Origin of the sequence: Lentzea kentuckyensis (genome assembly GCF_002150765.1) — a bacterium.
GTDB lineage: Bacteria > Actinomycetota > Actinomycetes > Mycobacteriales > Pseudonocardiaceae > Lentzea > Lentzea kentuckyensis.
This window is the reverse complement of sequence record NZ_MUYM01000017.1, coordinates 56,044-112,203: the sequence shown is the minus strand read 5'-3', so window position 1 is coordinate 112,203 and position 56,160 is coordinate 56,044. Positions and strand designations below refer to the sequence as shown.

General features: G+C 68.7%; 54 protein-coding genes (2 of these 54 cut by a window edge). 27 read left to right on the top strand and 27 right to left on the bottom strand.

Annotated features, from left to right (window positions below; all coding sequences use genetic code 11):
* Nucleotides 1–519, top strand: the end of a protein-coding gene (pdxR, locus tag B0F77_RS11510; RefSeq protein WP_086662829.1) for a MocR-like pyridoxine biosynthesis transcription factor PdxR. Its footprint begins 834 nt before the window's first position; the window shows 519 of its 1,353 coding nt (coding positions 835–1,353); its start codon lies beyond the left edge, outside the window; it ends in the stop codon at nt 517–519.
* Here pdxR and B0F77_RS47810 read toward each other — a convergent pair.
* Entirely contained in the window at nt 516–656 is a 141-nt protein-coding gene (locus B0F77_RS47810; protein WP_158102667.1) for a hypothetical protein, read from the bottom strand. The two genes, pdxR and B0F77_RS47810, sit on opposite strands and share 4 nt — an antisense overlap.
* 90 nt (nt 657–746) lie before the next feature.
* Here B0F77_RS47810 and B0F77_RS11505 point away from each other — a divergent pair, with 90 nt between their 5' ends.
* The 5 genes from B0F77_RS11505 to B0F77_RS11485 all read left to right on the top strand — a co-directional run bounded on the left by B0F77_RS11505 (nt 747) and on the right by B0F77_RS11485 (nt 6,432).
* The gene (locus B0F77_RS11505; protein ID WP_086662828.1) at nt 747–2,276 is read left to right on the top strand and encodes an ATP-dependent DNA ligase; all 1,530 of its coding nucleotides are present in this window, start codon (nt 747–749) and stop codon (nt 2,274–2,276) included.
* A 184-nt stretch (nt 2,277–2,460) separates the two neighbouring features.
* A complete protein-coding gene (locus B0F77_RS11500; RefSeq protein WP_086662827.1) occupies nt 2,461–3,243 on the top strand; it encodes a GNAT family N-acetyltransferase in 783 nt (260 codons plus the stop codon).
* A gap of 25 nt (nt 3,244–3,268) precedes the next feature.
* A complete protein-coding gene (locus B0F77_RS11495; RefSeq protein ID WP_086662826.1) occupies nt 3,269–4,708 on the top strand; it encodes a GuaB1 family IMP dehydrogenase-related protein in 1,440 nt (479 codons plus the stop codon).
* A gap of 3 nt (nt 4,709–4,711) precedes the next feature.
* Nucleotides 4,712–5,665 carry an ABC transporter ATP-binding protein gene (locus B0F77_RS11490; RefSeq protein WP_086662825.1) on the top strand — a complete coding sequence of 318 codons (954 nt, stop codon included), beginning with the start codon at nt 4,712–4,714 and terminating at the stop codon, nt 5,663–5,665.
* The gene (locus tag B0F77_RS11485) at nt 5,662–6,432 is read left to right on the top strand and encodes an ABC transporter permease (protein ID WP_086662824.1); all 771 of its coding nucleotides are present in this window, start codon (nt 5,662–5,664) and stop codon (nt 6,430–6,432) included. The genes B0F77_RS11490 and B0F77_RS11485 overlap by 4 nt, the downstream gene beginning before the upstream one ends.
* A gap of 59 nt (nt 6,433–6,491) precedes the next feature.
* Here the strand turns inward: B0F77_RS11485 and phoH2 are convergent, their stop codons facing one another.
* Both phoH2 and B0F77_RS11475 read right to left on the bottom strand, forming a co-directional pair.
* Nucleotides 6,492–7,784, bottom strand: coding sequence for an RNA 5'-3' helicase PhoH2 (gene phoH2 / locus B0F77_RS11480; protein ID WP_342746791.1), 1,293 nt, complete (start codon nt 7,782–7,784; stop codon nt 6,492–6,494).
* Between the two features lie 400 nt (nt 7,785–8,184).
* Nucleotides 8,185–9,435: a DUF885 domain-containing protein gene (locus tag B0F77_RS11475; protein WP_086662822.1), complete on the bottom strand. Its 1,251-nt coding sequence runs from the start codon at nt 9,433–9,435 to the stop codon at nt 8,185–8,187.
* Between the two features lie 213 nt (nt 9,436–9,648).
* Here B0F77_RS11475 and B0F77_RS11470 point away from each other — a divergent pair, with 213 nt between their 5' ends.
* Nucleotides 9,649–9,930 (top strand): hypothetical protein, encoded by a 282-nt coding sequence (locus B0F77_RS11470; protein ID WP_086662821.1) that lies wholly within the window; start codon nt 9,649–9,651, stop codon nt 9,928–9,930.
* Between the two features lie 88 nt (nt 9,931–10,018).
* The gene (locus tag B0F77_RS11465; RefSeq protein ID WP_086662820.1) at nt 10,019–10,285 is read left to right on the top strand and encodes a hypothetical protein; all 267 of its coding nucleotides are present in this window, start codon (nt 10,019–10,021) and stop codon (nt 10,283–10,285) included.
* A 60-nt stretch (nt 10,286–10,345) separates the two neighbouring features.
* Here B0F77_RS11465 and B0F77_RS11460 read toward each other — a convergent pair whose 3' ends face one another.
* Nucleotides 10,346–11,128 (bottom strand): isoprenyl transferase, encoded by a 783-nt coding sequence (locus tag B0F77_RS11460; RefSeq protein ID WP_086662819.1) that lies wholly within the window; start codon nt 11,126–11,128, stop codon nt 10,346–10,348.
* A gap of 77 nt (nt 11,129–11,205) precedes the next feature.
* Between B0F77_RS11460 and trhA the strand changes: the two genes are divergently transcribed.
* Nucleotides 11,206–11,877: a PAQR family membrane homeostasis protein TrhA gene (trhA, locus tag B0F77_RS11455; protein ID WP_086662818.1), complete on the top strand. Its 672-nt coding sequence runs from the start codon at nt 11,206–11,208 to the stop codon at nt 11,875–11,877.
* A 2-nt stretch (nt 11,878–11,879) separates the two neighbouring features.
* Here the strand turns inward: trhA and B0F77_RS47035 are convergent, their stop codons facing one another.
* Together B0F77_RS47035 and B0F77_RS11440 are read right to left on the bottom strand one after the other, a co-directional pair.
* A complete protein-coding gene (locus B0F77_RS47035; RefSeq protein ID WP_143466677.1) occupies nt 11,880–14,453 on the bottom strand; it encodes a hypothetical protein in 2,574 nt (857 codons plus the stop codon).
* A 114-nt stretch (nt 14,454–14,567) separates the two neighbouring features.
* Nucleotides 14,568–15,962 (bottom strand): class II fumarate hydratase, encoded by a 1,395-nt coding sequence (locus B0F77_RS11440; protein WP_086662815.1) that lies wholly within the window; start codon nt 15,960–15,962, stop codon nt 14,568–14,570.
* Nucleotides 15,963–16,025: 63 nt separating this feature from the next.
* Here B0F77_RS11440 and B0F77_RS11435 point away from each other — a divergent pair, with 63 nt between their 5' ends.
* The gene (locus B0F77_RS11435) at nt 16,026–16,994 is read left to right on the top strand and encodes an NAD(P)/FAD-dependent oxidoreductase (protein ID WP_086662814.1); all 969 of its coding nucleotides are present in this window, start codon (nt 16,026–16,028) and stop codon (nt 16,992–16,994) included.
* 17 nt (nt 16,995–17,011) lie between these two features.
* Here the strand turns inward: B0F77_RS11435 and B0F77_RS11430 are convergent, their stop codons facing one another.
* Complete coding sequence (locus B0F77_RS11430) at nt 17,012–17,473, bottom strand: Lrp/AsnC family transcriptional regulator (RefSeq protein WP_086662813.1); 462 nt, start codon at nt 17,471–17,473, stop codon at nt 17,012–17,014.
* Between the two features lie 109 nt (nt 17,474–17,582).
* Between B0F77_RS11430 and B0F77_RS11425 the strand changes: the two genes are divergently transcribed.
* From B0F77_RS11425 to B0F77_RS11415, 3 genes are all read left to right on the top strand, one after another.
* On the top strand, nt 17,583–18,524 hold the full coding sequence (locus B0F77_RS11425) for a Glu/Leu/Phe/Val dehydrogenase dimerization domain-containing protein (RefSeq protein WP_086662812.1): 942 nt from the start codon (nt 17,583–17,585) through the stop codon (nt 18,522–18,524).
* Nucleotides 18,525–18,589: 65 nt separating this feature from the next.
* Complete coding sequence (locus tag B0F77_RS11420) at nt 18,590–19,339, top strand: hypothetical protein (protein ID WP_143466676.1); 750 nt, start codon at nt 18,590–18,592, stop codon at nt 19,337–19,339.
* Nucleotides 19,340–19,349: 10 nt separating this feature from the next.
* On the top strand, nt 19,350–19,784 hold the full coding sequence (locus B0F77_RS11415; RefSeq protein WP_086662810.1) for a hypothetical protein: 435 nt from the start codon (nt 19,350–19,352) through the stop codon (nt 19,782–19,784).
* Between the two features lie 40 nt (nt 19,785–19,824).
* Here B0F77_RS11415 and B0F77_RS11410 read toward each other — a convergent pair whose 3' ends face one another.
* The 8 genes from B0F77_RS11410 to B0F77_RS11375 all read right to left on the bottom strand — a co-directional run bounded on the left by B0F77_RS11410 (nt 19,825) and on the right by B0F77_RS11375 (nt 25,230).
* Entirely contained in the window at nt 19,825–20,235 is a 411-nt protein-coding gene (locus tag B0F77_RS11410) for a L,D-transpeptidase (RefSeq protein WP_086662809.1), read from the bottom strand.
* Between the two features lie 48 nt (nt 20,236–20,283).
* Nucleotides 20,284–20,835, bottom strand: coding sequence for a L,D-transpeptidase (locus tag B0F77_RS11405; protein WP_245847959.1), 552 nt, complete (start codon nt 20,833–20,835; stop codon nt 20,284–20,286).
* 123 nt (nt 20,836–20,958) lie between these two features.
* Nucleotides 20,959–21,729 (bottom strand): S1 family peptidase, encoded by a 771-nt coding sequence (locus tag B0F77_RS11400; RefSeq protein ID WP_086662808.1) that lies wholly within the window; start codon nt 21,727–21,729, stop codon nt 20,959–20,961.
* 120 nt (nt 21,730–21,849) lie between these two features.
* Entirely contained in the window at nt 21,850–22,890 is a 1,041-nt protein-coding gene (glpX, locus tag B0F77_RS11395; protein WP_086662807.1) for a class II fructose-bisphosphatase, read from the bottom strand.
* A gap of 67 nt (nt 22,891–22,957) precedes the next feature.
* The gene (locus B0F77_RS11390) at nt 22,958–23,173 is read right to left on the bottom strand and encodes an exodeoxyribonuclease VII small subunit (RefSeq protein ID WP_086662806.1); all 216 of its coding nucleotides are present in this window, start codon (nt 23,171–23,173) and stop codon (nt 22,958–22,960) included.
* Entirely contained in the window at nt 23,170–23,511 is a 342-nt protein-coding gene (locus B0F77_RS11385) for a sugar ABC transporter substrate-binding protein (protein WP_169730922.1), read from the bottom strand. Before B0F77_RS11385 ends, B0F77_RS11390 begins: the two co-directional genes overlap by 4 nt.
* A complete protein-coding gene (gene xseA, locus B0F77_RS11380) occupies nt 23,504–24,742 on the bottom strand; it encodes an exodeoxyribonuclease VII large subunit (RefSeq protein WP_086662805.1) in 1,239 nt (412 codons plus the stop codon). The genes B0F77_RS11385 and xseA overlap by 8 nt, the downstream gene beginning before the upstream one ends.
* Nucleotides 24,739–25,230, bottom strand: a complete 492-nt coding sequence (locus B0F77_RS11375; protein ID WP_086662804.1) for a lipid droplet-associated protein — start codon at nt 25,228–25,230, stop codon at nt 24,739–24,741. Before B0F77_RS11375 ends, xseA begins: the two co-directional genes overlap by 4 nt.
* A gap of 30 nt (nt 25,231–25,260) precedes the next feature.
* On the opposite strand from B0F77_RS11375, the gene B0F77_RS11370 reads away from it, so the two are divergent.
* The gene (locus B0F77_RS11370; protein ID WP_086662803.1) at nt 25,261–26,238 is read left to right on the top strand and encodes a 4-hydroxy-3-methylbut-2-enyl diphosphate reductase; all 978 of its coding nucleotides are present in this window, start codon (nt 25,261–25,263) and stop codon (nt 26,236–26,238) included.
* Here the strand turns inward: B0F77_RS11370 and B0F77_RS11365 are convergent.
* From B0F77_RS11365 to B0F77_RS11355, 3 genes are all read right to left on the bottom strand, one after another.
* Complete coding sequence (locus B0F77_RS11365) at nt 26,235–29,612, bottom strand: nSTAND1 domain-containing NTPase (RefSeq protein ID WP_143466675.1); 3,378 nt, start codon at nt 29,610–29,612, stop codon at nt 26,235–26,237. The genes B0F77_RS11370 and B0F77_RS11365 overlap by 4 nt on opposite strands.
* Before the next feature lie 93 nt (nt 29,613–29,705).
* Nucleotides 29,706–30,443 carry a DUF6542 domain-containing protein gene (locus tag B0F77_RS11360; protein ID WP_086662801.1) on the bottom strand — a complete coding sequence of 246 codons (738 nt, stop codon included), beginning with the start codon at nt 30,441–30,443 and terminating at the stop codon, nt 29,706–29,708.
* An 89-nt stretch (nt 30,444–30,532) separates the two neighbouring features.
* Nucleotides 30,533–31,444, bottom strand: coding sequence for a DNA recombination protein RmuC (locus B0F77_RS11355; RefSeq protein ID WP_086662800.1), 912 nt, complete (start codon nt 31,442–31,444; stop codon nt 30,533–30,535).
* A gap of 99 nt (nt 31,445–31,543) precedes the next feature.
* Here B0F77_RS11355 and B0F77_RS11350 point away from each other — a divergent pair, with 99 nt between their 5' ends.
* The 3 genes from B0F77_RS11350 to B0F77_RS11340 all read left to right on the top strand — a co-directional run bounded on the left by B0F77_RS11350 (nt 31,544) and on the right by B0F77_RS11340 (nt 36,191).
* Nucleotides 31,544–32,683 carry an exonuclease SbcCD subunit D gene (locus tag B0F77_RS11350; RefSeq protein WP_086662799.1) on the top strand — a complete coding sequence of 380 codons (1,140 nt, stop codon included), beginning with the start codon at nt 31,544–31,546 and terminating at the stop codon, nt 32,681–32,683.
* Nucleotides 32,680–35,556 (top strand): AAA family ATPase, encoded by a 2,877-nt coding sequence (locus B0F77_RS11345; RefSeq protein ID WP_086662798.1) that lies wholly within the window; start codon nt 32,680–32,682, stop codon nt 35,554–35,556. The genes B0F77_RS11350 and B0F77_RS11345 overlap by 4 nt, the downstream gene beginning before the upstream one ends.
* A gap of 143 nt (nt 35,557–35,699) precedes the next feature.
* A complete protein-coding gene (locus tag B0F77_RS11340) occupies nt 35,700–36,191 on the top strand; it encodes a hypothetical protein (RefSeq protein WP_086662797.1) in 492 nt (163 codons plus the stop codon).
* On the opposite strand, the gene B0F77_RS11335 is transcribed toward B0F77_RS11340, so the two are convergent.
* The gene (locus B0F77_RS11335; RefSeq protein WP_086662796.1) at nt 36,188–36,685 is read right to left on the bottom strand and encodes a methylated-DNA--[protein]-cysteine S-methyltransferase; all 498 of its coding nucleotides are present in this window, start codon (nt 36,683–36,685) and stop codon (nt 36,188–36,190) included. The two genes, B0F77_RS11340 and B0F77_RS11335, sit on opposite strands and share 4 nt — an antisense overlap.
* The gene (locus B0F77_RS11330; protein WP_086662795.1) at nt 36,682–37,968 is read right to left on the bottom strand and encodes a bifunctional transcriptional activator/DNA repair enzyme AdaA; all 1,287 of its coding nucleotides are present in this window, start codon (nt 37,966–37,968) and stop codon (nt 36,682–36,684) included. Before B0F77_RS11330 ends, B0F77_RS11335 begins: the two co-directional genes overlap by 4 nt.
* 80 nt (nt 37,969–38,048) lie before the next feature.
* Between B0F77_RS11330 and ychF the strand changes: the two genes are divergently transcribed.
* Entirely contained in the window at nt 38,049–39,128 is a 1,080-nt protein-coding gene (gene ychF / locus B0F77_RS11325; RefSeq protein WP_086662794.1) for a redox-regulated ATPase YchF, read from the top strand.
* Nucleotides 39,129–39,273: 145 nt separating this feature from the next.
* Here the strand turns inward: ychF and B0F77_RS11315 are convergent, their stop codons facing one another.
* Nucleotides 39,274–40,065 carry an SAM-dependent methyltransferase gene (locus tag B0F77_RS11315; protein ID WP_086662793.1) on the bottom strand — a complete coding sequence of 264 codons (792 nt, stop codon included), beginning with the start codon at nt 40,063–40,065 and terminating at the stop codon, nt 39,274–39,276.
* Nucleotides 40,066–40,138: 73 nt separating this feature from the next.
* On the opposite strand from B0F77_RS11315, the gene B0F77_RS11310 reads away from it, so the two are divergent.
* The 3 genes from B0F77_RS11310 to B0F77_RS11300 all read left to right on the top strand — a co-directional run bounded on the left by B0F77_RS11310 (nt 40,139) and on the right by B0F77_RS11300 (nt 44,948).
* Complete coding sequence (locus tag B0F77_RS11310) at nt 40,139–43,246, top strand: AfsR/SARP family transcriptional regulator (RefSeq protein ID WP_086662792.1); 3,108 nt, start codon at nt 40,139–40,141, stop codon at nt 43,244–43,246.
* Between the two features lie 57 nt (nt 43,247–43,303).
* Entirely contained in the window at nt 43,304–43,459 is a 156-nt protein-coding gene (locus B0F77_RS48665; RefSeq protein ID WP_086662791.1) for a DUF6131 family protein, read from the top strand.
* A gap of 274 nt (nt 43,460–43,733) precedes the next feature.
* Nucleotides 43,734–44,948, top strand: a complete 1,215-nt coding sequence (locus B0F77_RS11300; protein WP_086662790.1) for a mannosyltransferase — start codon at nt 43,734–43,736, stop codon at nt 44,946–44,948.
* Here B0F77_RS11300 and B0F77_RS11295 read toward each other — a convergent pair.
* Together B0F77_RS11295 and B0F77_RS11290 are read right to left on the bottom strand one after the other, a co-directional pair.
* A complete protein-coding gene (locus B0F77_RS11295) occupies nt 44,865–45,863 on the bottom strand; it encodes a glycoside hydrolase family 88 protein (protein WP_158102666.1) in 999 nt (332 codons plus the stop codon). The two genes, B0F77_RS11300 and B0F77_RS11295, sit on opposite strands and share 84 nt — an antisense overlap.
* 59 nt (nt 45,864–45,922) lie before the next feature.
* Nucleotides 45,923–46,216, bottom strand: a complete 294-nt coding sequence (locus tag B0F77_RS11290; RefSeq protein WP_086662889.1) for a 4a-hydroxytetrahydrobiopterin dehydratase — start codon at nt 46,214–46,216, stop codon at nt 45,923–45,925.
* A 137-nt stretch (nt 46,217–46,353) separates the two neighbouring features.
* Between B0F77_RS11290 and B0F77_RS11285 the strand changes: the two genes are divergently transcribed.
* From B0F77_RS11285 to B0F77_RS11275, 3 genes are read left to right on the top strand one after another with little or no spacing between them, the layout of a single operon-like run.
* A complete protein-coding gene (locus B0F77_RS11285) occupies nt 46,354–47,352 on the top strand; it encodes a thiamine ABC transporter substrate-binding protein (RefSeq protein ID WP_425435650.1) in 999 nt (332 codons plus the stop codon).
* A 56-nt stretch (nt 47,353–47,408) separates the two neighbouring features.
* Entirely contained in the window at nt 47,409–48,998 is a 1,590-nt protein-coding gene (locus B0F77_RS11280; protein WP_425435651.1) for an ABC transporter permease, read from the top strand.
* Nucleotides 48,998–49,951 carry an ABC transporter ATP-binding protein gene (locus tag B0F77_RS11275; protein WP_086662787.1) on the top strand — a complete coding sequence of 318 codons (954 nt, stop codon included), beginning with the start codon at nt 48,998–49,000 and terminating at the stop codon, nt 49,949–49,951. Before B0F77_RS11280 ends, B0F77_RS11275 begins: the two co-directional genes overlap by 1 nt.
* 55 nt (nt 49,952–50,006) lie before the next feature.
* On the opposite strand, the gene B0F77_RS11270 is transcribed toward B0F77_RS11275, so the two are convergent.
* Genes B0F77_RS11270 through B0F77_RS11260 form a run of 3 tightly spaced genes read right to left on the bottom strand, consistent with a single transcriptional unit; the run spans nt 50,007 to nt 52,887 of the window.
* A complete protein-coding gene (locus B0F77_RS11270) occupies nt 50,007–50,816 on the bottom strand; it encodes an ABC transporter permease subunit (protein WP_086662786.1) in 810 nt (269 codons plus the stop codon).
* Nucleotides 50,813–51,817: an ABC transporter ATP-binding protein gene (locus tag B0F77_RS11265; RefSeq protein WP_086662785.1), complete on the bottom strand. Its 1,005-nt coding sequence runs from the start codon at nt 51,815–51,817 to the stop codon at nt 50,813–50,815. Before B0F77_RS11265 ends, B0F77_RS11270 begins: the two co-directional genes overlap by 4 nt.
* A complete protein-coding gene (locus tag B0F77_RS11260; protein ID WP_086662784.1) occupies nt 51,814–52,887 on the bottom strand; it encodes a LolA family protein in 1,074 nt (357 codons plus the stop codon). Before B0F77_RS11260 ends, B0F77_RS11265 begins: the two co-directional genes overlap by 4 nt.
* 154 nt (nt 52,888–53,041) lie before the next feature.
* On the opposite strand from B0F77_RS11260, the gene B0F77_RS11255 reads away from it, so the two are divergent.
* From B0F77_RS11255 to B0F77_RS49690, 3 genes are read left to right on the top strand one after another with little or no spacing between them, the layout of a single operon-like run.
* A complete protein-coding gene (locus B0F77_RS11255; protein ID WP_169730921.1) occupies nt 53,042–53,755 on the top strand; it encodes a response regulator transcription factor in 714 nt (237 codons plus the stop codon).
* Nucleotides 53,752–55,011, top strand: coding sequence for a sensor histidine kinase (locus B0F77_RS11250; RefSeq protein WP_086662783.1), 1,260 nt, complete (start codon nt 53,752–53,754; stop codon nt 55,009–55,011). Before B0F77_RS11255 ends, B0F77_RS11250 begins: the two co-directional genes overlap by 4 nt.
* Before the next feature lie 9 nt (nt 55,012–55,020).
* Entirely contained in the window at nt 55,021–55,794 is a 774-nt protein-coding gene (locus tag B0F77_RS49690; RefSeq protein ID WP_245847955.1) for a (deoxy)nucleoside triphosphate pyrophosphohydrolase, read from the top strand.
* Here the strand turns inward: B0F77_RS49690 and trpS are convergent.
* Nucleotides 55,787–56,160: the final stretch of a tryptophan--tRNA ligase gene (trpS, locus tag B0F77_RS11240; RefSeq protein WP_086662782.1), read on the bottom strand. It continues 550 nt past the right edge of the window; only the last 374 of its 924 coding nucleotides appear in the window; its start codon lies off the right edge, out of view — the gene reads right to left on this strand; the stop codon is at nt 55,787–55,789. The genes B0F77_RS49690 and trpS overlap by 8 nt on opposite strands.

Genomic DNA, 56,160 nt, shown 5'->3' with positions numbered 1-56,160 from the left:
GGAGCGTTGCAGGCGCTCGCACCGGACCACGTGGTGTACCAGGGGACGACGAGCAAGGTGCTGGCGCCCGCGCTGCGTCTCGGGTGGCTAGTGGTGCCGGAACGGTTGCGTGAGGGCATCGTGAAACGCAAGCAGTACAACGACATGGGGACTGCAACGATCCCGCAGGCCGCGTTCGCGCACATGTTGCGTACGGGTGGTTATGACCGTCATCTGCGCCGGACGCGCGCGCTCTACCGGAAGAGGCGTGACGCGCTGTTGGAGGCCGTTGCGGAGCATCTGCCGGCGTGGCAGCCGATCGGTGTTGCGGCCGGATTGCACGTGGTGTTGCGCATGCCGGACGGAACGGACGATCTCGCGCTGAAGAGCAGGCTCGCGGAGCGTGGCGTGCACGTGTGGGCGTTGGCGCAGTACACGCGCACGCCGATGTGGCCCGGCTTGGTGCTGGGCTACGCGTCGCTCACCCCTGACCGGCTGCGGGAGGCGGTCAGGGAGATCGCGAACGTCGCTGTCGCCTAGAGGATGTGCTCGCGCAGGACGCTGGCGTCGCCCTCGGCACCCATGATGTGTTCGCGGTCGCCGGTGCCGGGTCCGGTGAGCGCCGCGACGGCGGCGACCAGCAGAGCAGCGGCAGCGACGATCTTGAAAGCCCTCATGGCGTGATAAACCCCCAGGTAGAACGGTTGTCCTGGCCAGCCTAGCCCGAGCCTCCAGAAAATGTCAGTGCTCGGGTGCACCATGAGTCCGTGCTCCTTTCCGAAGCAGTCGACACGTCGGCCGCCGTGGCGGCGACCCGGTCGCGCCTTGCCAAGGTCAAGGCGTTGTCCGCGTTGCTGCGCGCGGCGACGGCCGACGTCGTGGTCGCGGTGGTGTCGTTTCTCATAGGCACGCCGCGGCAGGGTCGCATCGGGGCCGGTTGGCGCACGGTCGTCGACCTGTCCGTCCCGCCGGTCGCGCGGGCCGAGCTGACGATCGCCGAGGTCGACGCCGCGCTCGCCGAGGTGGCCGCGACGTCCGGCAAGGGCTCGGCGCAGCGCCGGATCGACCTGCTGACGGCGCTGTTCGGGCGTGCGACTGCGGCGGAGCAGGACTTCTTACGCCGGTTGCTCACCGGCGAGCTGCGTCAGGGCGCGCTGGAGGGCGTCATGCTCGACGCGATCGCCTCGGCGGCGGACGTGCCGGGCGAGACGGTGCGGCGCGCGTTCATGCTGTCCGGCCGCTTACCCGAGACCGCCGTGGCCGCGCTGGAGGGCGGCGCGGCGGCGCTGGAGGCGTTCCGGCTGGAGGTCGGACGACCGCTGCGGCCCATGCTGGCGTCGCCGGCGGAGTCGCTGGACGAGGCGCTGTCCGAGCTCGGCAGCTGCGTGGTGGAGCACAAACTCGACGGCGCGCGCATCCAGGTGCACCGCTCGGGCGACGACGTCCACATCTACACCCGCACGTTGCGCGAGATCACCAAGACCGTGCCCGAGCTGGTCGAGCTCGTGCGGGCCCTGCCGTGCACGTCGGTGGTGCTCGACGGCGAGACCCTGGCGCTCACCGACGAGGGGAGGCCCCGGCCGTTCCAGGAGACGATGAGCCGCTTCGGCGCGCAGGACGAGCGCGAGCTGCTGCTGCACCCGTACTTCTTCGACTGCCTGCACCTCGACGGCAAGGACCTGCTCGACGAACCGCTGCGCGACCGCCTGGCCGCACTGCGGCAGGTGGCGGGCGAGCACGTCATCCCCGGCGTGCTGGACGCGTCACCCGAGGAGGCCGAGTCGGTGGTCGCGGCGGCCATGTCCGCGGGCCACGAGGGCGTGATGGTGAAGTCGCTGGCCTCGCCCTACGCGGCCGGCCGACGAGGCCGCGCCTGGCAGAAGGTGAAGCCGGTGCACACGCTCGACCTGGTCGTCCTCGGCGTCGAGTGGGGCAGCGGCCGCCGCCGCGGCTGGCTGTCGAACCTGCACCTCGGCGCCCGCGACCCGGACGGCGGCCCGCCGGTGATGGTCGGCAAGACCTTCAAGGGCCTCACCGACGAGCTGCTCACCTGGCAGACCAAGGCCCTGCGGGAGATCGCGACCGAGCAGACCGACTGGGTGGTGATGGTCCGCCCGGAACTGGTGATCGAGATCGAACTGGACGGCGTGCAGGTCTCGCCGCGCTACCCCGGTGGCGTCGCGCTGCGGTTCGCCCGCGTCGTCCGCTACCGCCCGGACAAGGACCCGTCGGAGGCGACGACGATCGAGGAGGTGAGGGCGCTTCTGCCTGCCGCACAACCGAATCCCGAGGCCTGACATCGCTACCCGTGGTGGCATGGGGGACCTCACCTGGACGTATCCGGATCGCCGGTCATCCTCGAAGCGACCAGCGGGCCAGAGCTGGCGCGGGTGATCAGGACCGAACACGAGCTGCTCCAGCGCGTGCTCAGCGGCGAAAATCGGGTGCGGCCGCCCAACGCCTCGCAATAGCGTCGGGCCTGTGACTGATGCTGCCGCGCTGCTCCGCACCTTCGACGACCAAGCCCGTGCCGAGGAGTGGTCGTTTCCCGAACCCGAGGCCACCGTCGACCGGGACGGTCCCCTGCACCGGATCTGCTGGCCGCACCGGCGTGGTTTCGTCGCGGGCCCGCCCGACCTCGGTGTCGCCGGCGCCGAGTTGGACGAGCTCATCGCCCGGCAGCGCGACTTCTTCACCGCGCGCAAGCAGTCGGTCGAGTGGAAGACGTGGGGCCACGACCTGCCCGCCGAGCTGCCGGAGCGGCTTCTCGCGGCCGGGTTCGTCTCCGAGGGGCGCGAGACGGTGGTCGTCGGGCTCGCCGAGGAGATGGCCACGCCGGTCGAACTCGACGGGATCGTCCTGCGGGAGACGCGCGAGGAGGCCGACTTCCGCCGGCTCGTCGCCGCGTCGAGCGAGGCGTTCGGCAAGGAAGTCGATTTCCTCATCCCCTACCTGATCGACAAGAAGAACGACCCGAACATGGTCATCGTCGTGGCCGAGGCGGAGGGGCGGATCGTGTCGTCCGCGCGGCTGGAGATCGTGCCGGGGACGGAGTTCGGCGGGCTCTGGGGCGGCAGCACCCTCGCGCCGTGGCGTGGGCGGGGCATCTACCGGGCCCTCATCGCGTACCGGGCCCAGGTGGCGTTGCAGCGCGGCCTGAAGTACCTGCAGGTCGATGCCTCCGAGGACAGCAGGCCGATCCTGGAGCGGCTCGGGTTCGTCAAGATCACCACGACCACGGGTTACGTCTGGCAGCCCAAATAAGACACTGCGGGTATCGTGGAAGCACGTGCGGTTCATCGAAGGGCATCGACCCTCTTACGACCTGACCTACGACGACGTCTTCCTCGTTCCCGGCCGCAGTGCCGTGGAGTCGCGGTTCGGCGTTGATCTCTCCACCTCGGACGGTACCGGGGCCACCATCCCGATCGTCGTCGCGAACATGACGGCCGTGGCCGGGCGGCGGATGGCGGAGACCATCGCGCGGCGCGGCGGGCTCGTCGTCATCCCGCAGGACGTGCCCACCGAGGCGGTCGCGGAGATCATCGCGTGGGTCAAGGAGCGGCATCCGATCTGGGACACCCCGCTCACCCTCACCACGGGTGACGCGGTCGCGGACGCGTGGAACCTGCTGCACAAGCGGGCGCACGGCGCGGTGATCGTCGTGGATGACGGCAACAGGCCCATCGGGGTCGTCGACGAGGCGGCGCTCACGGGCGTCGACCGGTTCGCGCGCCTCGGCGACGTCATGAACACCGACGTGCTGAAGTTGCCGCTCACGACGAAGCCGCAGGACGTCTTCGACCAGTTGCACCACAGCGCGCACAAGATCGCGCTCGGCATCGACGACGAGCAGCGGCTCAGCGGCGTGCTGACCGAGCTGACGGCGTTGCGGGCGGAGGTCTACCGGCCTGCCACCGACGACGACGGCAAGTTGCGGGTCGCGGCCGCGGTCGGGGTCAACGGCGATGTGCGGGCCAAGGCGGAAGCACTGGTCAAGGCCGGTGTGGACGTTCTCGTCGTGGACACCGCGCACGGTCACCAGGAGAAGATGCTCACCGCGCTCAAGGCCGTGAAGGAAGCCAACCCCGGCGTGCCGATCGCGGCGGGCAACGTCGTCACCGCGGAGGGTGTGCGGGACCTGGTCGCGGCCGGCGCGGACATCATCAAGGTCGGTGTCGGGCCGGGTGCCATGTGCACCACCCGGATGATGACGGGCGTCGGCAGGCCGCAGTTCAGCGCGGTGGCGGAGTGCGCGGCCGAGGCGCGCAAGCTCGGCAAGCACGTGTGGGCCGACGGCGGTGTGCGGCACCCGCGGGACGTGGCGTTGGCGCTCGCGGCTGGGGCCAGCAGCGTGATGGTCGGCAGCTGGTTCGCCGGCACCTACGAGTCGCCGGGCGACCTGCAGCGCGACGAGCGGGGAAACCTCTACAAAGAATCGTTCGGAATGGCGTCGAAGCGCGCTGTGACCGCACGAACGCGTAGTGACAACGCCTTCGACCGGGCCAAGAAGGGGCTGTTCGAAGAAGGCATCTCCACGTCGAAAATGCGCTTGGACCCGGTGCGCCCGAGCGTGGAGGATCTGCTCGACGCGATAACCTCCGGCGTTCGCTCGGCCTGCACGTACGCCGGAGCGACCTCGCTCGAGGAATTCCACTCCAGGGCTGTTCTCGGCATCCAGTCGGCGGCTGGGTTCGCGGAAGGCAGGCCGTTGCCAGGGGGATGGTGACAAATGGACGAAGCGGTAGAAGTAAGAGAACTCCGCAAAGTCTATAAAATCGGACAAAAACCGGCGGTGGACGGATTGGGCTTCACCGTCCGCCGCGGTGAGGTCTTCGGATTGCTCGGGCCGAACGGCGCGGGCAAGACGACCACCGTCGGCGTCCTGACCACGCGCGTCCGCCCCACCTCGGGGCAGGCGTTCGTGGAGGGCGTCGACGTGGTCGCGGACTCCAAGCGCGCACGGCAGCTGCTCGCCGTCGTGCCGCAGCGCAACAACCTCGACCGCTCGCTCAACGCGCGGCAGAACCTGCTGTTCCACGCGGCCTATCACGGCATCGGGCCGGTGGAACGCAAGAAGCTCGCCGACGACATCCTCGAGCGGATGGGTCTCAAGGACCACCAGAACGCGCTCGTCGACACGTTGTCCGGCGGTCAGGCGCAACGGCTGATGATCGCCCGCGCGCTGATGCACCGCCCGAAGGTGCTGTTCCTGGACGAACCGAGCACCGGGCTCGACCCGCAGGCGAGGCTCTTCGTCCACGAACGCGTCGCCGCACTGCACGCGGAAGGCGTCACGGTCGTGCTCACCACGCACGACATGGACGAGGCCACCAAGCTGTGCGACCGCGTCGGCATCGTCGACCACGGCAAGCTGCTCACGCTGGACACTCCGGCCGAGCTGACGAAGAGCCTGCCCGGCAGCAACACGGTCAGCGTCACGGTCGGTCTGAACGGCCACGAGATCGGGAAGATCAGCCAGGAACTGTCCGAACTGGACGGCGTGCAGCGGGTCGAGGAAGTGAGCGGCATGTTCCGCGTCTACACCGACAGCGACACCGCGATCACGCTGCCCGCCGTGCTGAACGTGATGCGGGACCTCGACGTCGTCGTCAGCGACGTCGCGATCGGCAAGCCCAGCCTCGAGGACGTCTTCATCCACCTGACCGGCAGGGAGCTTCGGTGAGCCAACTCAGGACGTTCCAGGCGATCCTGTGGCGCGACGTCTTCGTCACGGGCCGCGAGCTGCCGAGCTTCCTCGCGCAGGTGATCATCCAGCCGTTCTTCATCCTCTTCATCTTCGCGAAGGTGCTGGGGGACATCGGGTACGTCCAGAACGACTTCGCGCAGGTGCTGTTACCCGGCATCATCGCGATGAACGGGTTCCTGGGCGCCCTGCAGAACACCACACTGCCGTTGGTGCTCGACTTCTCCTGGACGCGCGAGATCGAGGACCGGCTGCTCGCGCCGATCTCCATCCCGCTCGTCGCGGTGGAGAAGATCGTGTTCGGCGCGGTCCGCGGGTTCTTCGCGGCGGTGCTGATGGTGCCGATCGGGTTCGTCATGCTCGACGTCTCGTGGCCGTGGGAGGGCATTCCCGGCGCGCTGCTGGTGATCGTCCTCGGCTGCCTCGCCGGCGGCTCGGTCGGCATGGTCATCGGCACGTCGGTCCCCGCGCGGCGCGTCAACATCATGTTCGCGGTCATCTTGACCCCGTTGCTCTTCACGGGCTCCGCGCAGTTCCCGTGGCGGTCGTTGAGCGATGATCTGCTGTGGTTCAAGGTGGTCTGCGCGCTCAACCCGCTGACGTACGTGAGTGAGGGCATGCGCGCGGAGCTGGTGCCGAACGTGCCGCACATCCCGTTGCCGATCGTGTTGCTGGCGCTCGTGGTCGCGATCGCGGGCTTCGGCAGCGTCGGGCTGCGCGGCTTCATGAAACGCGCACTCGACTAGAAACCATGAACGGCGCTTTTGTGGACCTGAAGTCCACAAAAGCGCCGTTCATGGCTCACCTACGAGGCGTAGTCCTCCAGCATCTCGGTGACGAGAGCCGCGATCGGCGAACGCTCCGAGCGGGTCAGGGTGACGTGCGCGAAGAGCGGGTGGCCCTTCAGCTTCTCGATCACCGCGGCCACGCCGTCATGCCGGCCCACCCGCAGGTTGTCGCGCTGCGCCACGTCGTGCGTCAGCACCACCCGCGAGTTGCTGCCCAGACGCGACAGCACGGTCAGCAACACGTTGCGCTCCAACGACTGCGCCTCGTCCACGATCACGAAGGAGTCGTGCAGCGAGCGGCCGCGGATGTGGGTGAGCGGCAGGACCTCGAGCATGCCGCGGTCCATCACCTCTTCCACCACCGCCTGGCTCACCAGCGCGCCGAGCGTGTCGAACACCGCCTGCGCCCACGGCCCCATCTTCTCGTTCTCGCTACCCGGGAGGTAGCCGAGCTCCTGGCCACCGACCGCGTACAACGGCCGGAACACCACGACCTTGCGGTGCTGCCTGCGTTCCATCACCGCTTCGAGACCGGCGCACAGCGCCAGTGCCGATTTTCCGGTGCCGGCACGTCCGCCCAGCGAGACGATGCCGACCTCCGAGTCGAGCAGCAGATCCAGTGCTATCCGCTGCTCAGCGGACCTTCCGTGCAGTCCGAACGCCTCCCGATCTCCGCGCACCAGCCTGATCTGCTTGTCCGCGGTCACCCGGCCCAGTGCACTCGAGGTGCCCGCCAGCAACCGGATTCCGGTGTGGCACGGCAGTTCCGCGATGTGCTCCAGGTCCTCGTACTGGGTCGGGTCGACGACGTTCTCCTTGAACAGGCTGTCCACCAGGGACTGTGGAACGTCCAGATCGGACATTCCCGTCCAGCCTGACAGGGTGACGTCGTGCGCCCGGTACTCCTCCGCCTGCAGGCCGACCGATCCGGCCTTGACCCGCAGCGGCATGTCCTTCGTCACCAGGGTGACGTTGCGCCCCTCAGCAGCGAGGTTGAGGGAGCAGGCGAGGATTCGGGCGTCGTTGGAGTCCGTTCGGAAACCTGATGGCAACACCTCCGGGTCGGAGTGGTTGAGCTCTACGTGCAAGGTGCCTCCCAGATCCCCGATGGGGATCGGCGAATCGAGGCGACCATGCCGCAAGCGCAGGTCGTCGAGCAGTCGCAGGGCTTCCCTCGCGAACCAGCCCAGTTCGGGGTGGTGGCGCTTGCCCTCCAGCTCGCTGATCACCACGAGCGGGAGCACGACCTCGTGCTCCGCGAACCGGGTGGGGGCGAGTGGATCGGACAGCAGTACCGACGTGTCCAGCACATATGTGGTGAGGGCTGGGGCGGCGGACTTGCGCCTGGGGGAGGAACTGCGCGTTGAGCCTGAGGAACGGCTCGCGGGACGTCGTGCGTTCACGGCAACTCCCTCACGAACGCGGCACCCGCGTCCGCTCCTCGCTGGGCCAGGCACAACCCTGATTGATCGTCTTGCCTTCCGCCGGTGCGGCGTCAGGCAGGTCGACCACGAGGGCCGGGTGCCGGCCCCCTCGCGACGTTGTCAGCCACGATCAGGACCTCCCTGCGCGGTCCGCAGTGGTCGCGTCCCGCCACTTTCGAAGTTACCTGCGGGAGTGCCCCGTATGCATGAAGCCACACAGGTGAATCCGAACTTGTCATCTGCCGGAAAGCTCACCGAAACGTGACCGCAGCCGTGTTCCAGCTGGTCAGATGGTGTTCTCCTGGGTGTTGCGGGCCAGCCATGACACGCCGTCCCTCACCTGGGATTCGAGTGATTTCGGCACCAGAGGCTCGTCCAGCAGCCTCAGATACCGCGAATCGAGCGACTCGCCGGCCGCGCGGACGTCCAGCCAGGCCCTCACGAGACGCACTCCCTCGACGTAGGTCGTGGTGTACGCGCGCCACAGCGGGTCGGCCAGAAATCGAACCATCTGCCGTGCGCGACGGTCGGGCACTAGCAGCCACCTGCGCAGATACGCAACCACGTCATCCTGATCCGCACCACGATCGTGTAGCAGCAGCGCGGCGTCCTGCCGCACCGTGAGCAGGCCGGATGTCGCCGATTCCACCTTTTCGGACAGTTCGCCGTCCATTCGCAACCCGAGGTCGTGGAAGATCTGTTCGGTCCAGCCGCCCCAGCCCGGCCCGACCGCGGCGTGCAGGCCCAGGTCCGCCATGCCCTCGGCCATCAGGCACTGCGGCGTGTTGATCAGGAAGATCGACTGCTCGGCGTGGCCGCGCCTGGCGACCAGGCCCGCCTCCTTGCGGCAGTGCTCGGTGTGATGGCCCGGATACGACTCGTGCGCCACCAGGTGCGGCAGGTTCGACATGCGGTGGCCCAGGTCTGCGTTGATCGCGACCCTGCTGCGGTAGCCGCCGAGGTAGTAGTTGAAGCCGCTCCACGGCTTGTTCGTGACGACCTGGTACTCGACGATCTCCTGCTCGGGCAGCGCGTACTTGTGCCGCACGCGGTCCCTCAGGGCACTGGAAAGGGCCTGTACGGCGCCCTGGAGCCGGCGCACGGGCACCTCGTCGGCCGTGCGGAAGGCGTGGAGGCGTTCGGAGAGCGAACCGGGGCCTTCGAGGATCGTGTCGAGCTTGCGGTGGGCCAGGGCGTACGCGTCCTCCTCGCCGGGGCGGATGCGGACCTGGAAGTACTGCTCGACCTCGTCGACGAACGAGATGCGCTCACCGGCGAGCTTGCGTGCGGTGCACTCCAGCGCCGTGAGATGCGCCTGGAGGAACTGTTTGCGCTGGTCGGCGAGGTCGGTGCCGGGAAGTTCCCGCATGAGCTGCCGCGCGTGCTCCGCCAGTGCCTTGGGGGCGAGGCGCGGCTCGTTGTCGACGGAGCGGCTCAGCGCCGGGTCGCCGGTGAACGAGTCGACGAACCCGGACACCAGGCGCCCGAGCCGCAGCCCCAGCACCAGATATCCGCGCACCAGTTCATTGGCGTCCATGAGTTGGAGAGCGTAGAGCGTCTACCACAGCGTCTTACTCGCGACCGAATCGTGAAACGACGACCACCTGATCGGGGAATGTTGTTGATCTTGGCGTCACACAATGGGGTCATACGGGCCTCCAATCGAGATCTTCACCGCTAGCGTCTCCGCCCGGAGACCCCACCCTCCGGAGATCCCCGAAGACTCCGGAAATGACGGGGATGACCCGACATGAAGGAGAATGACGTGAAGAAGGCTTGTGCCGCGGTTGTCGCCGCAGCTGCGCTGTCCCTCGCGTTCGCCCCGGCCGCCATGGCGGGCGAAGGCCACCACGGCCACGGCGGACACCACTGGAAGAACGGCCCGCTGCTGGTTGCCCTGAACGGCAACAACCTCAACGGCACGATCGGTGCCTGCGGCAACAACGTCGGTGTGCTGGGTGGCGCGGTTCCGATCAACTCGCCGTCGATCACCGAGACCTGCGCCGCCGGCGGCATCGTCGACGAGGGCTGACCTCGTTTTTGTTCTGCGTCTGGGGGCGTCATTTTTGGCGCCCCCAGATTTGTTTCATCCCGATAAACCTTCATGAAGGAGAAAAATCGTGCTGAAGAAGGCAGGCGCCGCTCTCGGTGTGGCCGCCGCGTTCATTGCTGTCGGTAGCCCCGCGATGGCCGTTCAGGGCCACGAGTGGGAGAACGCGCCGCTGTTGGTCGTCGGCAACGCGAACAACCTGAACCTGGTTGGCGGCGTGTGCGGCAACAACGTCGGTGTGCTCGGCGGCGCCGTTCCGGTGAACTCGCCCTCCATCACCGAGACCTGCGCGGCCGGCGGCATCGAGGACGGCGCCGAGTGGGGCGACGACGACTGATCTCGTCGTCAGCTTCGAAAAGGGGCGCTCACCTGCCGGTGAGCGCCCCTTTTCGCGTGGTCAGTTGCCGTAGCGGCGGTGGCGCTTGGCGTACTCGCGCATGGCCCGCAGGAAGTCGGTGCGCCGGAAGCCCGGCCAGTACGCCTCGCAGAACCAGAACTCCGAGTGCGCCGACTGCCAGAGCATGAACCCGGAGAGCCGCTGCTCACCGGACGTGCGAATGATCAGGTCGGGGTCTGGCTGCCCGGACGTGTAGAGGTGCTCCGCGATGTGGTCGACGTCGAGCACCTCGGCCAGTTCCTCGATGGTGCCACCGCGCTCGGCGTGCGCCTGCAGAAGCTTCCGCACGGCGTCCGCGATCTCCTGCCTGCCGCCGTACGCGACCGCGACGTTGACCTGGATGCCGGTGCGGTTCTTGGTCTTGTTCGCGGCGTTGGTGAGCCGTTCGGCGTGCTCCGCGGGCAACATGTCGATGGCGCCGACGTGCCGCACGCGCCACGGCCGGTCGTCCTCGGCCAGCTCGTCGGTGATGTCCGCGATGATGTCCAGCAACGGGGCCAGTTCTTCGATGTCGCGGTTGAGGTTGTCGGTGCTCAGCATCCAGAGCGTGACGACCTCCACTTTGGCGTCAGCGCACCAGTCGAGGAGCTCGAGGATCTTGCGCGCGCCGGCCCGATGCCCGTGCGCGACGTCCGTGAACCCGGCCTCCCTGGCCCACCGCCGGTTGCCGTCGAGGACCACACCGACATGCTTGGGCACCTGTGTGTTCGCGCTCAGCTCGCGCCGGAGAATCCACTCGTAGAGGTGGATAGCGACGTCTTTCACACGGGTGCGGAGTGCCACGTCCGAACAGCGTACGCCGTGCAAGCTTCATCACTGATTCACGGTCAGAAACCTACGGTCGCGTAACCTAGGTTCCTGTGACCACTGCGACCATTCCTCCACAGCCCGGACTGCGGCCGCGCCTTCGTGGTTGGCTGCACCTCTGGTCCTTCATCGCTTCGGTGGCGACCGGCGCGACACTGATCGCTCTGGCGGCGTCCACAGTGTCCGCCCGCGCCGCGCTGGCCACTTCGGTCTACGGCATCACCGTGCTGGGCCTCTTCGGCGTCTCGGCGCTCTACCACCGCGTCACGTGGAAGTCCGATCGCGTGCGCACGTGGATGAAGCGCCTGGACCACTCGATGATCTTCGTGTTCATCGCGGGTACGTACACACCGTTCGCGCTTCTGGCGATGAACCCTTCGACCGGCAGCACCGTGCTGTGGGTCGTGTGGATCGGCGCGTTGCTCGGTGTGACGCTGAAGCTGGCCTGGCCGCACGCGCCGCGCTGGCTCGGGGTGCCGATCTACATCGCGCTCGGGTGGGTCGCCGTCTTCGTGCTGCCTGAGCTGTTGCACCACGCCGGGGTCGCCGCGCTGGTGTTGCTGCTGGTGGGTGGGGCGCTTTACACGGTTGGCGCGGTGTTCTACGCGACTCGGTGGCCCAATCCCTGGCCGCAGGTGTTCGGATATCACGAGTTCTTCCACGCTGCGACCGTGGTGGCGGCGATCTGCCACTACATCGCGATCTGGCTCGCGATGTACTCCTAGCATCACTTGGCCGGTGGCGGCGGCGTACTCGGTGAGGTCGAGACCGACGACGTGGGTTGCTGCACCGGCTTGGCCGGCGGTGGCTGCAGAAGTTCCTGCACTGCGACGCTCGCGAAGCCGGTGGCCAGTGCCGTCACGCCTGCGATGACTATGGTCGACACCGGCACCAGGAACGACTTCAGCCTGGTGAAGTCGCGGATGCGGCCCCAGCGCACGCTGGCGGCGCGCGCTAGCCACCACTCCCACGTGAGGCCGAGGCTGAGACAGAAGAACAGCGCGAAGCCGGTCTTGATCGCGGCAGCGGGCAGGAACGTGCTCATCGGGGTGGTGAAGTCGATGGCGATCAGCTCTGCCGGGAGCACGACGGCCAGCAGGGCCATCGCTTTCGTGGTCGGCGTCGCGCAGCGGATCGCCGGGTAGAAGTAGCCGAAAAGGGCCGCGTACACGGTCCAGCGGAAGTGCTGGGCACCCTCGATCGCCATGAGCAGCGGTGCGCCGACCCTGACCTGTTCCACTTCGCCGAGGATGGACCTGATCAAGGGCAATGCTTCGTAGACGGCGAACGGCAGGCTGATGAGTGCGCCCGCCAACGCTCCGAACAGTGCGTTGCGGCCTGGTGGGTTGCCGCCGGCCGAACCTTGTGCCGCTCGCAACAGCATCACTCCTGCGCTGTCCCGTGGACGGAACAGACCTGCACCGGAGTCGAGAGTCCGTTGCGTCGCCATCGCGTCTTCTGGAGTGACTTCGTGGGCGGCCACTTTCGCCCGTGCCGTGCGGTGGTGCGTGGTGGCGTAGTCCAGCATTGATCTTCGGCGCGCGTCGAGGCGGAGCAGCCTCGCGTGTGCGGAGGGCGTGACCGAGGCCAGTCGGACCGAGTTGCGGTCGTTCTGGATCAGCACCATGAGCGCGACTGTCAGGTACGCCGCCACGGCCAGCCCGGCGTAGCGGTACCAGGTGTCCGAGTCTCGTGCGACCACCAGTACACAGCCGATCGCCGCGGCTTTGAGGATCGTGTTGTCGAGTTCGCCCGGTCTATCGCGGGCCAGCCACAGTCGGCGGGCGAGATAGGCGAACAACACCAGCTTGCTCGCCTCCAGCATCGACCTGGCGATGCTGGAGGCATAGCTGAGATCTCTGCTGAAGTTCAGCACGTCAAGAGTCAGCGACGACCAGTTCGCAAGTGCGAGCTGCACGGGGGACATACAGAGCAAGGTGAGAGCAGCACAAGTGGCGGCCAGTGCCCGTCCGCCGTGCCACCGGCGCACGACGACATACGTGACTATCGCCCACGGTGCCAGCCCGATCGGAGAGAGGTAGGAAAAGGGAAACACGATGCTCCGCAGTGCCACCACACCTGTCAGACAGGCCGCTCCGAACAACAAGCCGCGGCGCCAATCGCCCAGCACGGGCAGTAGCGCGGCGGTGGCCACGCCGAGCGCCGCGAATAGGGCGAGGTCGAGATACCTCACCTTTGTGCCATCAGGATATATCCCGACCAGCGCGAGTGCGGCGATCGCGCAAATAGCGCCGAGAATGATTGTGAGCGGCCTGGTTCGCGTCAGATCCATGCGCGTGAATGTCAGCAACAGTGCGGCTGGTATGGACACGAAAAGGATGGTTAATATGCTCTCTGTTTGATCGTAGGGCAAGTAGTATGTGAACAAACTGGTGGAAGCAACCGGAAGGATCAGCCATCCGAAGAGTTTTCGCATGGTCTGAGGTGCGGTGGTCGTGTTTTTCCTGGTGATGAGCAGAAATGCCAACCACGGGGTCAATCCGACTAGGGGGATGAGTAGGATCCTGTTCCAGGTGTCTTCGGGCTTGGCGATCGTGCCTTCTTGTTCTATCTGTGGGAACAGGGTGAGGCTTATTTCTGTGCCGGGAGGGACCAGTGTGAACTCCACATTCGTCGCGTCCTGCCTTCGAATTGTGGCGCCTTCTGCGCCGGTGATCGACGCGTTCGTCGCCGAGACGATGATCTCGCCCAGTAGCATGCCATTCTTCGGGCCATATGCAGCAAGGATCTGTATGCTCAGGGTGCCGCTGGGTACTGTGGTCCTGCCGGTCGCTGTGACCGTAGCGCTGTCACTTCCAGCCTCGGCGATGACCGATATCGCGCTCGGCACCACGTCCAGGTCCTTACCCCAAGGCATCACCCTGATTCTGCCGAAATGGTTCCTGATGAACTCCACGTCGCCGATGAAGCCCGGGCTGCGCAGGCAATCTGTCAAAATTCCCGGGTTGGCGGTCTCCAGCGTGAACTTGACGTCGACGTCGCTTCCTTTCGTAGTGGGGTTGACGTTGATCTGAGTTTTCCAGCTGCTGATCAGGCGCTTGGTCTGATCAACGCACTGATAGTCGGCAGGGAAGGCGCCGGGGCTTCTGACGGGATCGAAATTGCGGGCGATGGCCCTCTGTGCCGAGTCCTCGTCCGACAGAGTCTCCGATGTGCCGGTTCCGGCAATCCATGATTGTCCGTGGTCCACTGCGGATTCCGTCGCGAGCATGGTGAGAGCCAGAAGTGCTAGAAGCACGAGGGTGCCGAGAAGCCGCAACGCCTTCTTCGTCTTCTGCATCTGGCGCGGCTCCCGAGGTCGGAGTGGGCGGGCACTCCAACGTCGTCCGGGTCGCGACGGACGTTAGCCGTATTCCAGATCGCGAGGGTGCTCGAGCGCCCCCGCGACCGGAGATCAACGGCCGCCGCGGGCCATGTGCAGCACGTCCAGCGCCGCGTCCAGTTGCTCTTCGGTGAGCTTCGACGGCACGTGGCCCCGCTCCAGCACCACCTCGCGGATCGTCTTGCGCTCCTTCAACGACTGCTTGGCGATCGACGCCGCCTCCTCGTACCCGAGGTACCGGTTGAGCGGCGTGACGATCGACGGCGACGACTCGGCGTACTCGCTCATCCGCGCGACCTGGGGCTCGGCGCCGACCAGGACCTTGTCCGCCAGCAAACGGGCCACGGCGGCCAGCAGGCGGGACGACTCCAGGACGTTGCGGGCGATCACCGGCAGCATCACGTTGAGCTGGAAGTTGCCCTGCGAGCCGGCGAAGGCGACGGTGGCGTCGTTGCCGATGACCTGGGCCACCACCATCATCGTGGCTTCGGAGATCACCGGGTTGACCTTGCCGGGCATGATCGACGAACCGGGCTGGAGGTCTGGTAGGGCCAGTTCGCCCAGGCCCGTGCGGGGGCCGGAGCCCAGCCAGCGGAGGTCGTTGGCGATTTTGAACAGCGCCACGGCCGAGGCGCGTAGCTGGCCGGAGATCTCGACGACGCCGTCCTGGGTGGCCTGGGCCTCGAAGTGGTCGCGGGCCTCCACCAGGGGCAGGCCGGTGGCGGACGCCAGTTCGGCGGCCACCAGAGCGCCGAAACCGTCGGGCGCGTTCAGGCCGGAGCCGACCGCGGTGCCGCCGATCGGGAGTTCGGCCAGGCGGGGCACGGAGGACCGCAGGCGCTCGACGGAGTAGCGAACCTGGGACGCCCAGGCGCCGGCTTCCTGGCCCAGGGTCACCGGCACGGCGTCCATCAGGTGCGTGCGGCCGGATTTGACCAGGTCAGACCATTCCGACGCGCGCCCCTCCAGAACGGCCAGGAGGTGTTCGAGTGCTGGGATCACGTCCTGGACGACGGCCTCGGTGGCGGCCACGCGCAGGGTCGTGGGGAAGGTGTCGTTGGACGACTGCGAGGCGTTGACGTGGTCGTTCGGGTGCACGTCGCGGCCCAGCGCACGAGTGGCCAGGGTGGCGATGACCTCGTTGGCGTTCATGTTCGAGGACGTGCCGGAACCCGTCTGGAAGACGTCTACCGGGAAGTGGGCGTCCCAGGAGCCGGCGGCTACCTCGTCGGCGGCGGAGGCGATGGCCGCGGCCACGTCCTGGTCGAGAACGCCGAGCTGGGCGTTGACTCGGGCCGCGGCGCCTTTGAGCAGGCCGAGGGCCCGGATCTGGGCTCGTTCGAGGCCTCGACCCGAAATCGGGAAGTTCTCGACCGCGCGTTGGGTTTGGGCGCGCCACAATGCGTCGATCGGCACGCGGACTTCACCCATCGTGTCGTGCTCGACGCGGTACTCCTGTTCAGACATACCTCCGAGTCTCTATCGTCGATCACAGCACTGCCACCCACCACTGGCAGAAGGGCACCACTCATGGAGCGTGACGTCGACCTCCTCATCGTGGGCGCTGGTCCCACGGGGTTGTTCGCCGCTTATTACGCAGGCTTCCGGGAACTGAACGTCGCTGTGGTCGACGCGCTGCCAGAGCCAGGCGGTCAGGTGACGGCGATGTATCCGGAGAAGATGATTTTCGACGTGGCCGGGTTTCCCGCGGTGCGCGGGCGCGACCTCGTCAACGGCCTGGTGGAGCAGGCTGGGCAGTTCAAGCCGACCTATCTGCTCGGGCATCAGGCCCGCACTTGTGAGTCCATTGAGGACGGTCTGCGGATCGGTCTCGCGGACGGGTCGGTGATCAGGACCAAGGCCGTGCTGATCACGGCCGGCATGGGCGAGTTCAACCCGCGACCGCTGCCGGCGGGCGACGGCTGGCTGGGGCGCGGGATGGTGCATTTCGTGCCGGTTCTCGCCGAGCACGCGGGGCAGCACGTGGTGATCGTGGGCGGTGGCGACTCGGCGTTCGACTGGGCGCTGGCGCTGCACCCGATCGCCGCCAGCGTCTCGATCGTCCACCGCAGGGCCAACTTCCGGGCCCACGCGGCGACCGTGCGGCAGGTGCGGGAGCTCGGCGTCGAGATCATCACGGACGCCGAGGTGCTGGCGCTGCGCGGTGAGCCACTGTCCGAAGTGGACGTCAAGGTCAAGGGTGAGGACGTGAAGACGTTGCCCGCGCAGACAGTTGTCGCGGCGCTCGGGTTCACCGCCGACCTCGGGCCGATCGAGTCGTGGGGGCTTGAGCTCGACCACCGCGCGGTGGTCGTCGACACCACGATGAAGACCAGGCTGGACCGGGTGTACGCGGCGGGCGACGTCGCGCAGTACCCCGGCAAGGTCAAGCTCATCGCCACCGGGTTCGGCGAGGCGGCGACCGCGGTGAACAACATCGCGGTGATGCTCAACCCGTCCGCGCACCTCTTCCCCGGGCATTCCAGCGACGCCGGCTGAGCGATCCGGCACCGCTGTCAGGCCTCTGGCAGCGGTGCCGGATCGTGCTTCGCCAGGTGCTGGAAGATGATCGACGTGCGCCAGCCGAGGATCTCCTTGCGCTGGCTCAACCGGTCGACCAGGAACGCGTGCAGGTGCTCGTTGTCCTGAGCGCCCACGTGGATGACGAAGTCGTCGCTTCCCGCCATCACGAACACCGCCGTCACCTCGGGCAGCCCGGCCGCGAAGGTCTTGAAGTTGTCGATGACGGCTCGGCTCAACGGGCGTACCTGCACCGACACCAGCGCCTGCACGCCGCGGTTCAGCGCGGACGGGGCGATGTCGGCGTGGTAGCCGCGGATCACGCCGCGCTCGCGCAGCAGCCGGATGCGTTCGAGACTCGTGGACGGCGCCACGCCCACCTTGCGTGCGATGTCGCGGTTCGACTGCCGGGCATCGCGCTGCAGTTCCCGCACGATCGCCGAATCAAGTTCGTCCATCTCGCTCCCTGGACCTGGTTGCCGAATGTTGTTCGCCAGTGCGCCGCTGCAGCTGCCGATCACCCTAACTTCGAGGCCGGAGCATGGCGGAAGTTCGGGAGGAACGCAGATGTGGGAACACGAGCAGCTGGTCGTCCGCACCGGGAAGCGATCGGGGATGACCACGATGGTCGCGCTGCACTCGACCGAGGCGGGGCCGGCGGTCGGCGGGTGCCGGATGAAGCCCTACGACCAGATCACCGACGCCGTCACGGACGTGCTGCGGCTCTCGAAGGCGATGACGCTCAAGTGCGCGGCCGCCGGAATTCCCCACGGCGGGGCCAAAAGCGTGATCGTCGTCGACCGGCCGCTCACGCCGGCACTGCGCCGCCAGGTGCTGCTCGACCACGCCGACCTGATCAACGAGTTCGGTGGCGCCTACCGCGCGGGTCCGGACGTCGGCACGGGGCCGGACGACATGGCGGTGCTGAGGGAACTCACCCCGCATGCCTATTGCCTGCCGGAGGAACAGGGAGGCACGGGTTCGTCGAGCGGGCCCACGGCGCGGGGTGTGCTGGCCGCGCTGAAAGCGGCGTCGCAGCACGTCTTCGGCACGCCCGACCTCACTGGTCGCAAGGTGGTGATCAGCGGGTTCGGTTCGGTGGGGGAGCTGATCGCCAGAGGGCTCGAAGGCGCGGAGGTCATCGTGTCCGATGTGGACGGAGGCAGGCGCACGGACGAGTTCGGCTGGGTGGAGCCGGATCAGGCGTACCGGATCAAGGCCGACGTGCTCGTCCCCGCCGCGGTGGGCGGGGTGCTGAGTCCGGAAACGGTGGCACAGCTGGACGTCCGGCTGATCGTCGGCCCCGCCAACAACCAGCTCACCGACGACAGCGTGGCCGGCCTGCTCGCGCAACGCGGCATCGTCTGGGTTCCCGACCACGTCGCCAGTGCCGGCGGGGTGATCTACACGCTGGCCAGGGAGGACGACGGGGCCGACCACGAGACGGCGCTCAAGAGGGTCGACGACATCGAGGCGACGGTCGGGAAGCTCCTCGGAACGCGCCAGTGATACGTCAGCGGCGCGTCGGCGGCGGCCCATAGACTCCCCAGCCGACAGGTCCTGGGGGGATGTTCGTGATTCACGTCTATTGGGCCGACGTGGTGCCCGGCACGCCGTGGTGGGCGGGGCCGGCCACGCGGGAGCGGCCCCGCACGGTCTACTGGCAGCCGCTGTCCGACCTGGTGGAAAGCCGGGTCAACGCCGAGGTCGACACGTCGGGCTGGGGCTCGGACGTGCTGGTCGAGCTGACGCTGCCGAGCCGGCTGGTGCCCGACATCGGGGTGTTGGCGGGGTTCACGGTGGCGCAGCTCGCCCTGCCGGACGCGCTCAACCGCTCGCGGGACGTCGAACTGGTCGTGACCGCGCTGGAGGACGGTGTGCACGCCACGGTCGAACGGGTCGCGCGCCGGCTCGGTGTGCCGTACGTGCGGACCAGGGCGGAACCGAAGGGGCTCGAGCACCCGCTGCGGCTGAGCACGCTGGCGGGGCGGTTCGGCGGGACGATCGCGCTCGTGTCGCCGCGCATGGCATCGGACGAGTTCATGGCCTCGCTGCCGGCCGAGGAAGTCCCGTGGGAGCGCTACGAGGACTGGCGGGTGGTCCGGCCGAACCGGGACCCGGCAGGACGTCCGGTGTCCGATGTGGACTTCAGCGCGGTGGACGTGCCGGTGTTGCTGGACAACCTGTCCGCGGATTCCGGTACGGCGCTGGTCGTGGTCGGCAAGGAGCTCGAACGGCTCACCGGCTGGCTGCCCACGGGTCTCGCGGGCCGCGTCTCGGTCATGGGACGCGATGAGGGATGCTGGTGGGCAGCCATCGGTTGAGGAGCCCAGGATGTCCCGGTTGAAGCTGGTCGCGGTACTTGCCGCCGTAACTGCGCTCGGTGGGTGCTCTTCCACCCACACCTGGGGCGCGAAGCTCACGCCGACCGGGTTGCCGCGGCTCGTCGACACCGTCTGCGGTGCGCCGGACGTGGCGGCGATGTGGATTCGGGCGGCGAACGACAACGCGGAGATCTGGCGGATCGAGTTCGCGCGACCGGTCCCGCTCCGCGAGGTCACCGTCGGTCAGAAGCCCGAGGGCGCGGAGGAGAAGGTGGCCTGGCAGCCCCAGGCGGGTGATCGGCTTCTGCAGGCGTCCGTGCGGCGCAGCGACGGCAGCACACCCGTCGTGGAGTTCACGCTCGACCAGCTGAAGGACGGCAAGGTCAAGTACGAGGACGAGTACCTCACCGCGGACGAGTTCGCGCAGAAGCGGGCCAGCTGCTAGAGGGCCTGACCGGTGCCGGCCAGGCCCTGCACAGCAACGATTACGGCAGCACCTGGACCTTCTCGCCGATCATCAGGTTGTCGTAGAACACCAGCGACGCATCGGCGGACAGCCGGATGCAGCCGTGCGACTGGACTCCGGTGTCACCCTGGTGGAAAGCGATACCGGTCGTGGTGAAGTACACCGCGTTCGGCATCGGGCCGTTGTAGGGGACGCTCCAGTCGTTCTTCACCTTGCGCAGCACCGAGAACGTGCCCACCGGGGTCTCGTACCCCGGCTTGCCGTGACTGATCGGCACCGGGCCGTAGCTCGTATTGCCGTTGAACACCAGCCACGCCTGGTTGGTGGACTTCACCAGGCACGCTCCGTTGTAGACGGTGCATCCCGCCTGAGCTTGCGCGGGTACCGCGAAACCGAGGATCAGGAGCACCGTCGCGATCAGAACTCGCATCTCACATCACCCCTCGGTAGTGGAGTAACCATTACCGAGTGATCTGAATCATGAGACCACTTGAACGGTGTCGCCGATCGAGAGGTTGGTGAAGTAGTACTGGGCCGCCGCCGGGTCCAGGTGGATGCAACCGTGCGACGGGACGTCCAGCGAGCCCTCGTGGAACGCGATGCCGCTCTCGGTGAAGTACGTCGACCACGGCATGGGCGCGTTGTACGGCCGGCTCCACTCGTCCTTCACCTTGCGCAGCACCGGGAAGTTGCCGAGCGGCGTCTCGAAGCCCCTGCGCCCGTGCGTGATCGGGCTCGGGCCGTGGACGATCTTGTCGCCACGCACGATCCACGACTGGTTCGTGGAGAGCTGGATGCACGCGCCGTCGCTGATCGTGCACGGCGTCGGCTTCACGACCGGCGGCGGTGGTGGCGGGGGAGGAGGCGGTGCCGGCGTCTCCGACGACGGTGCGGGAGACGGCGGCGGCGAAGAAGAAGACGACTGAACAGTCGAAGAAGTTGGTGGCGCCGCAGGCGTCTCAGCGTGCACGGCCCCCTGCGCGCACCCCGCCACCGACATCAACGCGACCGCTGCGAGCAACATCCGCATCGCGTACCCCCTGGTGATTCATCCTTTGCCGAAGTAGACGACCGGACGATCACTCAGGTTGCAAAGCAGAGGGCCCGCCTCCGTAACAGTTGGGAGACGGGCCCTCGGAATGCGTTCAGCGGACTACAGGCCACCCACGTTGGTGCTGACCCACGAGCGGTAGTACGAGACGTCCACGTAGATCGACGGAGCGGTCGCGCAGGTCGCGCCGCCACCGGAGCGGCTGGTCGCGCCGATGAGCTCCCAGCGACCGGACACGGACTTCACCTGCGGGCCACCCGAGTCGCCGTAGCAGGCGCCCTTGTTGCCACCGGTGTTGTTCGTGCAGATCTCCGACGCGGCGGCGATGCCGGAGCAACGGCTGTCCGCGACGATCGAGGTGTTGAGCTCCTGCAGGGTCACCGGAGCACCACAGCCGCCGCGGGTCGGGCAGGTCTGGCCCCAGCCGATGATGCGGGTCGCGGTGCCGACCGGGCCGGACGCCGCCGAGATGGCGATCGGGGCCTGGCTGACCGAGGTGTTGAGCTGCACCAGCGCCAGGTCGGCCGACGGGTGCGTGATGATCCGCGAGGCGCCCGTGGTGGTGCCGCCGCTGGTGCGGTTGGTCGTGCCGATCCGGGTGCGGATCGACGCCGCCGACGAGCCCTGGACGCAGTGCTTCGCCGTGACGACCCAGTTGGCCTTGATCAGCGACGCACCGCAGAAGTGGCTGCCGGAGGTGCTCTGCAGCGACACCATGAACGGGTAGACCTGAGAGGCGTTGGTGCCGCCGACGATCATCGGCGAGACCTCGCCGTCGGCGGTGGGAGCAGGAGCCGCGGTGGCCGCGGCGGCCGAGGCGAGCAGGGCGCCCGCGGCCACGACGACTGCGGAGAACAACGAACGTGCCCTCATCGTTGAGTTTCCCTTCCTGAACCCGGCGCAGGGTTGCCGGGGTCAGTTCGGAAACTAAGGACAAAGGTCACACTGTCACTAGGGTCACTCGTCTGGTCACTGAGCGTTCACAGTTGCCCTTTAAGGCAGCGGCTGCTGCACGTCCTCAGGCAGATCGAAGTCGACGCTGGCGTATTCGCGCAGCTTGTGCAGGCTGTGGAAGCCGTCGATCATGCGCACGGTGCCGGACTTGGATCGCATCACGATGGACTGCGTGGTGCAGCCACCCGCCCGATAGTGCACACCGCGCAGAAGGTCACCATCGGTCACACCCGTGGCGCAGAAGAAGACGTTGTCGCCCGACACAAGATCGTTCGTGGTGAGCACGCGGGACAGGTCGTGGCCCGCGCCGATCGCCTTCTCACGCTCCTCGTCGTCCTTGGGCCACAGCCGGCCCTGAATGGCGCCACCGACGCACTTGAGCGCCGCCGCCGCGATGATGCCCTCGGGGGTGCCGCCGATGCCGATGAGCATGTCCACGCCCGACGTGGGGCGCGCGGCCGCGATGGCGCCCGCCACGTCGCCGTCGGAGATGAAGTGGATGCGGGCGCCCGCGCGGCGGACCTCCTGCACGATGTCCTGGTGCCGTGGGCGGTCCAGGATGCACACGTTCACGTCGGACACGTCGCTGTGCTTGGCCTTCGCGACCCGGCGGATGTTCTCCGCGATCGGCGCGGTGATGTCGATGACGTCGGCCGCCTCCGGGCCCACGGCCAGCTTCTCCATGTAGAACACGGCGGACGGGTCGAACATCGCCCCGCGCTCGGCCACGGCCAGCACGGCCAGCGCGTTCGGCATGCCCTTGGCCATCAGCGTGGTGCCGTCGATCGGGTCGACCGCGACGTCGCAGTCAGGGCCCTCGCCGTTGCCGACCTCTTCACCGTTGAACAGCATGGGCGCCTCGTCCTTCTCGCCCTCGCCGATGACCACGACACCACGCATCGAGACGGTGTGGATCAGCTTGCGCATCGCGTCGACCGCGGCGCCGTCACCGCCGTTCTTGTCGCCGCGTCCCACCCACCGGCCGGCGGCCATCGCCGCTGCCTCGGTGACGCGCACGAGCTCCAACGCCAGGTTCCGGTCCGGGGCTTCGCGACGTCGTTCCGCGGGGGTGTTCACCATTGCGCGCCTCCATGCGACTACTCAGCGTGCCGGATTTTGTGATCGGCAACTGAATCCTTGCACGGGATCACGCCTCGGAAACGTCCTCCTCGACCACAGCGAGAGCTGCATCGATTCGCTCACGCGCACCCGCGAGATGCTGCTCACAAGTCTTGGCGAGCGCCTCACCGCGTTCCCACAGCGCGAGTGAGTCCTCCAGCGACAGGCCTCCGGCCTCCAGCTTGCGGACCACGTCGACCAACTCGTCCCGGGCGGCTTCGTAACCCAGCGTCTCCGAACTCACGCGGACTGACTCCTCAGACGGCTCAACACGGTCGCGACGGCCAGGTCGTAGCCGACCAGCGCCTCCGCGAACTCCTCGCCGTCACCCTCTCGCACCGCCTCGTCGATGAGAGCCTCGGCCTCCGCGACGCGCCGGTACTGCACCGTCCCGGCGGTGGCTTCGCTCAGATCGTGCAACGTGAGGATCAGCGTGCGGCGGCTCTTGGTGTCGCAGTCGCCCACCAGTGCCGTCCAGCACTCCGCCGCGGCCTTGTTCGCCGCCTCCGCCTTGTGCCGCAGTCCCGTCGTGCAGTTGCCGGCCGCCTCCATGGTCAGGGGCAGGAACACGGCATCACGCATCATCGGTACCTCCCCCTTCCACCTTGGTGACCAGTGCCTGCACTGCTCCGTCAACGACGCGTACCCGCAGCTGTGTTCCGCTCGGGGCGTCCGTCACAGACCGCAACACGCCGTCGGGCCCCTCGGATGTGACGAGTTGCACAACGGCGTATCCGCGGGCCAGCGTGGCGGCTGGTCCGAGGGTCGTCAAGCGGGCTTTCGTCCCGGACAGGTGGACGTCTTCCCGATCGAGACGTTGCGTGATGGCCCTGCGGCCTTGGTCACGAAGCCGATTCACGTCTTCGGCCCTGCGCTCCAGTGGACCGTACGGGTCCGAAAGTACTGGTCGGGAGCGCAACTGGTCGAGCAGTTTGCGTTCGCGGTCGACCCAGCCGTGCAACGCGCGCCGGCCGCGGTCGCGCATCTGGCGGACGCGTTCACTCTCTTCAGCGACATCGGGAACCACCCGTTTGCCTGCGTCGGTCGGCGTCGAACAACGCAGGTCGGCGACGTGGTCGAGCAGTGGCGTGTCCGGTTCGTGCCCGATCGCCGACAGCACCGGCGTGCGGCACTGGGAGACCGCGCGGCACAGCGCCTCGTCGGAGAACGGCAGCAGGTCCTCCACGCTGCCGCCGCCGCGGGCGATGATGATCACGTCGCACTCGGCGTCGCGTTCCAAAGTGGACAGCGCGGTCATCACCTGGGTGACCGCCATCGGGCCCTGCACGGCGACGTTGATGACGCGGAAATGCGCTCCGGGCCAACGGTTGCGCGCGTTCGTGAGCACGTCTCGTTCCGCCGCCGACGCGCGCCCGGTGATGAGCCCGATCTTGTTCGGCAGGAACGGCGGCCGGCGCTTGCGGCGCGGGTCGAACAGGCCCTCGGCGTGCAGCAGCTTGCGAAGGCGCTCGATGCGCGCCAGCAACTCGCCGACGCCGACCGCGCGGATGTCGTCCGCCCGCAGGCTGAGCGTGCCGCGGTTCGGGTAGAAGCTGATCTTCCCGTGCGCGATCACCCTGCTGCCCTCGGTGAGCTGCAGCTCGCGGATCATCGAGGCGTTGCAGGTGATCGACATCGACATGTCGACGCTCGGGTCGCGCAGCGTCAGGAACGCCGTCGAGCTGCGCGCGTTGAGCTGCGTGACCTGGCCCTCGACCCAGACGTCGCCGAGCCGGTTGATCCAGTCGAGCAGCTTGCGGGCGACCGTCCGCACCGGCCAGGGGTTCTCCGGCGTGGATTTCGCTTCTGTCACTGAGCCTTGACCGTCGCAATCCGCCTGTTGAGCATGCCGACGAACTCAGGCCGCGACTCGTGCGCCTGCTCGTAGCGCAGCAGTTCCTCCAGCTGCTCGACGTCGAGGTTGCGCAGCCGCGCGCGAAGCTGGGCGATCGACAGCTCGTCGTAGGCCGGCAGGAACTCGGGCACCTCGGCGATCGCGCGCTCTTCCTCTTCCCACGGGTCGTCGGCGGGAATTTCCTGAGAAGTCGTGACCGGTGTCTCGTCCTCGTCGAACGTCGCCCACTCCGGCTCTTCCTCCGCGGGCCTCAGTCCGGAGAGGACGTCGTCGCCCTTGATGGCGAGTTCGGTCACATGCTGCTGCACGCGCATCGACAACTGCATTGCCTCGCTGACCACCGTCAACGGGAGTCCGGCGAGCTGCTGCGGCAGCCTGCGGGCCTGTTCGAGGGCGGTCACCGCGAGTCCGGCGGCGACGCGGACACCCAAAGGCAGTGGCTTCATGCCGTCTAGCCTGCCGCAACCGCGTCTGAAATGCCTAGGAACGCGACTGGGTACCCTGGGGCCATGCCCAAGCGAGTCCTGTTGGCGAAGCCGCGTGGTTACTGCGCGGGCGTTGATCGTGCCGTGGAAACGGTCGAGCTCGCCCTCGAGAAGTACGGCGCACCTGTCTACGTGCGCAAGGAGATCGTCCACAACAAGTACGTCGTGGAGACGCTGTCCGACCGCGGTGCCATCTTCGTCAACGAGACGGACGAGGTTCCTGAGGGCGCACTCGTGGTGTTCTCAGCACACGGCGTGTCGCCGGCCGTGCACGAGGAGGCCGCGAACCGTTCGTTGCGCACCATCGACGCCACGTGCCCGTTGGTGACGAAGGTCCACAAAGAAGCGGTGCGGTTCGCCAAGGAGGACTACGACATCCTCCTGATCGGCCACGAGGGCCACGAGGAGGTCGAGGGCACCGCCGGTGAGGCGCCGGACCACGTGCAGCTCGTCGACACCGCCGAGGACGCCGCCAAGGTCGAGGTGCGCGACCCTTCGAAGGTCATCTGGCTGTCCCAGACGACGCTCTCGGTCGACGAGACCATGGTGCGCGTGCGGCAGCTCAAGGACCGCTTCCCGGAACTGCAGGACCCGCCGTCCGACGACATCTGCTACGCCACCTCGAACCGCCAGACCGCGGTGAAGACGATGGCGCCGTCGTGCGACCTGGTGCTCGTCGTGGGCTCGAAGAACTCCTCCAACTCGGTCCGGCTGGTCGAGGTCGCGCTGCAGCACGGCGCCAAGGCCTCGTACCTGATCGACTACGCCAAGGAGGTCGACCTGGCGTGGCTCGAGGGCGTCGAGACCGTCGGCGTCACCTCCGGCGCGTCGGTGCCGGACCTGCTGGTGATGGAGCTGCTGAAGTTCCTGGAGTCGCACGGTTACGACTCGGTCGAGGAGATCACCACGGCGAACGAGAAGATCGCCTTCTCGTTGCCGCGGGAGCTCCGCAAGGACCTGGTGCGTTAGTTCTCGACGATCCTGAGGGCCTGGGCCATGTCCAGGCCCCACACCTGGATCGCGTCCGCACCGGCGGACACCAGCTGTGAGCCGTCGGGCCGCCACGCCACGTGCGTGACGCCCCGGCTGTGTCCGCGCAGGGTCGCCCACGCGGTTCGTTCGCGCACGTCCCACACGATCACCGAACGGTCGGTGCTCCCGCTGGCGAGCCGGTTGCCGTCCGGGCTGAACTCCAGCGCCTTGACCGCGTCGGTGTGCCCGCGCAGCTCGCCGAGCTTCTGCCACGTGTTGGTGTCCCACAACGCGATCAGGCCGTCGTCGCCACCCGTCGCGAGGATCTTGCGGTCGGGGGAGAGCGCCAGCGCCCGCACCGCCGCGGAATGCGTGCGGGGCAGGGCCATGTTCTGGTTCTGGAGACCGTTGTCGCGCACCAGCACCTCGCCGTCCTCGCGGGCGAACACCAGTTGGTTGTCGCGGCGGCCGAACGCGACGGCGGTGCGCGGACCGCTGGAGTCGCCACCGAGGAAGTCCGGCTTGCTCTCCTTCTCCAACGACCACAGGGCGTCGGGTTCCGCGGCGCTCACCACCGCGATCCTGTTCTCGCCGAACGCGATGCCCGTGGTCGTGCTTCCGGCAGGGACGCTCGGTTCGCTGACCTTCTCCCCGGTCCTGGCGTCGCGCACCTGGAGCCGGCCGTTCAGGACGACCAGGTCGTGGTTCGGGCTGAAGCGACCAGAACGGCTTTGCGGCACACCGGTTTCGATGCGTTTGAGCGTGCGCAGCGTGCTGTCCCGGCGTTCGATCACGCCGGTGTCGTCGAGGGTGACGATCGAGCCGTCGTCGTCGACGGTGAGCGCGCGGACGGTGTAGCCGGCGGTCCGCGGCACGCTGCCCGGCGGCCAGAACCGCAGGGCTCGCGGGGTGAGCACGGCCAGTCCGCCGTCCGGGGAGAACTTGACGCTCCTGGCCGGCTCGTTGATCACGATCGTCGTGATGGCGTTGCCGTGCGCGACGTCCCAGATGTGCGCGCGGCCGTCCTCGCCGCCGGAGACCAGCATGCTGCCGTCGGCGCTGAGCGACAGGCTGTTGACGACACCGGTGTGCGCGGGTGGCGTGGCGACCACTGCGCCGGTCGCGAGGTCCCTGACCTGCACCTGGCCCTCGGTGGTGGCGATCGCGGCCAGCTTGCCGCCTGGCAGCAGCCGCACCCTGGTGATCTCGCCGGACTGCACCTGCAGGCCGCCGGTTCGTTGCTGTGTCCGCAGGTCCCACAACCCGATGGAGCCCGCCGTGACCAGCGCGAGCACCCGGTCGTCCGCGATGTCGAACGGGCCGTTGATCGGTCCGACCGGCAGCGAGTAGCGCACCTGGCGGGTGGCCAGGTCCCAGACGTCGCCACCGACGACGAGCGAGCGGCCGTCCGCGGTGAAGGCGACGCCACCTCGGGTGCCCTGGCGCTGGAGGACGATCTGCTCGGCCTCCGGGCCCGTCCAGAGCACGATCCGGCCGTCGTGCAGGCACACCGCGATCGTGCGGCCGTCCGGAGCGATGTCCCAGGAGTAGACCGTGCCCGTCATGCTCGGGCGCCACCTGGCCTTCAGCGCCAGGGTGGCCGTGTCGTGCACGACCAGGCCTTCCGGGCCCATCAGGGCGATGAAGTCCTTGCCGAACCCGAAGCTCCACCCGCCGAGGTGGTCGAGCTTGCGGCCCCGTGCGGACGCCGACGCGCTCAGCACGCGGCTGCGCGCCTCTGGCGTCGGATAGGTCCGGTAGGCCTCGGCGGCCTTGCGGGCGGACTGGTGGGGGTCGCTCACGACGAGTGCTTCCGAGGCCGCCGCCAGCTGCTGCGACTGCGTGATGAGGCCGAGTCGCTCGACCTCACGGCGCTGCTGGACGGCGACGACGGCGCTCGCGGCGGTGGCCACCAGCAGGGCCGTCAGGCCGACCGCGATCCAGCGCAGGCGGCGGGTGCGGCGGCGTTCGAGTGCCTTCGAGGCGCCGATGAACTCGCGTTCGGTGCCGGTCAGCTCCGGCTTGGCCCGTTCCATCCACTCGGTCGTCTCGGCGAGCCTGGTGGTCCGGTAGAGCGAGTCGGTGTCGCGACCCAGTTCCTGCCACGTGCGGGCGGCGTCGGTGAGCCTGCGGTGCGTGCTGAGGCCCTCGCGGTCCTCGTCCAGCCACGCCCGGAGCCGCGGCCAGGCCTGGAACAGGGCCTCGTGCGTCACCTCGACCGTGTGCTCGTCGACGGTGATCAGCCTGGTGTCGGCGAGGACGTCGAGGACCTCCTCGCCCACGACGTCCTGGCGCGGGACGGGGCGTTTGGTGCCGTCGGCGCTGAGCCGGAGCAGGAGCTGTTTGGCCAGCCGCTGCTCTTCCTCGTCCAGGGTGGCGAACGCGGCCTCGGCGCTCTGCGCGAGCGCGCCCTGGATACCGCCGGCGGACTGGTAGCCGCCGAGGGTGAGGGTGTTGCCGCGTCTGCGGTGCCACGTCTCGAGCAGCGCGTGGGACACGAGGGGGAGCACGCCGCTGCGGCCCGCGGCCTCGGCCACGAGGGTGCTCAGCAGGGCCGTTTCGACGGTGCAGCCGACGGTCGCGGCCGGCTGGGTGATCGCGCGGCGCAGCTCGTCCGGGGTCATCGTGCCGAGCAGCACCTGGGCGTCGGTCAGCGCGTCCGCGAGCTTCGGGTACTGGGCGCAGTGCGGGTAGAAGTCGGACCGGACCGCGATGACCTTCTTGCAGTCGGCGGTGAGCAGCGCGTCGAGGAACGCGGCGCGCTGGACCTCGTCCTCGCAGAGCGTGAAGAGCTCCTCGAACTGGTCGACGACCAGCAGGTCCGGGTACCGCGCGAGCGCGTCGGAGATGGCGGCGTCGGGGTCCTGGCCTGGAGTGCACACCACCGCGTTATCGAACCTCGCCGCGATACCGGCCCGCAGCAGCGACGACTTGCCCTCACCGGACGCGCCGAACACCGCGAGGAACCGCTGCCGGTCCAGCCGGTCGAGCAACGTGCGGGTCAGCGCCTCGCGGCCGAAGAACCTGTCGGCGTCCTCGGTGGTGAACGGGTTCAGACCCACGTACGGCGACGGTCCGTCGACGGCCCTGCTCTGTGCCATCGCGACCGCCAGGTCGTGCCAGCGGCGTTCCCACGCGGGTTCGTCGCCCTGGCAGGCCCGGACGTAGGCGAGCGTGACGTCGAGGCCGGGCAGCTTGCGCCCGCCTGCCGCGTCGGACAGCGTGCTCGCCGAGAAGTGCGCTTTGCGGGCCAGATCCCGATAGCTCGGTTTGCCCGCGTTTGTGCGCAGCTGTCTCAAGTCTGCGGCGAACAGCAGCAACGGACTGTCGCCCTCGTCCAGTGGACGTTCTCCCCTAGGCATCGAACTCATGCTGGCAGAGTGCGTGCTGGTCAGGGGGTTGTTGTCCGGGATCCGTTGTACGGCGTTCGCGGGGGCGATCACGAACAACGGGCGTTGGTGCGGTTAGCGCTCCTCGCGCGGGGGGCGGGGCCTGCGCTGACCGGCCGGACGCTCGCCACGGGCCGCACCGTCCGGACGCGGGCGGCGGGCGGGCGCACCCTCGGGGCGCGGCCGCCGGACTGGAGCGCCTTCGCGGCCTTCACGGTTTTCGCGGCCTTCCGGGCGGGGACGGCGCGGACGGTCCTCGTCCTGCTCCTCCCGCGGCCGGCGGACCGGCTTGCCGCGTTCCCGGATCTCCGCCTTGGCCTCGCGGACCTCGTCCTTGGACGGCCGGTTCGGGTCCTTCTGGATGACCATGCGCAGGATGCCCACCGCGACGGTGACGGCGGTGGTGATGGCCATGACCGGGAAACTGTCGATCAGCGGCTTGCCCAGGCCGAGGGCCATGTTGGCGAGGCCGCCCTTCTGGACGCCACCGGTGAACAGCACCAGCACGGGCACCGTGGCGGCCAGGACGAGCGGCGGCTGCACCATCGGCGCGAACAGGCTGCGGCGCTGGACCAGCAGGATCGCGGCGAGGGCGCCGACGAAGAACACGGCGATGAACGTCCAGCCGACGGTCTTGCTGGAGTTGATGTCGATGAACGCGCCGATGAACGCCGGGACCAGGGAGGACAGGATCGCAGCCCACCACGGGATGCCCTTGAACTCGCCGAAGACGGCCCGGTAGTTCCACGGAACCGCGTCGTAGTCCTCGACGTCGTCATCGAAGGCTGCTGAACGCTCGCGCAACGCACTCACGCCGCACACGGTAGCCGTTCGGCCAATCGGTGTTTGTGAGTCCGTGGGTTTCTCACCCAGAAGCAACCTTTGCGCACGCTGCGTGCGTTTTAAGCGGACTGTTCGTCCGCCCTTCGGACCAGGGGGAGGGGCGTGGGGGTGGCGGAGGCGTCGGTCAGCGGCTCCACGCTCGCCCGGAAGCCCTCCAGGGCGTCCAGCTCGCGGCGCCGTGCACTCAGGAACCGCTGCAGGTGCGTGGTGGAGAGGTTGACCGCCTCGATCGCGGTGTCGGCGGCCCGGTTCGCCCGGCCGGCCTGCAGCCTGACCTGCTCGACGTCGTCGGCCAGCGCCCGTTCGGTGACCGCGAACATCGCGCTCGACGCGATCACGGCGAACCCGGTCGGGCCGCACAGGAAGACGCGGCGGTCCAGCAGCCAGCGCAGCAGTTCGGGGTCGGTGTCCAGGGCGGCGACCACCGCGCCGTCGTTGGGGACGAACATGATCGTGCCGTAGATGGCGTCCGCCCAGCGCTGGTAGCCCTTGCCGGCCAGTTCGGCGGCGCGCGAGCGGATGTTGCGGACGTGCACCCGCAGCGCGTCCTGACGTTCCTGCGGATCGTCCGTTTCGACCGCTTCGGCCCAACAGGCCATGGACATCTTCGAGTCGACGGGGACCGCACGACCGCCGCCGACGTTCAGCACCATGTCCGGACGCACGGCTCCACCGCCGGCAACGTCCGTTTGCAGCGTGTAGTGGAGGTTTTCCCTCAGGCCGAGTGCGCGCGCCGTTTCGACGAGCACCTGTTCGCCGAGTTCACCGCGGCCACTCACGCTGGAGAACGCCACTTCGTAGCGTTGCAGGGCTTGTTGCTGGGCGTCGTAGCGCGCGCGTTCGGTGCCGATGGCGGCGAGCGCTTCGTCGGTGCGGCGGACGCTGTCCTGGTAGAGGCGCCAGACGAACAGCAGCGCCCCGGCACTGACGAGCGCCAGGACGAGCGAGGCGGTGATGATCACTGCGGTCACGGCACCGATGATGCTCCCCCAAAGATGTTGAACTCGATCGGGTGACACGCCGGGAACCCTCCCGGAGATTTGTCAGACCCCGTCTCTACGGTTGGTGCCATGCGGATCCTGCACACCTCCGACTGGCACGTGGGGCGCACCTTCCACGGCCGCGACCTGCTCGTGGAGCAGGAGTCGGTGCTGAGCGGCCTCGCTGACCTGGTGTCTTCCGAGAAGGTCGACGTCGTGGTCATCTCCGGCGACCTCTACGACCGCGCGGTGCCGTCCGCCGACGCGGTGTCGTTGTGCGCGCGCGTGCTGATGCGCATCCGCGCGGCCGGGGCGCGGATCGTGATCACCCCTGGCAACCACGACTCGGCGGCGCGGATCGGGGTGTTCGGCGAGTTCGCCGAGGCGGGCGGCCTGCACCTGCGCACGCAGATCTCGTTGCTGGACAAGCCGGTCGAGCTTTCGGACGAGCACGGGCCGGTTCTGGTGTACGGCATTCCGTTCCTGGAGCCGGAGCCCGCGAGGCACGTGCTCGGGGTGGCGGAGAAGGGGCACGCCCCGGTTCTCGGTGAGGCGATGCGGCGTATTCGCGCTGACCTGGCCGGTCGTTCCGGTCGATCGGTGGTGCTGGCGCACGCGTTCGTCACCGGCGGGGCGCCGTCGGAGTCCGAGCGCACGATCGCGGTGGGCGGCGTGCAGGACGTGTCGATGCAGGTGTTCTCGGGCGTCGACTACGTGGCGCTCGGGCATCTGCACGGGCCGCAGACCCTGGCGGAGAACCTGCGGTACTCGGGTTCGCCGCTGGCGTACTCGTTCTCCGAGGCGCGGCACCGCAAGTCGGTGTGGCTGGTGGAACTGGACGCGGGCGGGCTCGTCGGGGTGGAGCGGCGGGATCTGCCGGTGCCGCGCCCGCTGGCCTCGCTGACCGGTACGTTGGCCGAGGTGCTGGAGGATCCGGCGCACACGCCTTTCGAGGGCCACTTCCTGTCGGTGGTTCTGACGGACCAGGTCCGGCCGATGGACGCGTTGCGGCAGTTGCAGAAGCGCTTCGAGCACGCGGTGCACGTGGAATGGCGGCCGGAGCAGGGGCTGCAGCACACCATGACTTACGCGGACCGGGTGCGCGGCCGTTCCGACGAGGAAGTGGCCTGCTGCTTCGTGTCGGACGCGCGGGGTTCCGAGCCCTCCGAGGCGGAGAAGGCGTTGCTGCGCGAGGCGTTCTCGTCGGTGGCGAGGGAGCAGGAGCAATGAGACTGCACCGCCTGGAGCTGACCGCGTTCGGCCCGTACCCGCGGCCGGAGACGGTCGACTTCGACGAGCTGGGCGCGGACGGGTTGTTCCTGCTGCACGGCGACACGGGCGCCGGCAAGACGACGTTGCTCGACGCGGTGGCGTTCGCGCTGTTCGGGCGGGTGCCGGGCGCGCGTGGCGACGTGAAGAAGCTGCGTTGCGAGTACGCCGATCCCGAGGTGCCGACGTCGGTTTCGCTGGAGCTCACCGTGCAGTCGCGGCGGTTCCGGATCGTGCGCTCGCCGGAGTTCGACCGCCCGAAGAAGCGCGGCGGCGGCTTCACCACGCAGCCCGCGAAGGCCTCGCTGACCTGGCTCGAAGGCTGGGAGGGCGAGGGCATCACCCGCATCGACGACGTGGCGCGCGCCGTCGAGGACATGCTCGGCATGTCGTACGAGCAGTTCTTCCAGGTCGTGTTGCTGCCGCAGGGCGAGTTCGCGCGATTTTTGCGCTCGGACACGGCCGAACGCGAGGTGTTGCTGGAGAAGCTCTTCGGCACTGAGCGGTTCCTCGACGTCGAGAAGTGGTTCCGCGACAAGCGGGTCGTGGCCGGTCGCGTGCTGGAGGAGCGCCGTCAGGGCGCCTCCGAGCTGATGCACCGCGTGGCCGAGGCGGCTTCGGAGGAGCCGTCGTTCGAGCCGGGCTGGCTGGAATCGGTGCTGGAGCGGCTTTCTCTCGCGGTGTCCGAGGCCGAGGAGCTGTCCGTCGAAACGGCCGGCGTGGCCGACGGTGCGGACGCCCTGCTGGCCCAGGCCCGCGTGCACGCCGACCAGATCCGCCGCGTCCGCGAGGCCCGCGACCTGCTGGCTCGCGTGGAAGACGCCGACTCGGCGTCGTGGTTCGCCGAACGCGACGCGGCCCGGCGCGCGATCCCGGTCGTGCCGGCCTTCGGTGAGATCGCGAAACTCCAGCAGTCCTACGAGTTCGCTCTTCGTGACGAGACTCGCGCTTTCGAATCGTTGGAGCGCCTGGGTTATTCGGGTTCGGAGCTGCGGGAGGACGCCGAGCGTTACCGCGAGGAAGCCGGTGGCCTGGGCGAACTGGCCGCGGAGGCCGAACGCCAGCAGGCCGACGTGCGCAAGCTGTCGGTGCTGAAGAACTCGTCGTACCAGGTAGAACGCCGCCTGCTGGCCCTGAACGCCGAACTCGAGGTGCTGCCCGAACGCCTGGCGCAGTGCCGCCAGCAGCTCGACGCGGCCGCGGAGGCCTCGGCGCGGCTGGAGGGCCTGAAAGCCCGCGCGGACGCCGCGTCAGCCCTGCCGGACGCCGGAGTTGCGTTGGAGCGCACCAAAAAGGAGCTGCACCAGGCCATCGACGTCCACCAGAAGGCCAAGGACGTCCTCCAGCAGGTCCGCCACCAGCGCCTCGAGAACATGGCCATCGAACTGGCCGCGGCCCTGAAACGCGGCAAACCCTGCGCGGTCTGCGGCTCGCCGTCGCACCCCGCCCCCGCGCAACCGATGCTGGGCGGCGTCGACGCGACCGACGAGGAGGAAGCGGCCCACGACGAACAGCAGGCCCTCGACCGCCGCACCGAGGCCGAACGCGCCGCCCACGCCGCCGAGCTGCGCATCCAGGCCTGCTGGGAAGCCCTGGGCTCCGACGAGCCGGCGTTCGTGCTGGCGGAGTACCGCGCCGCGCTGGAGTTGGCCCGCACCCGTTCGCAGCGCCAGAACGAGTTCGTCGGCCTGGAAGCCAAGACCAGAGAGCTGGGCGCCGAGAAGGCCCAGGTCGAACAGGACCTGGTAGGCCTCCGCACCGAACACACGTCGCTGGTCGCGGTCGTGTCGGAACGCGGCACCCGCCTGGACAAGGCCCGCGGCGAACACGAAGACGTCCTGACCCGCCGCGACCACCTGCTGCGGCTCTCGAAGGCGTTGCTGGAACTGGCCGACCGCCGCGCAGCCCGCGACGCCGCCCTAGCGCGCGTCGAGGAACAGCAGGCGTCGGTAGCGGCTCTGGCCGCCGAGGCCGGCTTCCCGGACGTGGACGCGGCCCTGTCGGCCGCCCGGCCCGCGGTCAAACTCCAGGCGCTGGACGAGCGAATCGCGGCCTGGGAACGCGCCCGCGCCTCAGCCCTGGCGACCCTGGAAGAACTGGCCGAGGTGGACCCGGCCACCGAGGTGGACCTGAACGAGGTGACCGCCGCCGCCTCGTCCGCCCGCGCCGCAGCGTCCTCGGCCGCGACCCGCCTGGCCCGAGCCCGCGCCGCGTTCGAACGCGTGAGCGAGTTGGCCGCTCGACTGCGCGCGGAGTGGAAGTCGTTGGAGCCTTTGGAGGCCTCGTACGCGGAGCTCGACGCGTTGACCGACGTGATCAACGGCCGCGGGCAGAACTCCAAGAAGATGACGCTGCGGTCGTACGTACTCGCTGCGCGCCTGGAGGAGGTGGCCGTGGCCGCCTCGGCTCGGCTGCACCGGATGAGTCAGGGGCGGTACAGCTTCGTGCACTCCGACTCGGCGGGGGCCCGTGGCACGCGCGGTGGGTTGAACCTGGACGTTCTGGACGACTACTCGGGGCGGTCTCGTCCGGCCAAGACCTTGTCCGGTGGCGAGTCGTTCCTCGCGTCGTTGTCGCTGGCTTTGGGGTTGGCCGATGTGGTGGCCAACGAGACCGGCGGGGCGTTGCTGGACACGTTGTTCGTGGATGAGGGGTTCGGGACTTTGGACTCCGACACCTTGGACATCGTGATGAACACTTTGGACGAGTTGCGGGCTGGGGGGCGGGTGGTTGGGCTGGTGTCGCATGTGGAGGAGTTGCGGCAGCGGATTCCTACTCGGTTGAGGGTTCGGAAGGCTCGGTCTGGGTCGACGCTTGAGGTTTCGCTGGGCTGAGGGTTCGTGTGGGGTGGCTTGCGTTGTGGGGGCTGGTCGGGTTGGCACCGTGCGGGTCGGCTTGCGTGGGCGGCGAGCTCATGCCAACCCGTCCGCGTCTCACCCAGATCGCACTCGTGTGCTCGACCCTCTAACCTCGGCCCGTGCTGTCCCACGTGGAAGTCACCGCGCGCGTCACGGTTACCCCGGCCGCCCACTTCGTGTGGTCGAACCGGCTCGACTACTCCCATGACTGCTTTGTGTGCCAACGCGTTGCCCGCCTCGTGCAGCTCCAGCACGGCACGCCGTACGGCCTCTGCGCCGACAACGAGCACCTTGCCCCCATCCGCATCAGCGGGTGTGACATGACGGATCACGGGAGCGAGCGCAGGCTGCGCTGGCGTGTTTCGTTCTGGTGGGCGCCGTTCAGCGACCCGAGGGAGCCGGAGATCCGCGCTTCGGAGTTGCCCGTCCAGCCGTGGGCCAAGGTGCACTACCGCGCTGGCTGTCACAACTGCCGGGACAACAGGGTTGACGACTGGCTCGGCATCGAAGGGGAGTTGACGTCTGGCGCGGCCCCCGTCGTGAGTTCGTGCCCGCGGTGCGGGACGGAGCTGTTGACCGGGTCCGCGCCGGAGATCAACCTCGTCGGTTAGGCCTCGTGGGCCAGCAGCCAGCGCTTGACGTCCAGGCCCCAGCGGAAGCCGCCCAGGTTGCCGCCGATTCGGATCACGCGGTGGCACGGCACGAAGAGCGCCGCCGAGTTGCGTGCGCAGGCCGAGGCCGCGGCGCGGATTGCTGCCGGGCGGCCGGAGAGTTCGGCGTACTCGCTGTAGGTCACGGGTTCGCCGGCCTTGACGGTGCGCAGGACGTCCCACGCGTGTTGCAGGAACGGGCCGGACTTCTGGCGGACCTCGATGGTGTCGATCGAGGTCAGGTCGCCTTCGTGGTAGGCGATCACGGCCTTGGTGACGTCGCCCAGGTCGGGGCGCGGAGAGAGGTCGGACGGCATCAGGGACGCGTGGATCTGGGGGGTCAGCAGGGCGATGTCGTCGGTCCAGCCGCTCGCCAGCACCGCTCCGTCCGGCGCGACGATCACGGTGAACGGCCCCGCCGGGGTGTCCACAGTGGACGTGTGTGCGACGCTCATGATGTTGCTGCCTTCCTCGTCAGGTGTGCTCCGGCGTAGGAGCGCCACGGCCGCCACTCGGGGCCGTGGGAAGCCAGGTGTGGTGAGTCCGGCGGGAGCACCAGCACGTCCGGAGCGCCCAGGACTCGCATGGCTACCTCGTCGGCGACGGAAGTGCCGACCAGGGGTGCCAGTTCTTCGGTCAGGTCTTCCGGCGAGCGGCCCACGTCGATGGCGAGTCTGCCGCTTGCCAGTGCCTCGGTGACGGGGTGGTCCCCCGCCGAGTAGAGGTGGGTCAGGGTGCCGTCCGGGATCTGCAGCGGCACGCCCGCGAACGGGGCCACCAGGCGGAGCAGGGTTTCGGCGCCGTCGACGCTGCCCGGCACGCGGATGCCGGGGACCGCGCGGACCAGCGGGCCGATGATCGGGTCGGCGCTCAGGAACGTGTCCACGGCGACCGGGTCGGCGTCGAGGTCCAGCAGGCGGCGCACGCGGGAGACGGCGGCGCCCAGGTCGCGGACGTCGGCCAGCCTCAGCGAGCACAGGACGTGGTCTGCCGGGAACGTCAGCCGGACAGTTGCTTCGCCGTGTGGCAGCGACAACGTCCGTGCGTAGGAATCGGACGTCACCTCTTCCACGCCCGGCAGCGCGTTCGCGCGGAAGTGCAGCAACAGGCCGTCTGCGTCGAACGGCGGTCGGTAGGGGAGTCGCAGCACGATCCGGCCTGGCGTGCCGACCGGGGTCTTGCCGCGGCCGCGCATGTCGGACGGCGTCGAGGCGAACACCATGCGGATGGTGTCGTTGAACTGCCGCACGGACGCGAAGCCCGCGGCGAACGCGATGTCCGCGAACGGCAGTTCGGTCGTCTCGATGAGCAACCGTGCGGCGTGCGCGCGGTGGGCGCGGGCCAGGGCCAGCGGTCCGGCGCCCAGTTCGGAGGTCAGCACTCGGGTGAGGTGGCGTTCCGAGTAGCCCAGGCGGGAGGCCAGGCCGGTCACGCCGTCGCGTTCGACGACGCCGTCGCTGATCAGGCGCATCGCGCGGCCGGCCAGGTCGGCGCGGAGGTTCCACTCCGGCGAGCCCGGCACGGCGTCCGGGAGGCACCGGCGGCAGGCGCGGAAGCCGGCCGACTGCGCGGCGGCGGCGGTCAGGAAGAACTGGCTGTTCCGGCGCTTCGGGGTCACCGCGGGGCACGACGGCCGGCAGTAGATGCCGGTCGTGCGGACCGCGTGGATGAAGCACCCGTCGAACCGGGCGTCACGTGCGGCGCAGACCCGGTAGGCGTGTTCTTCGTCAATGACCATGCCGTCGATCCTGCCAGCGGGAACGGCCGATGGCTCGCGGGAATCGGACACGACCGTCGTCTGCCGTAGACTCGCTCCCCGTGAGTTTGACCCTCGGTATCGTCGGCCTGCCCAACGTTGGCAAGTCCACCCTCTTCAACGCGCTCACGCGCAACGACGTGCTCGCCGCGAACTACCCGTTCGCGACCATCGAGCCGAACGTGGGCGTCGTGCCGTTGCCGGACGCGCGCCTCACCAAGCTCGCCGAGATCTTCGGCTCCGAGCGCGAGGTGCCCGCCGTGGTGTCGTTCGTCGACATCGCGGGCATCGTCAAGGGCGCGTCGGAGGGCGAGGGCCTCGGCAACAAGTTCCTCGCCAACATCCGCGAGGCGAACGCGATCTGCCAGGTCATCCGCGTCTTCGACGACCCGGACGTCGTGCACGTCGACGGCCGCGTGGACCCGTCGAGCGACATCGAGACGATCAACACCGAGCTGATCCTCGCCGACCTCCAGACCCTCGAGAAGGCCATCCCGAGGATCGAGAAGGAGGCGCGGATGCAGAAGGACCGCCGCGTCGTCCTGGAGAACGCGAACAGGGCCAAGGAAATCCTGGACTCCGGCCGCACGCTGTTCTCGGCACAGTCCGAAGTGGACGGCGAACTGCTGCGTGAGCTCTCCCTGCTCACCACCAAGCCGTTCCTCTACGTCTTCAACGCCGACGAGGGCGTGCTGACCGACGAGGCCCGCATGAAGGAACTGCGCGAGCTGGTCGCCCCGGCCGACGCGGTGTTCCTCGACGCCAAGGTCGAGTCCGAGCTGCTGGAGCTCGACGAGGAGTCGGCCCGCGAGCTGCTGGAGTCGATCGGCCAGCACGAGCCGGGCCTGTACTCGCTGGCCCGCGCGGGCTTCCACACCCTCGGCCTGCAGACCTACCTGACGGCGGGTCCGAAGGAAGCGCGCGCCTGGACCATCCCGCAGGGTGCGACCGCGCCGCAGGCCGCCGGTGTCATTCACACCGACTTCGAGAAGGGCTTCATCAAGGCCGAGGTCGTGTCGTTCGACGACCTGGTCGCGGCTGGCTCGAAGGCGGACGCGAAGGCGGCGGGCAAGGTCCGCATGGAGGGCAAGGACTACGTGATGGTCGACGGCGACGTGGTGGAGTTCCGCTTCAACGTCTGAGCATCTGGCGACAACGAGCGCTCTGCGGCATCCAGCAACTCCTGGTAAGTGATCACCTCGACTCGCGCGAGGTGCGAGTTCTGGACGCGCAGAGCCTCGTTGATCGTCGATTCGGGCACGTCGGGCTGGAACTTCGGATGCCCGATCAGGCCAGCTCGGCCGTGCAGAGCGCGGTCGCGTTCGACGCCGCCGGATCCATGAAGTCCGGCAGCGGCCGCCCGTAAGCCTCAGCGAGCGCCGGCACCCGATCCGTCGACACGGTCCAGCCGTGCGCGGCCAGCCACAGCGCCGGGTCGTCGACGGTCGCCACGAACTCCGCGCCCATGCCGCGGATCCGGGCCAGCGCGTCCACCACCGCCTCGCGTCCGTCGGCCGAGGTGCCCATGTGGTCGAACGCGAACCGGCTGCCGGGCTCCGAGAGTGCTGAGATCGCGTCCAGCAGGCGTTTCTTGTCCGGCTCTGTCAGGTACTGCAGCAGGCCCTCGGCGATCCACGCGGTGGGTCGCTCGGGGGAGAAGCCGGCGGCGGTCAGTGCCGCCGGCCAGCCGTCGCGCAGGTCGATCGGCACCACGACCCGCGAACATGCGGCAACCAGGGCCGCGTCGGCTATCAGGGTGGCCTTGAAGTCGAGGAGTTCTGGCAGGTCCAGTTCGAACAGGCGGACGTCGGCCGGCCAGGGCAGGCGGAACGCGCGGGCGTCCAGGCCAGCGGCGAGCACGACCACCTGCGACGCGTCCGCGGACAGCACGAAGTTGTCGTAGAAGCGGGTGCGGACGGCCATGAACTCGGCCGCGCCCGGTGGGGCCGGCGGGATTTGTTCCGCGGCGGAGGCCACCACGGCCGCGGCGAGAGGGTCGTTGTGCAACCGGTCCGGGCGGGCGGCCTCGGTTGCTCGCATCGACGCGACCCACAACGCTGTCCTGCTCACTGCCTGCATGAGGTGAGGCTGGCATCGCGCCGGGGCCCGCGTCGACCGCGCGTCTCACCTCGCGCACCTAGACTTCCGCGGCGTGAGAGCTGAGTACCGGGTGCTGGGACCGTTGGAGGTGCTGCTCGACGGCGAGCCAGTGCCCCTGCCTGCTGGGCGCGGACGTGTGCTCCTCGCGACGTTGTTGTTGCGCGCCAACCAGTTCGTGTCGGTCGACGAGCTGGTCGAGCGGGTGTGGGAGGGCGAGCCGCCGGATCTCGACCGGGCGCACAAGACGCTGCACACAGTGGTGATGCGGCTGCGGCAGGCGCTTGGTGAGGCGAACTGCGTGCGCACCGAGATCGGCGGATACGTGGCCGAGGTCGCGTCCGAGCAGCTCGACCTCGCGCGGTTCCGCGAGCTGGTCGCGCACCAGGAGTTCGAGGGCGCGCTGGCGTTGTGGCGCGGGCCGGTGCTGGGCAACGTCGCCTCGGAGTCGCTGCACCGCGACGAGGTGCCCCTGCTGATCGAGGAGCAGCTCGCCGCGCTGGAGAAGCGGATCGAAAAGGACCTCACGACGGGGCGGTCGGCGGAGCTGGTCCCGGAGCTGCAGGACCTCACCCGCAGGCATCCGTTGCGCGACAGGTTCTGGGGCCATCTGATGCTCGCGCTGTACCGGTCCGGGCAGCAGGCCGGCGCGCTCGCGGCGTATCGGCAGGTCAGCGAGATGCTGGCGGAGGAACTGGGGATCGATCCGGCGCCCGCGCTGCGGGAGTTGCACGAACAGATCCTGCGCGGCGAGGTCGGGTCGCCGAAGGAGAAGGTGCCCACACCCCGGCAGCTGCCGCCGGAGCTGACGACGTTCGTCGGGCGTGAGGGGGACGTCGAACGGCTTGCCGCGAGCGCGGCGCGGGTGCTGGTCGTCACGGGCACCGGCGGGGTGGGCAAGACGTCGCTCGCCGTGCACTTCGCGCACCGGATTGCCGGGCGCTTCGAGGACGGGCAGGTCTTCGTGAACCTGCGCGGCCAGGACCCGGTGCGGGCGATGACGCCGCAGGAGGCGTTGACCCTCGTGCTCAAGGGGCTGGGCGTCGAGTCCGTGCCGGTCGGCCTGGACGAACAGGTGGCGCTCTACCGCTCGCTGGTCGCGGACCGGAAGTTGTTGCTGGTGCTGGACAACGCCGCGAACGCCGAGCAGGTGCGGCCGCTGCTGCCCGCGTCCGCCGGAGTGCTGGCGATCGTCACCAGCCGCGGTGACCTGCGCGGGCTGGCTCTGCACGACGCGGAGCTCCTGCGGTTGCCGACGCTGAGCGACGACGGCGGCACGCGGCTGCTGGAACGGGTGCTCGGCGAGGAGCGCGTGCGGGCCGAGGCGAACGCCGCGGCAGCGCTGGTGCGGTTGTGCGGTGGGCTGCCGCTGGCCCTGCGCATCGCGGCCGCGGACCTGGGCGCGCAGGAGATGATGACCATCGCGGACAAGGTCGCGCACCTCGACGACGACCGGCTCGGGGAGCTGGCGGTGCCCGGCGACCCCGCGGCCGCGGTCAGCGTCGTCTTCGACGAGAGCTACTCCTCGCTGCCCGAGGACGCGCGGCTGGTGCTGCGGCGACTGGGATTGCTGCCCGGCGCGGACTTCACCGCCAACGACGCCGCCGTGATCGCCGGCCTGCCCAACGTCCGCCGTCACCTCAACCAGCTCGTTGGCGTCCATCTCGTCGAACAGCACGGCACCCGCTTCGCCCTGCATGACCTGTTGCGGGTGTACGCGCGTGAACGGTGCACGAGCGAGGAGGCCGACGAGGCCATCACACGGCTGTACGACTTCTACCGCCGCATGACCAACGACGCGGCTGAGCTGCTGTTCCCAGACCAGCGACGGTTCCCGCTCTCCACCACCACGACCCAGTTGCCCGACGTGGTGCTGAAGACACCGGACGAGGCATTCGCGTGGATGACCGCCGAGTACCAGAACCTGGTCTCGACCGTGGTGGTCGCGACCGAGCGACGCGAGTACTGGCCCGCCAACGAGATCGCTGCCGTGCTCACCGGCTACTGCTACGAGACCCGCGACGACACGAACTGGTCGGCGTTGTGCGAGATCCGGGACCGAGCGGCCCACGAGTCCGGTGAGGACGTGCTGATCGCCAACGCGGACCTCTCCTACGCGATCTACCGTTTCTCCCAGGGCGACTTCGTGCGGGCCAAGGAGCTCACGGACGTGGCGCTCGGCCTGGCCGTGGGGATGGGCGACCTGCGGGTCCAGGCGTCCGCGCACAGGGTCCTGGGAGGGGTGTGCCGCGCGGCCGGGGATGTGAAGGCCGCACTCCATCACCAGCACCAGGCGCTCGCGATCGACGAGCAGCGAGGTGAGACCGAAGGCCAGGCCCTGGTCCTGCTCGCCATCGCCGCGATGTCGTTCAACATTCCCGACCTCCTCGGCGCGGAGAAGTCACTGCTCAGGGCGCTGGAGCTCAGCAACTCGCCAGGAGTGCGCGGACACGCCCACGCCTCGCTGAACGGCGTCTACACCGAACTGGGCCGGTTTCCGGACGTGCTGGCGCACCAGGCCGCGTACGTCGCACTGCAGGCAGACCTCGGGCACCCCCGGCAGCTCACGATCGGCACCATCGCCGCCGTGCGGGCGAAGCTGGGGCTCCGCCAGGTCGACGAGGCGTTCGACCTCATGATCGACGTGCTCGACGAGGTGCGGCTGCGGTCCAGTTTCGAGGAGGAGCTCGACGCCCTGCACGCGTTGGCCGACCTGTTCGACGACTGCGACGCACATGAAGACGCGTTGGCAGCCGTACAGCTGCAGCTCAAGATCGTGGACAGCGAGAAGATGACCGAATACCGGATCACCGCTCACTGGTCGGCCGCGCGGGCGTATCGCAAACTCGGCGACTACGAGAACGCGGCGCACCATCTGAGCGAAGTGCGGGCACGTCTCGACGCCGACCACCTCCTGTACGCGGGAAATGAACTCAAGGAGCGCGCGTTGCTGCACCTCGCGCTCGGCGAGACGGAGGAGGCGCTGCGGTGCGCGGAGGAGTCCGTCGCCACGCACAGCCGGTATCACCAGCGGCATCTGGAGGGACAGTCACTCCAGGCACTCGCGGAAGTACGCCGAGCGACCGGTGACATCGACGGCGCGGCGGAGGCGGAACTATTGGCCGCCAATGCTTATCGGGATTGCGGAGTCCCCGTGTCATGAGGTTTGTACCGACACCGGTGGGGTAGCCCAGAGAAGGATTCCCCACCTGGAGGTGTCATGATCGTCCTCGGTCTGATTCTGCTCGTCGTCGGATGGCTGGCCGGTATCAGCATCCTGACGACCATCGGAGTGGTGCTTCTGGTGATCGGCGCCATCCTCGCCGTCCTCGGCGCGGTGGGCAAGCCGGTTGGCGGTCGCGCGCACTACTTCTGATGCCGTCCGGCATCCCTTTCCTCACTGAGGAAAGCGAAAGAGGGAGCCTCCACATGGGAGGCTCCCTCTTTCCGTGTCTTACAACGTTCACACGTTGTTCTTGGCGCGCGCGGCAGCAGCGAACACTCCGAACGCGACCCCCAGCATGGCCAGAGCGGCGACAGCGGCAACTACAAGATCAACAGACATGATCAGAAAAACTCCCTCTTGCGATCTCTCCCGTCTTGATGACGCTCGGGTACCCCGTAAAGTTGCCTCGGGTAACGTTTTCGGGGTGAAACTCCGTGCTGTGGAAGCGCGTGTGCTCTCCGTAGCACCGTGGCTGCTCGCTTTGTCGGTCGCCGGGCACCTGCTCATGGTCGCGTTCCAGGCGAAGATGACCATGATCGACCTGCTGGTGTACCGCAACGGATCGCCGCACCTGTTCTCCGGCGACCTGTACGAGTGGCGGCTCGACCAGTACGCGGACGTGTTCCCGCTGCCGTTCACGTACCCGCCGTTCGCGGCCGCGATCTTCACGCCGATGAGCTGGATCCCGTGGGAGGCGTCCCGCTGGGTCTGGCAGCTGATCTGCCTCGGCTGCCTGTACTTCATCGTGCGCACCAGTCTCAAGCTGCTGAGGCTGAACGACCCCCGCCGCGCGATGATGTGGACCGCGCTGGTGCTGTGGATCGAGCCGGTGCGCACCACGCTCAACTACGGCCAGATCAACCTGGTGCTGGCGGCGATCCTCATCGGCACGCTCGCGAGCGCGCGCAACTGGGTCGGCGGCGCCGGTGTGGGTTTCACCGCGGGCATCAAGCTGACGCCCGCGATCTCCGGTCTGTACTTCCTGATCCAACGGCGGTGGATGGCCGCTGTGTGGTCGTTCGTCGCTTTTGTGGCGGTGTACGGCATCGGCTGGGCGATCTCACCGTCCCAGTCGGACAAGTTCTGGTTCCAGCTGCTCGGTGACGCGAGCCGGGTCGGGCCGGTCGGCAGCGCGATCAACCAGTCCATGCGCGGCGCGTTGAGCCGCACGTTCGGCTACGACGTGCAGACCGGGAAGATCTACATTGCCGCCGTGCTCGTCGCGGCCGTGCTGACGTGGTTCGCGGTCAGCAAGACCAAGGACGTCCTGGCGTTGATCATCAGCGTGCAGATGCTCGGCCTGCTGGTCTCGCCGATCTCGTGGAGCCACCACTGGGTGTGGATGGTGCCCGCCCTCCTGTGGCTGATCTACGAGGGCGGACACCTCCTGTGCAAGATCACCGCCGGCCTGTGGGTGCTGCTGACCGGCGGCTACCTGATCTCGTTCCTGCTGCTCGCCCAGCCGAACATCTGGGACTTCCCGCGCCCCTGGTACTTCGTGGTGCTCGGCTGGGGCTACCCGGCGGCGGGCATGCTCACGCTGGTCGCGATCGGTCTAGCAACCCGGCGTAAGAGGGACGAGTTGCTGCCCGGCGATGAGGAAGCTGCCGACAGCGAACCCAGCCGAGTCGCCGGCTGAGGCGGGCTGCCAGGAGTTGCGGGCCGCCGTCCAGCCGAGCAGTCCGTCGGCGTCCAGCGCGGTCTGCAGCGCCTGCCAGCCCTTCTGCACGTACGGCAGGTAGGTGTCCTGGTCGAGCACGCCCGCGTTGATGCCCGCCGCGAACGCGTAGGTGATCATCGCGGTGGCCGCCGAGTCCTTGCCGGTGGCGCCCCAGAAGCCGTCGTGGCGCTGCAGGTACCGCAACGTCTGGGCGGACTTGCGCAGCGTCTTCGCGTAGTCGGTGCGGTACGGGTTGTCCTTCGGCAGCATCAGGATCGCCTTGGCGAGACCCTGCACGGCCCAGCCGTTCGTCTGCACGTTCAGGCTCCACAAGCCCGTGACCTCGTTGAACGTCCGCTTCTTGAGGTTGCGGTACGACTTGTACGAGTAGTCGAGCAGGTCCTGGTCGAGGTCGCGCACGGCGACCTCGGTGAAGGACGGCAGCGACATCGTCAGCGCGTCGGGCGACTTCCAGTAGTCGAACTTCCCGGTCTTCGCCTGGGCCCGCAGGTTGTCCCGCAGCGGCTGGAGCACCTCGGGCTCCGGGTGGAAGAACGAGACGGCGAGGTACGCCTCACCGCTCGCCTGCGGGTCCGGGGCATACGGGTTCGCCGGGTCGACGGGCAACAGGTACTTGTTCGCCTGCACCCACGGCCACGTCTTGTGGTTGCTGATCCCGGTCGTCCGGACCTGCGCGATGTTGCCGGTGTGGAAGTTCGCGTTGGACCAGGTGTTCGCCTTGAGGTCGGTGCCCTTGGTGATCCACGCCGCGCTGGCCTTGATCATCGTGTCCGTCACGGCACACGGCACGGCCTGCGCGGCCGCCGGTGCGATCAGAAGACTGCCTGCCAGCGCCACAACGAACAAAGGTGTGTTGAATTTTTTGCGCAGCAACCGCATGAGGGTGGTCCCTCTCCTGTCCGCGGGCGGCGGCAGCGCACATCTTGACCGAATCAGGCCAGGGCGTCCAGAACCCCGTCGATTTCCTCGGCGAGAGAGACGTCGAGTGCGGTGATTCCTCCCTTGTAGTGGGTGCTCAGGCGGAATGTCAGGGTCTTGTAGCGGATGTCGATGTCCGGGTGGTGGTTGTCGTTCTCCGCGATCTCCGCGATCCGGTTCACGACCATGATCGCCTGCGCGAAGCTCTCCAGTTCCACGGTCCGGACCAGGGTCGCGTCCTGGGCGGTCCAGTCGGGCAGCTTGGGCAGCACGTCGTTCAGCTGATCGTCGCTCAACAGCTCGGCCATGTCCTGATCGTCCCACCACGTCACGTAAGCTGCGCGTTTGCCACGGGAGTCCGGTGAAGCGCCGGGCTGAGAGGAGGGCTCGCAAGCCCTCGACCGTCCACCTGATCCGGGTCATACCGGCGTAGGGAGAGATTGACGTGAGAAGGATTTTCGCTGCTGTTGCCGTCTTGGCGCTGACCGGTTGTTCGGCCGGTACCTCGACCGCGCCGCAGACGCACGAGGTCACGCTGGTGACGCACGACTCGTTCGTGGTGAAGCCCGAGGTGCTGGACGAGTTCCAGAAGTCCTCCGGGATCACCGTGAAGCAGATCGCGAGCGGTGACGCGGGCGAGCTGACGAACAAGCTGGTGCTCACCAAGTCGAACCCCATCGGCGACGTCGCGTTCGGCGTCGACTCGACGTTCGCCTCGCGGGCGTTGAGCGAGGGTGTGTTCGCCGAGTACGCCTCGCCGGAGGCCTCGAAGGGCGCTCAGCGGTACAAGGCCGACGACTCGAACCGGCTGCAGGCCGTCGACGTCGGTGACGTGTGCCTGAACATCGACCCGGCCAAGCTCGGCGGCGTCGAGCCGACCTCGTACGAGGACCTGGTCGACCCGAAGTTCAAGGACAAGCTGGTCGTGGAGAACCCGGCCACGTCCTCGCCCGGCCTCGCGTTCCTGTTCGGCACGATCGCGAAGTTCGGCGAGAACGGCTGGCAGGACTACTGGACCAAGCTCAAGGCCAACGGCGTCAAGGTCGTGAGCGGCTGGGAAGAGGCCTACAACCAGGAGTTCTCCGCCACCAAGGGCACCCGGCCGATCGTCGTCTCGTACGCGTCGTCGCCGTCCGCGGAGGGCGGGAAGACCAAGGCCGTGCTCGGCACCTGCTACCGGCAGGTCGAGTACGCGGGCGTGCTTTCCGGCGCCAAGAACGCCGCGGACGCGCAGAAGGTGCTCGACTTCCTGCTGGGCGAGAAGTTCCAGGCTCAGGTGGCCGAGCAGATGTACGTCTACCCGTCGCGCGAGGGCGTCGCGCTGCCCGAGTCGTGGGCCAAGGACGCTCCGTTGCCGCCGAACCCGCAGACGCTGCCCGCGGACAAGGTGAAGGACAACCGCGAAGCGTGGGTCGAGCAGTGGCGCAAGCTCGTGCAGAGCTGAGCGACACCGGCTCCGATCCTGGTGGCGGCGGGTCTGCGGCGCGAGCCCGGCCCGGCCTGATCTCGGCGCGTTCGGGCTGGTCGGCGGCGGCGTTGCTGCCGCTGGCCTTCCTCGGGCTGTTCTTCGCCTGGCCCGTCCTCGCCATCATCACCCTGGGCCTGCGCGAAGGCGGCGTCACCACCGCCCTCTTCACCGCGGACACCTGGGAACTCGTCGGGTTCACGCTCGGGCAGGCCTTGGCGTCGACGGTCGTGGCAGTCGTCGCCGGGCTCCCGGTGGCGTTCGTGCTGGCCCGCTGCCGTCTGCGTGGGCTCGGGATCGTGCGGGCGGCCGTGATGGTGCCGTTCGTGCTGCCGACCGTGGTGGTGGGCCTCGCGTTCCGGACGTTCTGGCCGGACGGCGGGGTGCTGCCGATCGTCCTGGCGAACGCGTTCTTCAACGTCGCCGTGGTCGCGCGCACCGTTGGCGGACTGTGGGCGCACACGGATCGGCGAGCTGAGGACGCGGCTCGCGCGTTGGGCGCCTCTCGCCCGCGGGCCTTCCTGTCGGTCGTGCTGCCGGCGTTGGCGCCCGCGATCGGGTCGGCCGCGGCGGTGGTGTTCCTGTTCTGCGCCACCAGCTTCGGTGTCGTGCTGGTGCTGGGCGGATCGCGGTACCGGACCCTGGAGACCGAGATCTACCTGCGGACCGTCGAGCTGTTCGACCTGTCCGGGGCGGCGGCGTTGTCGCTGCTGCAGTTCGCCGCGGTGCTGGCGGTTCTCGTCCTGGGTGCTTTGGCCCGGCGCCGGCGGGAGACCGCGCTCGCGTTGCGCGACTCCGAAGAGCTGACGCGGCGGCCCACCGGCGGTGAGTGGTACGTCGTGCTGGCCGCTTTCGCTGTCGTCGTGGCGTTGCTGACACCGGTCGTCGGACTGCTGACCCGGTCCTTGTCCACACGGGACGGTTGGAGCTTCGCCGGGTACGCGGCGCTGGCGTCACGGGGTGATCGCGGGACGTTGGCGGTGACCGGCATCGACGCGGCGGTGAACTCGGTGCGGACGGCGTTCGACGCGACCTTGGTGGCGTTGGTGGTCGGGGTGTTCTCGGCGGTGGTGCTGGTCGGGTTGCGGAGGTCCGGGAGCCGCGTCTCCGAGGTGCTCGACACCGCGCTGATGCTGCCGCTCGGGGTGTCCGCGGTGACCGTGGGCTTCGGGTACCTGGTCACGATGGACGCGTTGCCGGGCGATTTCCGGACCTCGCCGCTGCTGGTGCCGCTGGCGCAGGCGTTGGTGGTGACGCCGTTGATCGTGCGGATGGTGCTGCCGGTGCTGCGGGCCGTGGACGAACGGCTGCGGCAGGCGGCGGCAACGCTGGGCGCCTCGCCGTCGCGGGTGTGGCGTGAAGTGGATCTGCCGCTGGTCGGACGGTCGCTGGTGGCGGCGGCCGGGTTCGGCTACGTGGTGGCACTGGGGGAGTTCGGTGCGACGAGTTTCCTGGCACGACCGGACGCGCCGACGTTGCCGGTGGTGATCGCACGGCTGATGTCGCGGCCGGGGGAGTTGAACAGCCAGATGGCTTATGCGGCGTGCGCGCTGCTGATGGTCGTGACGGTCGGGTGCGTGCTGCTGATCGAACGGTTGCGCGTGCCGGGCAGCGGGGAGTTCTGATGGCGCTGGACCTGGACTCGATCACCGTCCGTTATGGACAGACGGCCGCCGTGTCGGACGTGTCGCTGACCGTGGCGGACGGCGAGGTCGTCGCGTTGCTCGGGCCGTCCGGCTGCGGGAAGTCGACACTGCTGCGCACGATCGCGGGACTGGAGAAGCCCTCTTCCGGTGCGGTGCGGTGGGACGGCGCGGATCTGGCCGGCGTGCCGGTGCACCGGCGGGAGTTCGGTCTGGTCTTCCAGGACGGGCAGCTGTTCCCGCACCGGTCGGTGGCGGGGAACGTGGCTTTCGGCCTGCGGATGAAGAAGGTCGAACGCGAGTCGCGGGACAAGCGGGTGCTGTCCCTGTTGGAACTGGTCGGCCTCGAAGGCTATGCGGATCGCCGGGTGACGCAGCTGTCCGGCGGCGAGCAGCAGCGCGTCGCGTTGGCGCGGGCGTTGGCTCCTTCACCGCGCCTGTTGCTGCTGGACGAACCGTTGTCGGCGCTGGACCGCGCGTTGCGCGAACAGCTCGCGGTCGACCTGGCGCGGTTGCTGCGGGAGGCCGCCACGACCGCGCTGGTCGTGACGCACGACCACGACGAGGCGTTCACGCTGGCCGACCGGGTGGCGATCATGTCGCGCGGCCGGATCGTCCAGGTCGGCCCGCCGGCCGAGGTGTGGTCCTCGCCGGTGGACGTCGAGACCGCGAAGTTCCTGGGGTGCAACAAGTTCGTGCCCGGCTCGTTCGTGGGCCTCGACGTGGGACGGGTCGGGCTGCGGGCCACGGCGTTGCGGGTCGATCCGTCGGGTGCGCTGGAAGGTGTTGTGCTGGAACGCGTACACCGGCGTGACCACGTGCGGTTGCTCGTGGAGATCGACGGCGAGGAGTACGAGGCGGTCGGGCCGATGAGTGAGGTCGGGGACCGGGTACGGCTCGCCGTCGATCTCGACGGGGTCGCGCGCATCGGCTAGCGCCATGAACGGCGCTTTTGTGGACTTGGGGTCCACAAAAGCGCCGTTCATGGCCTTAGCTGTCCTTGGTGATCAGGCGTGCCGCGGCCAGGCCCGTGCCGATCAGCAGGTAGCAGCCCGCGAGCAGCGTGCTGTCCCAGATGTGGTCGAACGGGATCGGGTCCCGCATCACGTCGACCAGGCCGGGGAAGCCGTTCGTGATCAGGAACGGGTGCAGCCAGTCCAGCGAGGAGAACTGCCCCAGCACCTGGAACACGATGATCGTCGTCATCGTCGCCGCCTGCACCACCAGCGGGTGCTCGGTGGTGGCCGAGACCGCGAGGGCCACCGCACCGACCGCCACCATCTGGAACGTCACCAGGATGATGAAGAAGGCGATGCGCACCAGGCCTTCGCCGGTGGACAGGGTCGAGCCGGTCAGCGTCACCATGCCGTTCGTGCCGAGGAACGCCGTGCCGGCGATGATGCCCACGACCGCCATCAGCGTGACGGCGAAGAGCGACATCGCGGTGAGCCCGAACAGCTTCACGAACAGCAGCCGCACGCGGGAGACCGGCGAGACCAGCAGCCCGCGCAGGGTGCCGTGCTGCGCCTCGCCCGCGAGGCCGTCCGCCGCCCAGATCGACGCCACCAGCGGCAGCAACAGGTTGAGCGACAGGAACAGGGTGAAGATCGGCACGACCAGGCCGTTGCCCTGGAGAATCGCGCCCAGACCGGGCGGTCCGCCGCCGCCCTCCTCGTTGCCCGCGGTCCAGATGCCGAAGCTGATGATGATCGGCACGAGGACCAGCCCGAACAGCCCGATGAGGGTCCGCGGCCGGCGCAGCATCCAGCGCACCTCGGAACCGAACTGACGCGTGATCATCGCGGTCCCCCGTCCAGTGTGTCCACAGAGGACATTCCCCGCTCGGCCTCCTCGGCCTCGGTGAGCCGCGCGAACAGCTCCTCCAGCCCGGTCTTCCAGCGCGTCGCCTCGTACACCCCGACGCCGGCCTTCACCAGCGTCTCGATCACCTGGGGCGCGGAGGTGCCCGCGAGCTCGACCCGCAGGCCCTCACCCAGCGGACGTGCGGAGATCTTGGCCTGCCGCAGTGCGCTCAGCGCCGTTTCGACGTCCGGTGTGATCACTTGGAGCGCCGACCCGCCCGCCTGCAGCAGTTCGGTCAGTTCTCCTTGTGCCACCACGGTTCCGCGGTGCAGGACCGCGACGTGCGTGCAGGTGGCCTCGACCTCGCTCAGCAGGTGGCTGGAGACGAGGACGGTGCTGCCCGCGCCGTGCAGCTCCGCGATGATCTTGCGGATCTCGCGGGTGCCGGCCGGGTCGAGGCCGTTGGTCGGCTCGTCGAGCACGACCAGCTTGCGCGGCACGAGCAACGCCGCGGCCAGGCCGAGGCGTTGCTTCATGCCGAGCGAGTACCCGCGGTACCTGCGGTGGGCCGCCTGGGCGAGCCCGACGCGTTCGAGTGCGTCCTCCACCGCCTGCTTGATCTGCTTCTTCGGCAGCAGCGGCTCGAACGCGGCACAGCGGACGAGGTTCTCCCGCCCGCTCAGGAACGGGTGGAACCCCGGGCCCTCGACCAGCGCGCCCACGTGCGGCAGCGACTGCTCGGCCCCGTCCGGAAGCGGCCTGCCGAGCAGTTCGATCTCCCCCTGCGTGGGGCGGACCAACCCGAGCAGCATCCGGATCGTGGTCGTCTTGCCAGACCCGTTGGGGCCGAGCATGCCGAGCACGGCTCCTTCCGGCAGCTCGAGGTCGACGCGGTCCACGGCGACCGTGCTCCCGTACTCCTTGCGCAGACCCTTGGTCCGCGCGGCGACAGCCTGTTTCTTCGGTGCTGTCACCGGCGCGCTGGTCGAGGTGGTCACTTCACCTGTCCGATCGTGTCGAACAGGACCTGCTCGGGCACGGCACCCGCGACCACGCGGCCGTCGTCCGCGATCAGGATCGTGGCGACCTTGGTGGTGAACAGCTTGCCGCTGCCCCAGTTGCCGCTGACCTTCTTGGTGAACCGGTCGACCAGACCCTGCGCCTCTGCGGGCACCTTGGTCAGGTCAGCCGCGGGGATCTTCGCGCCGACCACGGTGTCCCAGCCGGTGCCGAAGATCTGCGGGTTCTCGCCCTGCAGCGCCTGCTCGATGCCGACCTCGGGCTTGTGCTGCTGCCGCTCCTCCTTGGCCTCCGGCGTGGTGACCTTGGCGCTGGCCGGCGGGGTGAACTCGAACAGCTTCGGGTCCTGCGGGCCGACGTTGATCTGGCTGAACCCGACAGTGCCCGCCGGCTCGCTCGTCCCGTTGGTCAGGACGGCGACCCGCAGCGGCATCTTGAGCTCGGCGTCGACGGCGATCCGCACCTCGCGGATCAGCGTCTTCTCGCTGGCCTTCGGCGTGAGCACGAGTTCGTAGGCAGCGCGGTTGGCGACCCTCGCGGTGCCGTCGACGCTGATGTCGCTGAACTCCTTGGTCAGGGTGACGATCTCCTTGGCCGCGGTGGCCGGGTCGATCGCCTTCTGGCCGGCTTCCGGCTTCTCGGACTTCTGCTCGTCCTTGTGCTCGGACTTCGTGACCTCGTTGTCCTGCGAGTTCCACGACCAGGTGGTCGTGCCGTCGTCGACGATGGTCTGCTCGGACTGGCCGTTGGGCAGGGCGAGCCGCAGCTTGCCGTTGCCGTCCGTCCAGATCCGGGCGCTGTGCTTGCCGTCCGCGAGCTGCGGGATCTCCGAGATCGCTGGGAGGCCCAGCTTGTTGTCGACCTCGACGGTGCCGCCGAACGCGCCGGGCTTGCTCGTCAGGACCTGCTCGACGAGGGACTCCGCGGAGACGTCCGGTAGTGATGGTGGCTGGCCTGCGCCTGCGGGCATGGCTAGCAGACCGAGGCCTGCCGCACCGGTGAGCACACCGGCCGCAGCAGCGGCCAGGGTCACCTTTCGCTTGTTCATCTAGGTCCCCTCCTCCAAGGGCTTGTGCTTCTAGCTTGGATCGAGGTTGCTGAGATGGTGCTGAGACTACTTCTAGCTGCGGTTTTGTGCCTGCTCCCGGCCGGTTGCTGAGAGTCGGCTGAGATCATGCGCGCGGCTGAGAGCCGTGCGCGGCATGCTGTGCGGTGTGAAGCCTCGGGTGCTGGTCGTGGACGACGAAGTCGGCGTGCGTCGGGCGTTGGAGCGCGGTCTCACGGCAGAGGGCATGGAGGTCGTCACCGCGGCCGACGGACCCACCGCGTTGCGGGTGGCGTTGACCGGTGCCTTCGACGTGGTGCTGCTCGACATCATGCTGCCAGGGCTGTCGGGGTACCGGGTGTTGCAGCGGATGCGGGCGGACGGGGTGCGGACGCCGGTGTTGATGGTGTCGGCCAAGGACGGGGAGATCGACCAGGCGGACGGGCTGGATCTCGGGGCCGACGGGTACCTGGTCAAGCCGTTCAGCTTCGTGGTGCTGGTGGCGCAGGTCAGGGCGTTGCTGCGGCGTGGTGGTGGGGCGCGCCGGAAGCTGACGCTGGGCAACCTCGTCATCGATCGAGGGTTGCGCGAGGTGAGCTGGGCCGGGCAGGACGTGTCGCTGTCGCCGCGGGAGTACGCGGTGCTGGACGTGCTGGCTTCGCGGGCCGGGTCCGTGGTCACCAAGGACGAGTTGCTGCGGACGGTGTGGGGCGACGAGCAGGCCGCCACGCGCAACGCGGTTGAGGTCTACGTGGGGTACCTCAGGCGCAAGCTGGAGGCCGTCGGGGCCGGGGAAGTGGTGCGGACGATTCGGGGGCACGGGTACATCGCGTCCACCGCGGACCTCGACAGCGCGTTGGGGAACAAGTGAATCCTCGCCGCTGGTGGTTCCGGCGCACGTTGCGCTTCCGGATCACCGTGGTGGCCACCGGGGTGGCGTTGCTGTGCCTGCTGGCGTTCACCGGGCTGGCGCCGGCGTTGATCGGGCTGGTCCAGATCACCGCGGTGGACCAGGAGCTGGCGAAGGAAGCACCGCGCGTGCTGGACGTGTCCGGGGTGCCGGTGGACGGCAAGCCGCCGCTTCCGTTGACAGCGCAGGACATCCGGTCGTTGAAGTCCGGGGAGCCGGTGTTGCGGATGGAGGGGGCCTCTGCCTACCGGTGGCGCGGGCAGGTGGTGTTCGCGGCGGACGGGTCACCCCGGCTCGAGGTGTACGGGGACAAGCTGCTCGGCTACCAGAACGCCAACACGCTGGGGACGCGGTGGCTGGCGGTCGCGGCGGTGCTGGTGGCCGGGTTGGTGGGGACCGCCACCTGGCTGGCGGTGCGGGGGTCGTTGCGGCCGGTGGAGCGGATGCGCGTCGCCGCAGGGGAGTTGCCGCACGGGGAACGGTTGCCGGTGCCGCCGTCGCGGGACGAGCTGCAGGCGTTGGCGGAAGCGTTGAACGCGTTGCTGGCCCGGCGGGACGAGGCCTCGGACCGGTTGCGGCGGTTCACCGGGGACGCGGCACACGAACTGAGGTCGCCGGTCGCCTCGGTGCGGGCGCAGGCCGAAGTCGCCGTGGCGCATCCGGATCCGGACTTCTCGATCGAGGTGCTGGAGTCGGTGGTCGAGGAGTCGATCAGGCTCAGCGCGCTGGTGGACTCGCTGTTGATCCTGGCTCGCGCGGACACCGCGGCGCCGCCTCGGGCCGAGGCCGTGGACCTGGTGCTGGAGGCCGAGGCGGCGATCTCCCGGCTGGACACGGACCTGCTGGTGCGGCTGACCGCTCCGCCGTCGGCCTGCCTGGTGTCGGCCACCCGGTCCGAAGTGGAGCTGGTGCTGGACAACCTGCTGCGCAACGCCGCCCGGTACGCGTACTCGACGATCACGCTGACGTTGGTGCCGGTGGGGCGGGACGTGCGGTTGCTGGTGGACGACGACGGGCACGGGATTCCGGCCGAGCACCGGACGAAGGTGTTCGACCGGTTCTACCGGGTGGACGAGGACCGCGGCCGGCGGTCGGGTGGCTTCGGGCTCGGGCTGGCGTTGGTCGCACATCTCGTGCAGCGGCGGGGTGGGTCGGTGCGGGCCGCGGAGTCACCTGCCGGTGGTGCGCGTTTGGAGATCCGCTGGCCGTCCTGGTAGCAAGCTCTGGTGCCAGAGTTGCGAGCGTCGGCGCTGGTCGACGCGCCTGTTGCCGCTGTTGCCGGAGCCCTGCTGGAGACCTCGCTGATCGCGGGGTTCGGAGTGAAGGTCGCGGGTCCCCTGCTGTGCCTGGAAGATGTCCTGGTCGGGCCGTTCGGGGTCCGGCTGACGGTCACGCGTGCTGATCTGTCCGGTGTGTCGGCTTCCGGGGAGTTCCTGGAGCTGCACACCGATCTCGTGGTGACCGGCGCCGGGACGCTGGTGGTCGACCGCGTCAGCTGGACGACCGTGGGCGGTGTGGTCGGGCGGTTCGCGGACGTCACGGTCGGGCGCGGGATGGCGTTGCGGGTGCTGCAGAAGCGGTCGGCGTTGCTGGCCGCGCGATGCGAGGAACTGCGCACGGCCCGGGTCGTGGTGGGGGCGGCGATCGTCCGGGATGGACGGTTGCTGGCCCAGCAGCGGTCCTATCCGGAAAGCCATGCGGGGCAGTGGGAGCTGCCCGGTGGCCGGGTCGAGCCCGACGAGAAGCCAACGGACGCGTTGGTGCGCGAGTGCGTGGAGGAGCTCGGCGTGCCGGTCGCCGTTGGCGAGCAGATCGGGCCGGACGTGCCGTTGAAGAAGGACATGGTGTTGCGGATCTACGCGGCAACGCTCGCCGGCGGTGAGCCGGAAGCGTTGGAGCACAACGCTGTCCGGTGGCTCACCGCCGACGAGCTGCCTGACGTGGACTGGCTGCCGGCGGACCGGGTGCTGGTCCCCGCCCTTCAAACGCTCCTCAACTGAGTCCGGACAGGCGCAGCGCCGCGTTCAGCCGGTGCTGCGCGCGTTCGCGGGCCCGTTCCGCGCCCGCCTGCCGGACGCGGTCCAGTTCCGCCGGGTCCGCGAGGAGTTCCAGCGTGCGGTCGCGCACCGGACGGAGCTCCTCGATCACCGCTTCGGCCACGACGTTCTTGAGATCGGCGAACCTGCTCGTGTAGTCCTCGGGGTCCTTGCCGGTGCAGGAGACGAGGATCTCGGCCAGGTTCGCGATGCCCTCGGTGGACGAGACCGCGCGCCGGACCTTGCGCCGCACCAGGTCCGGTTCGTCCAGGACGAACACGACGCCCGTGGAGTTCTGGGCGGACTTGTCCATCTTGCGCGTCGGGTCCG

What these genes read in the sequence shown, in the direction of transcription:
- B0F77_RS11350 (WP_086662799.1), top strand. Translation starts at nt 31,544, where the DNA reads ATGCGGATCCTGCACACCTCCGACTGGCACGTGGGGCGCACCTTCCAC.
- B0F77_RS11415 (WP_086662810.1), top strand. Translation starts at nt 19,350, where the DNA reads ATGTCCCGGTTGAAGCTGGTCGCGGTACTTGCCGCCGTAACTGCGCTC.
- B0F77_RS48665 (WP_086662791.1), top strand. Translation starts at nt 43,304, where the DNA reads ATGATCGTCCTCGGTCTGATTCTGCTCGTCGTCGGATGGCTGGCCGGT.
- B0F77_RS11330 (WP_086662795.1), bottom strand. Translation starts at nt 37,968, where the DNA reads ATGGTCATTGACGAAGAACACGCCTACCGGGTCTGCGCCGCACGTGAC.
- B0F77_RS11290 (WP_086662889.1), bottom strand. Translation starts at nt 46,216, where the DNA reads ATGGCCGAGCTGTTGAGCGACGATCAGCTGAACGACGTGCTGCCCAAG.
- B0F77_RS11315 (WP_086662793.1), bottom strand. Translation starts at nt 40,065, where the DNA reads ATGCAGGCAGTGAGCAGGACAGCGTTGTGGGTCGCGTCGATGCGAGCA.
- B0F77_RS11275 (WP_086662787.1), top strand. Translation starts at nt 48,998, where the DNA reads ATGGCGCTGGACCTGGACTCGATCACCGTCCGTTATGGACAGACGGCC.
- B0F77_RS11345 (WP_086662798.1), top strand. Translation starts at nt 32,680, where the DNA reads ATGAGACTGCACCGCCTGGAGCTGACCGCGTTCGGCCCGTACCCGCGG.
- B0F77_RS11410 (WP_086662809.1), bottom strand. Translation starts at nt 20,235, where the DNA reads ATGCGAGTTCTGATCGCGACGGTGCTCCTGATCCTCGGTTTCGCGGTA.
- B0F77_RS47810 (WP_158102667.1), bottom strand. Translation starts at nt 656, where the DNA reads ATGAGGGCTTTCAAGATCGTCGCTGCCGCTGCTCTGCTGGTCGCCGCC.
- B0F77_RS11260 (WP_086662784.1), bottom strand. Translation starts at nt 52,887, where the DNA reads ATGAACAAGCGAAAGGTGACCCTGGCCGCTGCTGCGGCCGGTGTGCTC.
- B0F77_RS11365 (WP_143466675.1), bottom strand. Translation starts at nt 29,612, where the DNA reads ATGAGTTCGATGCCTAGGGGAGAACGTCCACTGGACGAGGGCGACAGT.
- B0F77_RS11440 (WP_086662815.1), bottom strand. Translation starts at nt 15,962, where the DNA reads ATGTCTGAACAGGAGTACCGCGTCGAGCACGACACGATGGGTGAAGTC.
- B0F77_RS11385 (WP_169730922.1), bottom strand. Translation starts at nt 23,511, where the DNA reads ATGCGTGATGCCGTGTTCCTGCCCCTGACCATGGAGGCGGCCGGCAAC.
- B0F77_RS47035 (WP_143466677.1), bottom strand. Translation starts at nt 14,453, where the DNA reads ATGCAGAAGACGAAGAAGGCGTTGCGGCTTCTCGGCACCCTCGTGCTT.
- B0F77_RS11270 (WP_086662786.1), bottom strand. Translation starts at nt 50,816, where the DNA reads ATGATCACGCGTCAGTTCGGTTCCGAGGTGCGCTGGATGCTGCGCCGG.
- glpX (WP_086662807.1), bottom strand. Translation starts at nt 22,890, where the DNA reads ATGGTGAACACCCCCGCGGAACGACGTCGCGAAGCCCCGGACCGGAAC.
- B0F77_RS11475 (WP_086662822.1), bottom strand. Translation starts at nt 9,435, where the DNA reads ATGGACGCCAATGAACTGGTGCGCGGATATCTGGTGCTGGGGCTGCGG.
- B0F77_RS11435 (WP_086662814.1), top strand. Translation starts at nt 16,026, where the DNA reads ATGGAGCGTGACGTCGACCTCCTCATCGTGGGCGCTGGTCCCACGGGG.
- B0F77_RS11470 (WP_086662821.1), top strand. Translation starts at nt 9,649, where the DNA reads ATGAAGGAGAATGACGTGAAGAAGGCTTGTGCCGCGGTTGTCGCCGCA.
- B0F77_RS11335 (WP_086662796.1), bottom strand. Translation starts at nt 36,685, where the DNA reads ATGAGCGTCGCACACACGTCCACTGTGGACACCCCGGCGGGGCCGTTC.
- B0F77_RS11430 (WP_086662813.1), bottom strand. Translation starts at nt 17,473, where the DNA reads ATGGACGAACTTGATTCGGCGATCGTGCGGGAACTGCAGCGCGATGCC.
- B0F77_RS11370 (WP_086662803.1), top strand. Translation starts at nt 25,261, where the DNA reads ATGCCTAGGAACGCGACTGGGTACCCTGGGGCCATGCCCAAGCGAGTC.
- B0F77_RS11400 (WP_086662808.1), bottom strand. Translation starts at nt 21,729, where the DNA reads ATGAGGGCACGTTCGTTGTTCTCCGCAGTCGTCGTGGCCGCGGGCGCC.
- B0F77_RS11490 (WP_086662825.1), top strand. Translation starts at nt 4,712, where the DNA reads ATGGACGAAGCGGTAGAAGTAAGAGAACTCCGCAAAGTCTATAAAATC.
- B0F77_RS11405 (WP_245847959.1), bottom strand. Translation starts at nt 20,835, where the DNA reads ATGCGGATGTTGCTCGCAGCGGTCGCGTTGATGTCGGTGGCGGGGTGC.
- B0F77_RS11255 (WP_169730921.1), top strand. Translation starts at nt 53,042, where the DNA reads ATGCTGTGCGGTGTGAAGCCTCGGGTGCTGGTCGTGGACGACGAAGTC.
- B0F77_RS11375 (WP_086662804.1), bottom strand. Translation starts at nt 25,230, where the DNA reads ATGAAGCCACTGCCTTTGGGTGTCCGCGTCGCCGCCGGACTCGCGGTG.
- B0F77_RS11425 (WP_086662812.1), top strand. Translation starts at nt 17,583, where the DNA reads ATGTGGGAACACGAGCAGCTGGTCGTCCGCACCGGGAAGCGATCGGGG.